Source organism: Umezawaea sp. (genome assembly GCF_036375055.1).
Taxonomy (GTDB): domain Bacteria; phylum Actinomycetota; class Actinomycetes; order Mycobacteriales; family Pseudonocardiaceae; genus Umezawaea.
The window spans coordinates 1-54,077 of the sequence record NZ_DASUSQ010000130.1 but is presented as its reverse complement, the minus strand read 5'-3'; the positions used below and the strand labels follow the sequence as shown (position 1 = coordinate 54,077).

The window sequence follows — 54,077 nt, the reverse complement described above, 5'->3', positions numbered from 1 at the left end:
AGAAGGCCAAGCAGCTCCTCGCCGAGGGCGGGTTCCCCAACGGGCTGGAGAACCTGGACTTCGTGGTCTCCAAGAGCAACGACGCCCCCGCCAAGGCGCAGGCCATCCAGGCGGCGCTGGCGAAGGCGAACATCAAGGTGAACATCCGCGTGCTGGACACCGACGCCTACGAGGCCGAGACGAACCAGGCCAAGGACGCCGTCTACGACCTCACGCTCAGCTCGTGGCAGCCGGACTTCCCCAGCGCCAACGCCAACATCCAGCCCCTGTTCGCGTCCTCGGAGATCGGTGGCGGCGGGTACAACATCTCCCGCTACAGCAACCCCGACGTGGACAGGCTGATCGAGGCCGCGCAGAGCGAGGTCGACCCGGCCGCGGCGAGCAAGAAGTGGGCCGAGCTGGACAAGAAGATCCTCGGCGACTCGCCGGTCGTGCCGCTGATCTACACGCGCAACTCGTTCCTGCACGGCTCCAAGGTCGCGAACTTCTTCATCGCCGACTTCCCGTCCTACCCGAACTACCTCCAGGCCGGTATCTCGAAGTGACGTCGCCACTCCTGCGCCTGGAGGACGTCTCCGTGGCGTTCGACGCCCCCGCCGCCAGCGAGGTCAGCTACTCGCTGGCGGCGGGGGAGGTGCTCGCCGTCGTGGGCGAGTCGGGCTCCGGCAAGACGGTGACCGCGATGTCGCTGCTGGGCCTGCTGCCCGGCAGCGCGACGGTCACCGGCCGGGCCCTGCTCGCCGGGCGTGACCTGTTCACGCTGTCCGCGGGCGAGTTGCGAGCGGTGCGCGGCGGCGAGATCGGCATGGTGTTCCAGGAGCCCATGACCGCGCTCAACCCGGTGTTCCGGGTCGGCGACCAGCTCGACGAGGTGGTCCGCGCCCACGGCGGGCGCACCGCGGCGCAGGCGAAGCAGCGCACCGGCGAGCTGCTGTCGCTGGTGGGGCTGCCGTCGACGGCTCGGCGGAAGTACCCGCACGAGCTGTCCGGCGGCCAGTCGCAGCGCGTGGTGATCGCGATGGCCGTGGCCAACGAGCCGTCGCTGCTGATCGCCGACGAGCCGACGACCGCACTGGACGTGACCGTGCAGGCGGAGATCCTGGAGCTGCTGCGGGACCTGCGCGGCAGGCTCGACGCGGCGATCCTGCTGATCACGCACGACATGGGTGTGGTCGCGGACCTGGCGGACCGGGTCGTCGTGATGCACGACGGCCGGGTGGTCGAACAGGGGCCGGTGGCGGACGTCTTCGGCGCCCCCGAGCACGAGTACACGCGGTCGCTGCTGGCCGCCGTGGTGTCGTTGAGCACCCCGCCGCCCTCGGACCCGCCCGCCGCCGTCGAGGTCTCGCCCGGTGTCGTGGCACGGGGCGCGCACGTGGCCGTGACGTCGGGGGAACTGTCCACTCCGGACGAACCGGGCGACGACCCCGTGCTCGCGCTGACCGGCCTCTCCGTCACCTACGGCCGGTTCCGCGCGGTCGACGGCGTCGGGCTGCACGTCGGCCGGGGTGAGGTCCTCGGCCTGGTCGGGGAGTCCGGCTCAGGCAAGAGCAGCATCGCGGGCGCGGTCACGGGGCTCGTCGGGGCCAGCGGCGGGGTGATCAGCCTCGCGGGCCAGGACCTCGCACGGCTGCGCGGCCGGGCGCTGAAGCAGGCGCGCGGCCGGATCGGGATGGTGTTCCAGGACCCCGCGTCGTCGCTGAACCCGCGCGCCACCATCGCCCGCAGCATCGCGTCCCCGTTGCTGCTGCACGGTTCCCTGCGCGGCGACGCCCTCGCGCGGCGGGTCGACGAGCTGCTGGACGCCGTGCGGCTCTCGCCGTCGCTGCGCGAGCGGTACCCGCACGAGCTGTCCGGTGGGCAGCGGCAGCGGGTCGGCATCGCACGGGCCATCGCGCTGGACCCGGAACTGCTGATCGCCGACGAGCCGACCAGCGCGCTCGACGTGTCCGTCCAGGCCCGAGTGCTCGACCTGTTCCGGTCGCTCCAGGCCGAGCTGCGGTTCGCGTGCCTGTTCATCAGCCACGACCTCGCCGTGGTCGAGCGGCTGGCCGACCGGGTCGCCGTGCTCTACCGGGGCCGGGTCGTGGAGACCGGGCCCGCGCACGACGTGCTGACCGAGCCGCTGCACCCGTACACGCGGAGGCTGCTCGCGGCGGCACCGGTCGCGGACCCCGTCCGCCAGCGCGAACGCCGGGAAGCCTGGCTGGCGCTCGGGCACTCGGAGTAATGGCCTGCGTCACCTGGTCGTGTAGTCGGTGGAACCCGAGTGGCCAATTGTCGCAGTGGGGCCCGGCGGGTCACCTTGTGTCTCATGGCGAGCGAGTTCCAGAGACGCAAGGTCGCGGTCGTGTTCGAGGCGATGGACACCGACGGCGACGGGTTCCTGACCGAGTCCGACTTCACCGAGCTGACGATGCGGTGGACCGAGCTGCGCCGCGCGGCGCCGGGCACCCGCGACCACCAGCGGCTGTCGTCGATCATGATGGGCTGGTGGGAGACGCTGCTCGCCGCGTCCGACACCGACCGCGACGAGAAGGTGACCCCCGACGAGGTCCTGCTCGTCGTCGACCGGTTGCCCTCCATGCTGGACGTGGTCACCACCACCGCGCGGGTCATGTTCGAGGCCATCGACGAGAACGCGGACAACGAGATCACCGCCGGGGAGTACCGCCAGCTCATCGAGGCGTGGACCGGCCGCCGGACCGACACCGACGCGGTGTTCGCCCGGCTCGACCTGGACGGCGACGGCCGCATCACCCAGGAGGAGTTCGCCCTGCTGTGGGCCGAGTTCTGGGCGGGCGACGACCCGGACGCGCCCGGCACCTGGGTGTTCGGCGACGTCGACCTGCCAGGGCTCAGCCGAACCGACCACTGACGCCCCGGACCGACCGGAGTACGAGCGGAGGCCGCGTCCACGGTGTGGACGCGGCCTCCGGCAGGTTGACGTGCTACCGACCTGCCCTGTCGGTCCACATCAATCGAAGCGCGACGCAGAGGCCGATGAGCATCAGCACCCCGGTCACGCCGAAGGCGATCACGATCATCGCGGCCAGGCCGCCGAACACGACGAGGACGCCGACGGCCTGAAGGGTGACGCGGCGCGGCCCCCGGACCCCCGCGGGCGGGGGCGGCACGGGCGCGGGCGTCGGAGCGGGCAGCAGTGCCACGGACCGGGGTGCGGGCGCCACGCCGCGGTCGTGCAGGGTGATGGTTCTCCGCACCGGCCGCTCGCGGTCCCCGCGCACGTCGCCGAGGTCGCTCGACGACTGTTCCCGATCGATCATGGGACCAATGGTGCCCCACTCCCCGCTCGGAAATCCATCGGGTGACAGTGGCTCGTCGCCGAACGGTTGCCAGATCCCGGCAAGCGGGCGAATGCTATTGAGACCGAATAGTGCGGAATATCATCGCCCCAGTTCAGGGGCTTGCGCACGTGCAGATTGCACGTGCATCGGTGTGTGCATCGGACCGTGTCGAACGCATGAGCAATTGTCGATGCAACAATTGCTGGAATGGCGTGCGCCACAATTCCAATTCCCTCAGGCGGGCCGCGTGCCGATGACCGCGGTCGCGCCCAGTTCCTCCGACGACACCACCCGCGGTCGCAGACCGGACCGGGCGAACACCTCGGCCGCGCGCGGTGCCTGCTCCTCGCTGGTCTCCACGAGCAGGTGCCCGCCGGGGGCGAGCCACCGGGGTGCCCGCGCGGCCACGCGCCGCTGGACGTCCAGGCCGTCACCACCGCCGTCCAGGGCCACCAGCGGCTCGTGGTCGCGCGCTTCCGGCGGCATCAGGGCGATGGCCCCGGTCGGCACGTAAGGGGTGTTGGCGACGAGCACGTCGACCCGGCCGAGCAGGGCGGTCGGCAGCGGGTCGAACAGGTCGCCCTCGACCACCCGGTGAGCGGCGATGTTGCGGCGGGCGCACCGGACGGCGGCGGGGTCGACGTCGGCCGCCCACAGGTCGATGCCGTCGACCAGCGAGGCGAGCACCGCCCCGACCGCGCCGGACCCGCAGCACAGGTCGACGACCACGGCTCCGGGCCTGGCCAGCGCCGCGGCGTGCCGGACCAGGAACCCGGTGCGCTGACGGGGGACGAAGACACCGGGGTCGACCAGGACGCGCAGGCCGCAGAACTCGGCCCAGCCGAGCACGTGCTCCAGCGGGAGGCCCGCGACGCGGCGGTCGACCATCGCGGTGAGTTCGGCGTCGGACCCGGCGGCGTCGAGGAGGAGACGGGCCTCGTCCTCGGCGAACACGCACCCGGCGGCGCGCAGGCGGGCGATGACGGGGGGAAGGGCGGTGACCACGGGGAGAGGTGCCTTTCGGGAGTGCCGAGCGGGCGATCTCCCGCGATCAGCGACTCGCGCGGTGGGAGAGCACCCGACCTGGTCGAGCGGTCATGGGGTCCCACCTCCCTGGTCGTGCGGCGTGCGGCGCGAACGCTACCAGCGACCGCCGGTCAGACGACGATCGCGTGGACCGCCGCCGGAGCGGGGCCTTCCGCGCGCTGGTAGGCGTCCCACGCGAGGGCGAGACGACCCACGGCCTCGGTGAGCTCACCGGGAGTCGCGGTGAACGGGATCCGCAGCCGGTCCGCGCTGCCGCCCGCGGCGTCCAGCGCGCCACCGGGCAGCACGGCCACGCCGTGCCGCAGCGCCACCTGGGCGAACGCCGACGCGTCACCGGAGGGCAGCCGCACCCACAGGCACTGGCCGCCGTCGACGCGGCGGAAGTCCCACGACGGCAGGGACTCCGCGAGCGCGGCGCACAGGTGGTCGTGCCGCCGCCCGAGTTCCGCACCCCGGCTGCGGGTCACGTCGTCCAGCAGCGGCAGCAGTTCGACGGCCGCGAGCTGGTCGAACGCGGGGCTGCCCAGGTCCTGGACCGCCTTGATCCTGGCGAGCTGGGCGATCTCGCCCTCGGACGCCCGGATCCAGCCGGTGCGCAGACCGCCCCACACCGACTTGCTGAACGAGCCGACGGTGATCGCCGGTCCGAACGCCGCCAGCCCCGGCGGGCACGACCCGTCGAACGCCAGCCCGGCGAGGACCTCGTCGTCGATCAGCGGAACCCCGTGCGCCACCGCGACCTCCACCAGCCTGCGGCGGACCAGCGGCGACGTCGTGGAGCCGGTCGGGTTGTGGTTGGTCGGGTTCAGGTAGGCGAGCCGGGGCCGGGCGGCCAGCGCGGTCGTCCACGCCGCGACGTCGTCGCCGGGCAGGGGTTCGAGCACCGCCGCGGCGTCCCGGAACAGCTCCAGCGCGCCGGGGTAGGTCGGCCCCTGCACCAGCACGGTGTCGCCGGGGGCGACGAACAGCCGGGCGAGCAGCGAGAGCGCCTGCTGGCCGCCCGTGGTCACCAGGACCTGCTCGGGGGTGGTCGGGACACCGCGCGCGGTGCAGCGCTCGGCCAGCGCGGACCGCAGCGCGGGGAGCCCCAGCGGGTGGTAGCCGATGTCGCCGCTGTCCGGACCGGGCAATCGGGCGACCGCCCGCCCGTAGGCCGCGACCAGCTCCGCAGGCGGACCGTGAGGAGCGGTGCACGCCAGCGGGATCACGCCCTCGGCCGGTTCGAGGTAGTTGACGAACAGCGGGTTCGCCCGCGGCAGCGCACCGGGCCACGGACCGGCCGACACGGCGGGCGAGACCCACGTGCCCCGGCCCTGGTGCCGTTCCAGCTTGCGCTCCTGGCGCAGCCGGTCGTACGCGGCGACCACCGTCGTGCGGCCGACGGCGAGCCGGTCGGCGAGCACGCGGTCCGGCGGCAGCGCGGCCCGCGGCGGCAACTGGCCCGAGTCGATGAGCTGCCGCAGGCGTTCGGCGAGCAGCAGGTACAGCGGACCCCGGCTGACCGACCAGCGGCCGAGCTGGGCGACCAGGCGCTCGACCGGCCACGGTATTGGCTCCGTCACCAAACCAATTTAGCCGGAATTGGCGCTGTCCGGCCCTCAGTGGGCTGGCGAGACTGGGGATCATGCGCCCCGCCACCCGTGCCGTCCACGTGCCAGTCCCGCCGCTGCCGAACTCCCGCCCGGTCAGCGTCCCGATCTACCAGACGTCGAACTTCGCCTTCGACGACCCGGACGCGCTCGCGGAGGCCCTCGAATCGCCGGACAGCGGGTTCGTCTACACCCGCTACGCCAACCCGACGGTCCGGGCGCTGGAGGACCAGCTTGCCCGTCTGGAGGGCGGGGTGGCCGCGGTGTGCACCGCGTCCGGGATGGGGGCGATCAGCGCCGTCCTGCTGTCCACGCTGCGCTCCGGCGACCACGTGATCGCCCAGAGCTGCCTGTACGGCGGCACGTACGCGATGCTCAACGACCTCGCGGCCCGCTTCGGCGTCGACGTCACCTACATCGCGGGCGACGACCCGGCCGAGGTCGCCGCGGCGGTCCGCCCCACCAGCAGGGTCCTGTACCTGGAGACCATCGCGAACCCGGTCACCAAGGTCGTCGACCTGCCCGCGTTCCTCGCCGCCGGTCGCGCGGCGGGGCTGGTGGCGGTGGTGGACAACACCTTCGCGACGCCGCTGCTGTGCAGGCCGATCGAGCACGGCGCGGACGTCGTGGTGCACTCGGCCACGAAGTACCTCGGCGGGCACTCCGACGTGACGGGCGGCGCGCTGGTGTTCGCCGACGACCGGCGCTACCGCGAGGTGTGGCACCACGCGATGGAACTGGGCGCCGCCGCGGACCCGTTCGCCGCCTGGCTGACGATCCGGGGCATCCAGACGCTGCCGCTGCGGGTGCGGCAGCACTGCGCGAACGCGGCCGTGCTCGCCGAACGCCTGGCGGAGCACCCCGCGGTGGTGTCGGTGCGCTGGCCGGGGCACCCGGACCACCCCGACCACGAGGTCGCGCGCGGCCACCTGTCGGGGTTCGGGGGAACGCTGGTGTTCGACCTGGCGGGAGGCCGCGAGGCCGGGTACGCCTTCACGAAGGCCGTGCGGTTGGCGAGGCTCGCCGTGTCGCTCGGTGGCGTGGAGACCACGCTGGTGCACCCGGCGAGTTCGTCGCACCGGCAGCTCGACGCCGACGCCCTGCTCGCGGCGGGCATCGGCGAAGGAACCGTGCGGGTCTCGGTCGGCATCGAGGACGTCGAGGACCTGTGGGAGGACTTCGCCCAGGCCCTTCCGCTGTGAGGCCTAGCGGCCGATCCGGGCCAGCGCGTCCGCCAGGGACGCGCTGCGCGGGAGGTGGTCGTCCAGATCGGACAGGCTCAGCACCTTCGCCACGGCGGGTGACGGGACGAGGTGCGGTCTCTGACCCTGGCCCTGCGAGATGAGCAGGCACGCGAGCCCCGCCGACGCGAAGAACGTGACTCCGCTGAGGTCGATGACCAGTGGGTCCGCTCCGTCGGTCGCGCCGGCGATGCGGAATTCGAGTTCAGGTGCGGTGTCGAGGTCGACCTCGCCGACGACGGTCACCACCGTGGCTCCGGTGACCTGCCGCACTCGGACGGAAAAATCCCTCTCTGTAGCACTCTGCACTCGGCCCAGGGTAACCACCCCGACCGCCGGGCGCATGTTCCAGTGGGGCTGCGGGCCACCGCCCGTCAGGACCAGCCGGGATCTCTGACGTGCGAGGACCCGCCACCCGCGACGTTCTCGGAAAAGAACTCCACCGGTAGCGTTTCCCGCACGATGACGTCCCAAACCGACCAGTGGCTCGCCGTGCGGGCACACCTCGTCCGGCACCGCCACGCGCTCGCCGTGCGAGCCGCGGACGAGTACCCGGACACCCCCACCGTGGCGGGTACGCCGCTGCTCACCGACCCGCGGTGGATGCCGCCGGGCCCGGTGCCGCTCGACGGCGTCGTCCTGCGGCACCACCCGGACCACGTGTTCGGCGGCGTCGACGGCACGGAGCACGCGGTGCTGCCGCCGGGGTCGCCGACGTACTCGGCCGCCGTCGCCGCGCACGCGTCACCCTCCGTGTTCACCAACCGGTCCACCTACCGCCTGCTCGCGGCCGACCTGGCGGAGCCGTCGCTCGACTTCGGCACCGGCCGCTACTTCGACGGCGTCGACGTCGGCGAGGCGAGCGCGCACGAGTACGCGGCCCGCGACCTCGGCCTGCTCGACGCGCTGCCGCTGCGCGCCGCCGTCGGCGACCCGTGCGACCCGGCGCGTCGGCCGGTGAACGTCGCCATCAGCACGCTCACGCTGCGGCTGGACCGCGCGACCGGCGAGGCGGTGTTCCACCTGCACTGGCGCGACCCGGCGAAGGTCGGGCACGCGGGCGGGCTCTACCAGGTGCTGCCGGTCGGGGTGTTCCAGGCGGCGGGCGACGAGCCGTGGAACACCGCGAACGACTTCTCCCTGTGGCGCTGCCTGGTCCGCGAGTTCGCCGAGGAGCTGCTGGGCGCCTCGGAGGACCACGGCGCCCACCTGGGGCCGATCGACTACGCGGCCTGGCCGTTCGCGGCCCGCCTGACCGCGGAGCTGGGCGACCGGGTGAGGGTGTCGTACCTCGGCATGGGCGTGGACCCGCTCACCTTCGCCACCGACCTGCTCACCGTCGCGGTGATCGACGCGCCGCTGTTCGACGAGCTGTTCGGAGACCTGGTGGCGCACAACGACGAGGGACGCGTGCTGGAGGCGCTGCCCTTCACGGCGGCGACCGTGCACCGCTTCGTCCACGACGAACCCACCCAGGCCGCCGGGGCCGCCCTGCTCGCACTGGCCTGGCGGCACCGGGACGCGCTGTTCGCCTAACGTCACCGGGATGTCGGACTCCACGATGACCGCGTGGCGGCAGTGGCGCGAGAGCCCCTGGGGGCGCCTGCGCTACACGCTCGCCGAGACCAACCTCGCCCGCCACCTCGGCCCGGAACCGCTGCGGGTGCTGGACCTCGCGGGCGGTGACGGCGGCGACGCCGTCCCGCTCGCCCTCCGCGGCCACGCCGTGACGATCGTCGACCGGTCCGCGGACATGCTCGTCGCCGCGAAGGAGCACGCCGACGCGGCGGGCGTGGCGCTGGACCTCGTCGAGGCCGACGTCGCCGAGCACGGCCTGGACGGCTTCGACGTGGTGCTGTGCCACAACCTGGTCCAGCACGCGGACGACGCGACCGCGTGCCTGGCCCTGGCGCTGGCGCCGCTGCGGGTCGGCGGGCTGCTGTCGGTGATGGCCCTCAACCAGCGGTCGGCGCCGCTGCTGGCCGCGATCCGGGACACCGATCCGGTGGCCGCGCTCGCGGCGCTGGAGACGGACCAGTCCCGTTCGGTCACGCTCGACGCGTCGCAGACCCTGCACACCGCCGAGGACCTCGGCGACCGGCTGGCCGCGCTCGGCTGTCCCGTGACCGGTCACTACGGCATCCGCGCGTTCTGCGACTACATGGCCGACGACCAGTCGAAGGCCGATCCGGCCTTCTTCGCCGACCTGGAGCGGCTGGAGCTGGCGGTCACCGCCCGGCCCCCGTACCCGCACCTCGCCCGGCTGTTCCAGCTCACCGGGACGAAACTGGGCTGAGCGACTCCTCGTCCCGCTCGACCAGCTCCCGCAGGTCCTCGTCCGAGAAGGACAGTGACGTGACCCTGGCGGCAGGGTCGGGGCGACGGCGCGGCTCGGGCTGGTCGAACAGGCGCAGGAGCGCGTGGTGGCGCACGGCCCACGTCCCCACGAGCAGGGCTGTGACGATCAGGACGGGCACGACGGACGACGCGTGCGGTACGCCGGGCGGCCAATGCCAGTGCGGGTGTATCACGGGTCCTCCAGGCGGCGTGGTGTTGATCCATCCTGGCGTGCGGGAGCGCGCACGGGCAGGCTGGCCGCGGGCCGTCGGGGAGCCCCTTCCTTGCCGGTGCCCGGCAAGGAGGGCCATCCCGTCAGCTTCGCCCCCAGCACGGCCACCTGGAGCGCGAACGCCTGCTCGGGGTCGTCGACCGAGTACCCGGTGAGGGCTTTCACCCGGTGCAGCCGGTAGGTCACGGTGCGCACCCCGACGGTCAGCTCGCGGGCGGTGGCGGTCGCGACCCGCCCGCTGGCGAAGTACGCGGACAGGGTGTCCAGCAGCGGCCGGGCCCCGGACCGGGCGGTGCGCAGCGGGTCCAGCACCGCGGACACCAGTTCCGCCAGCGCCGCCGAGTCGCGCAGCAACACCTGGTACACCAGCAGGTCGACGGCCTTGTGCACCTGTCCCGGCAGACCGAGCAGGCCCGCCGTCTCCACCGCGTTCCTCGCCTGCTCGAACGACCGCACCGCGCCGCCGGGGCCCGACTGCGCCCGGCCGACGCCCGCGCGCCACCCGGTTCCGGGTGCCACGGCCACCCCGACCTGCCGGACGAACTCGTCGGCCGCCCCCGCCAGCGTCTCGGGCACGACGCACACGAGCAGGCTGTCCTTCGTCGTCACCAGCACGTCCCGCGACCCGAGCCGGTGGTGCAGCGCGGCCTCCACCTGCCGGGCGACGCCACCGCCGTCGATGAACGGCTCGGGTGAGGAGACCACCGCCACCACGTGGCTCGCGGCCAGCCGCAACCCGTACCGCTCCGCCCGTTCCGCCAGGTGCCCGAGGTTGCGGCCGTCCAGCAGGTCGTCGACGAACTCGCGCCGGAACGACTCCTCCTGCCGCACCGACCACCGCTGCGCCTGCTCGTAGCCCTCCGCCAGTTCCACGACGGTCGCGTCCGCGGCCCGGAACACCGCCTCCCCGACGGCCTTGAACCCCTCGGGCCCGGTCGCCTCGCCGACACCCGGCAACGACGGCCACGCGAGCCAGGTGGCCGTCAGGTACAGGTCGATCAGGTCCCGCAGCGCCACGCCCATCCCGGCCGCCCGGCCCCCGATGTCGTGCCGCAGCCGCTTCTGGTCCTCGCCGATCCGGTGCCCGGACACGCTGATCGCCGCCAGCACGTCGAGGTAGCCGTCGAGCAGTTCCGCCGGGGCTCCGCGCGCGTCCCTGCTCGCCCGCGCGGCGACCGCCGCCACGTCGAACGCCGACGTCCTCCGCCTCTTGACCGCCATGCGCCAGAGTCTCCCGGCCCGGTCCGCTCCGCACCGGCGTTTCGGGCTAGTCGTGATCGGGCGCTCCGGTGAGGTGGTGGTCGACCGCCTGGATCGCCTCGCCGAGCAGGCGGCGCACGTGGCCGCCCCTGGCCCGGTAGACGGCGCGGCGGCCGTCGCGGCGGGTGGACACGAGACCTGCCAGGCGCAGCTTGGCGAGGTGCTGCGAGACGGCGGGACGGGCGGTGCCGACCTCGGCCGCCAGCGTCGTGACGTCGTACTCGGCGCCGCACAGCAGCCACAGCACGCGCAGGCGGGTGCCGTCGGCGAGCATCCGGAACACGTCCACGGCGGTGTCCACGTGGTCGTCCGCCGGGAGTTGCCGCCAGTCGGTGGTTGTTGCAACGTCGTCGCGTGCGTACATGAGCACGTATGGTGCCACCTCTGGACGCGTGAGGAGGCACTGCGGATGTTCGCGGCGTTGCGGAACCGGACCTACCGGAGGCTGTTCGCGGCCCAGGTGGTCGCGCTGACCGGCACGGGGTTGGCCACGGTCGCGCTCGGCCTGCTGGCCTACCGGCTGGCGGGGCCGGACGCGGGGATCGTGCTCGGCGCAGCGCTGGCGGTGAAGATGATCGCCTACGTGGTCGTCGCCCCGCTGGCGGGCGTGCTCGCGGACCTGCTGCCGCGCAAGGCCTTCCTGGTCTGCCTCGACCTGGTGCGGGCGGGCGTGGCGCTCGTCCTGCCGTGGGTGGGGGAGGTCTGGCAGGTGCACCTGCTGATCTTCGTGCTCCAGGCCGCGTCCGCCGCGTTCACGCCGACGTTCCAGGCCACCGTCCCGGACGTGCTGCCCGACGAGCGCGACTACACCTCGGCGCTGACGCTGAGCAGGCTCGCCTACGACCTGGAGAGCCTGCTGAGCCCGCTGCTGGCCGCCGCGGTGCTGCTCGTCGTCGGCTTCGAGCGGCTGTTCCTGGGCACCGCGCTCGGGTTCGCCGCGTCCGCGCTGCTGGTGGTGGCCGCGCTGCTGCCGTCCGAGCCGCCCGCGCGCCGCCGCGTCCGCAGGCCCGTCACCAGGGGCGTCCGCATCTACCTCGCCACACCGCGGCTGCGCGGTCTGCTGGCGGTGCACCTCGCCGCGGCCGCCGCCGGGTCGATCGTGCTCGTCGGGACGGTGGGCCACGTCCGCGACGTGCTCGGTCGAGGGGCGGTCGACGTCGCGGTCGCGCTGGGGTCCGGTGGGTGCGGCTCGCTGCTCGCCGCGCTGGCCCTGCCCGCTCTGCTCGACCGGTACGGCGACCGGCTGGTCGTGGTGCGGGCCGCGCAACTGCTGTCGGTGACGCTGCTCGTCGCGGTGCCCGCGCTCTCGTGGGGCTGGCCCGTGCTGCTGGGGCTGTGGGCCGCGATCGGCGCCGGGGGAGCGCTGGTGCTCACCCCCGGCGCGCGGCTGCTGCGCCGGTCAGCGGACTCCCCGGACCGTCCGGCCCTCTTCGCCGCGGACTTCGCGCTCTCGCACGCCTGCTGGCTGCTCTGCTACCCGTTGACGGGTGTGGTGTCCACGGTCGCGGGTCTGCCCGCCGCGCTGCTCGTGCTCGGCGCGATCACGGCCTGCTCGACCGCGGCCGCGGTGAGGCTCTGGCCGCGCCACGACCCCGAGGTCGTCGAGCACGAGCACGACGGACTCGCGCCGGACCACGAGCACCTGTGCGACGCGGCACGGGTCGGTGGCCGGTGGCGGCACGCGCACCCGTACCGGATCGACGAGTTCCACGACCGCTGGCCTACCGCGTCGGGGCGCTGAGCTGGAGCAGCAGCGACCCGGTCGGCTGCGCGACGAGGTCGCGCAGCGCCACCGCGTCCAGTTCCGCGAGGAAAGCCTGGTGCGCCCGCCGCAGCGCGCCCCGCAGCCTGCACGCGCCCCTCAGCGGGCACTGCTGGGCCTCGCAGTCGATGACCTCGTCGTCGCCCTCGAAGTCGCGCACGAGCTGACCGACCGACCAGCCGAGGGCCTCCGGGGCGATCCGCAGCCCGCCTGACCGGCCGCGGACGGTGAGCAGCAATCCGCTGTGCGCCAACCGCTGCACGACCTTCGCCACGTGGTTGCGGGGCACGTCCAGCGCGGTGGCCAGCTCGTCGACCGTGGTCTGCCCGTCCTGCACGGCCGTGAGCATGAGCACGCGCAGGGCGATGTCCGTTCCCCGTGTGAGCCGCATGGCCGGCAGCGTAGCAAAACAGTATCGCTGTAGTGGATTTTCCTGCCAAGAGGCCGTGATCACGTTGGTAGGGGCCGGCTTTAAAGAGGTACCGCTGATACGTTTTTTCTAGTCGATCTCCGGAGGTTCCCCCATGCTCTCGCCCGAGTCCGTGCTCGTCGTCCGCGCCACCGCCGACACCGTCGTGCGTCACGGGGCGCAGATCACCGGTCTGTTCTACGACCGGATGTTCGAGGCGCACCCGGAACTGCTCGACCTGTTCAACCGCGGCAACCAGGCCAACGGCGAGCAGCGGCAGGCGCTCGCGATGTCCGTCGCGGCGGTCGCCGCCCACTTCGCCGGGACGGCGCCGGTGCCGCTGAACGCCATCATCGGCCGGATCGCCCACAAGCACGCCTCGCTCGGCGTCCAGCCCGGCCAGTACGTCCTGGTGGGCCGCTACCTGATGGCCGCCATCGGCGAGGTGCTCGGCTCCGCCGCCACCCCGGACGTGATCGCCGCGTGGGACGAGGTCTTCTGGCTGTTCGCCTGCCTGCTCGTCGCCGAGGAGTCCCGCCAGTACGAGCGCGCGGGCACCGACTCGGCCCGGTCGCTGGCCCCGCACACCGTCACCGGGGTCCACCGGGACACCGAGGACGTCACCTCGTTCCTGCTGGAACCCGCCGGTCCAGTCCACCCGCACCGGCCGGGGCAGTACGTCAGCGTCGCGGTCGACCTGCCCGGCGCCGGGCGGCAGATCCGCCAGTACACGATCAGCTCCGCCCCCGGCGAGCCCGCGCTGCGGATCACGGTCAAGCGCCACCGCGCCGCCGACGGCCGTCCGGGGGGCGTGGTCTCGAACCACCTGCACGACACCGTCCGCGTGGGAGACCGGCTGGAGGTCAGCCCGGCGTTCGGCGACCTGGCCCTGCCCGCGGGCGACGGTCCGCTGCTGCTCGCGAGCGCGGGCGTCGGCACCACGCCGATCGTCTCCGCGCTCCGCCACCTCGCCGAGGGGGCGGCCGACCGCCCGATCACCGTCGTGCACGCCGACCGCGCCCCCGACACCCACCCGCTGCGCGCGGACATGCTCGACGCCGTCGGCGGGCTCCCCGGCGCGTCGCTCTCCCTCTGGTACGAGCGGAACTCCGTGCCCGAGACGGGCGCGCACGTCCGCTCCGGCTTCGTCGACCCCGACCTGATCCCCGTCGACCCGGCCGCCCACGCCCTGCTGTGCGGCCCGCTGCCGTTCATGCGCACGGTCCGCCGCTCCCTGCTGGACCGCGGTCTGCCCGCGGAGCGCATCCACTACGAGGTCTTCGGGCCCGACGCCTGGCTCGCCTCCGAGGCGCTCGGCACCCCGTGACGGATGCCCGTCCCGGCACGGGGCGGGTCGTGCGGTCACCTGCTCCGCCGGGGACGTCGGCCCGCGGGCCCCGTGCATGACGCCGGCGGTTGCGCCGCGGGGGAGACGGTGGTCCACGACCGCCGGATCGACGCGGGCGTCAACGTAGACGCGGCGACTTCGTCGACGCGCACCCGCCCGGCGCGGCCGTTCCCCGGCGGTGCGCGCGTCCGGTTCGTCTGGTCCACTGTGGATGGTCGTTGGTCCGAACGGCCCATTCTCAGCGGTGGTGGGAAAATCGTGGTTGACCAGGGCCTCCGCGGGGTACCAGGTGATCGAGCACGGTGATCCCCTGGAGGCCCCGATGACCCGGCGCACCGCCGCGGCGTTGACCGCTCTGGCGTTCCTGTTGGCGGGCTGCGACCCGACGGCCGTCGGAACCGGCCCGGTGGGGGGCTCCGGTGCGGCCGTCACGGTCGACCGCGTGCCGGACGGGACACCGGACGCCGCCACCGCCAAGGCGCAGCTGGCCCAGCTGCCCGAGGGCGGCCTCGGCAGGATGGACGGCTACGAGCGCGACTGCGACGACGGCGCCGCGTGCGTCTTCGGCAGGCCGTGGCTCGACGTGGACGGCGACGGCTGCGACCAGCGCAGCCAGGTCCTCGCCCGCGACATGACCGACGTCGTCCGCAAGGAGGGCCGCTGCGCCGTCACCGGCGGCACCCTGCTCGACCCCTACACCGGTGACACGCTGACCAGCACGTCGAAGATCCAGATCGACCACGTCGTCCCGCTCGCCGAGATGTGGCGCAGCGGCGCCGCCGCGTGGACCCCCGAACGCCGCGCGGCGGCCGCCAACGACCTCAACAACCTGATCGCCGTGACGGGCAAGGTCAACCAGTCCAAGAGCGACAAGACGCCGGACGAGTGGATGCCCCCGAACCCCGCGTACGCGTGCTCGTACGCCAGGGTCTACGTCGGGGTGAAGGCGGAGTACGGGCTGAGTGTGCGGGCGGAGGAGCGGGCGGCGCTGGACAGGTCGTTGGCCACCTGCGGCTGAGGATTCCACGCCCACCGGCCCGTGCATCGCGTTGATGCACGGGCTGAATGGACTTCGAGCACCGGCGGTTCCACGATCGTCGTACCCCTCTGCTCGCCGCGGCAGGCAGGCGAAGCCGTGGGGCCTCGGGAGGTCGCTGTGCTCAGGGGTTTCGTCGGGTGGTTGGAGGACCACGTCCTGGCGGTCGGACGGCGTGGTCATGTCCCCGCGGTTCGCGGAGGGCGACGAGAAGCACCGGCGTGACCTGGCGTGATCAGCACCGTCGATAGTTGCGTTCTCGCTCAAACGCTCGAACGAACATCGGGGCCACGACATGCGAGAACCGAGCGACGTGCGGCGTCAGCGGATCCTGGGGGTCGTCGGGTCGCGGGGCACCGTGCGGGTCGGTGAGCTCGCCGCCGAACTGGAGGTCTCGGTCGTCACGGTGCGGCGGGACGTCGAGGAACTGGCTCAGGCCGGGCTGGTGCGGCGCGGGCACGGGGTGGTGCGGTCGGTGGTGGCCGTGGGCGAGCCGGTGGTCGGTGGGGCGGTGGCGGTGGTCGTGCCGGAGCGGCACACGTACCTCGCCGAGGTCGTGCACGGGGCGCGGGCGGTGGTGGAGGCCGCTGGCCTGCGGGTGGCCCTGCACATCGCGCCGCAGGTCACGGGAGCTGAGCGGCCGATCGTGGAGCGGGCGCTGGCGGACGGTGCTCGGGGGCTGCTGATCGCGCCGCGCTGGCGGTCGGCCGCCGCGGAGGAGGCCGACCACGGCTGGCTGGCCGGGGCCGGTGTGCCGACGGTGCTGGTGGAACGGCGGCCACCGCGCGGCAGCGCGCTGCACGCGGTGGACTCGGTGTGCTCTGACCACTGGTTCGGCGTGCACCTGGCGGTGGAGCACCTGGTGTCGCTGGGGCACCGGCGGATCCTGCTCGCCGCGCGCGACGACAGCCCGACGGCACGGGCCCTTCGGGCGGCGTTCGAGGAGGTCGTGGCGGCACGGCCGGAGGTCGACGACTGGGCCGCGGTGCTCAGCGCGCCCGACGCCGGACCCGGTCCCGGCGCCGAGCCGGTCGCGGACTTCGCGGACCAGGTGCGCGAGCGCGGGATCACCGGCGTCGTGCTGCACGGCGACGTGGAGGCGCTGATGCTCGTGCAGCACCTCGTGGAACACGGTGTGCGGGTGCCGGCGGACTGCTCGGTGGTCGCCTACGACGACGTGGTGGCCGGACTGGGCGGCACGCCGCTGACCGCGGTGGCACCCCCGAAGGCCGAGGTGGGCCGGGTGGCCGCCGACCTGCTGCTGCGCAAGCTAGCGGGCGGGACCGGCACCCGGCGGGTCGAACTGCTGCCGGAACTCAAGGTCCGCGGGTCAACAGCGATCGTTTGACCGTTGTGGCTTCTTTTGAGCCACTATTGACCGTCTGGCGGTCAACTGATCAGGAATCCTTCAGGAAACCTGAGCCAGGAGGCCACCCGATGCCCGCGCGGCCCTCGCCGTGTGGACGGACTCCGCTCACCGTCGCGGGTTCCCGGACTCGGTCGGCCGGGGCGACGCGGAGACGGCCCGAGCCGGGACGCGGGCGCTGGAACTGCTGGAGACCTGGTACCGGGGCGAGGGCTGGTACACCGACGGCGACGACCGCGCGTTCGACCACTGCAACGGCTGGGCGCTGCACCTGCACCCGGTGCTGGACAACCACCTGGCGGGCACCCGGCACGACGACCGGCTGCGCGCACACCTGGCGGGCTTCTCCCCCTGCTCGACGGTGACGGCTCACCGGTCCACTTCGGCCGGTCGCCCACCCCGACCACCGCGCGGCCCGCCGCCCGCGCGAACAGGACGAGCGTCGAGGTCGACTGGGCCGTCGGCTCCCAGCCGGTCGTCCGCTGGTTCGGCGACGAGAGCGGCATCGGACCTGCGCCACCTGGTGTTCCAGCAGAAGGCGCACCCGAGGGGGTACCGCATGTGGCGGTTCGCCGTCAGCACGCTCGGAATGCCCGGTCTACCGCTCAAGGAGGCCGCCGCGTACGGCTGCGGCGGCCTGGAGGTCGGGGCGCACCCCGACGAGCAGGTCCACATCGGACTCCCGTCCCGCGAGGTGGGGCGGGCCCGCGCACGGGCTCGTCGTGGCGTGCCTCGCGGGGTGCGCGAAGTTCCGCGCGCCCGGACCGGACGGCCCCGTGCTCGACGACCTGCGGTCGTCCGGGGTGCGGCTGCCGGTGGAGACGCACGACTCCCACCCCCGCGGGCGAGGCCGCCGCGGCGCTCGTGCGGCCGTTCGGCGCACCGGAGCTGGTCGCCGTGCTGTGGGACGCGCCGCACCCGTGGCGGCGCGGCGAGCCGCCCGCGCGGACGCGGGAGGTGCTGGGGGAGCACCTGGGCCACTCCCGGGTGAAGGACGCGGACCTCGCACCGGGGGAGGGGCTGGTCCCGCCGGCGCGCTGCTGTCCGGGCGGTCGGGCCGGGTCTCGCCGGAGTGGGAGAGGGTCTGGCCCCAGGGGATCGCCGAGGTGGACGAGCCGCTGCGGCCGGCGGCCGGGTGGTTCGCGCGGTACTCCTCCCGCTAGTGGGACGACTGTTGTACGGTAACTTGGAAAGCGCTTTCCACGGGAGGTCGAATGTCCACGCGGACCCTGGGCGTCGTGATGAACGGCGTGACCGGACGGATGGGATACCGGCAGCACCTCGTGCGCTCGGTGCTCGCGATCAGGGAGCAGGGGGGTGTCGAGCTGTCCGACGGCTCACGGGTCCAGCTGGAACCGGTCCTGGTCGGCCGCTCCGCCGCCAAGCTCGCCGAGATGGCGCGGCGGCACGGCCTGACCCGCTGGACGACCGACCTCGACGTGGCGCTGGGCGACGACACCTGCCCGCTGTACTTCGACGCGCAGCTCACGGCCGTGCGCGAGAAGTCGATCCTGCGGGCCATCGACGCCGGGAGGCACGTCTACACCGAGAAGCCGGTCGCCGAGTCCGTCGAGGGCGCGCTGACGCTGGCCCGCCGCGCCGCCGAGGCCGGCGTGAAGAACGGCGTCGTGCACGACAAGCTGTACCTGCCCGGCCTGCTCAAGCTCAAGCGGCTGGTGGACAGCGGGTTCTTCGGCCGGGTGCTCAGCGTGCGCGGCGAGTTCGGCTACTGGGTGTTCGAGGGCGACTGGCAGCCCGCGCAGCGGCCGAGCTGGAACTACCGCGCCGAGGACGGCGGCGGCATCACCGTGGACATGTTCTGCCACTGGAACTACGTGCTGGAGAACCTGTTCGGCCCCGTGGCCTCGGTGATCGCCAAGACCGCCACCCACATCCCCACCAGGGTCGACGAGGCCGGACAGCCCTACGAGGCCACGGCCGACGACGCCGCGTACGCCATCTTCGAACTGGAGGGCGGCGTGGTCGCCCAGCTCAACTCGTCGTGGTGCGTCCGCGTCCACCGCGACGAGCTGGTCGAGTTCCAGGTCGACGGCACGCGCGGCAGCGCCGTGGCGGGCCTGCGCAGGTGCGTCGTGCAGCCCCGCGAGGCCACCCCGCGCCCGGTGTGGAACCCGGACCTGGAGGAGACCCGCTCCTACCGGGCCCAGTGGCAGGAGGTCCCGGACAACGCGGACTTCGACAACGGTTTCAAGGCGCAGTGGGAGCAGTACGTCCGGCACGTCGTCGAGGACGCCCCGCACCCGTACGACTTCCTGGCCGGGGTCCGCGGGATCCGCCTCGCCAGGGCGGGCCTGGAGTCGTCGCGCACGAACCGCAGGGTCGAGCTGTGATCACCCTCCCCACCCTCGACGGCGGCCTGCGCGAGTACGCGCCGCGCGAGCCCGTGCCGTGGCCGAAGCCCGCCGCGCCGCCGGTGTCCCGGATCGCGTTCGCCGCCGCGCACGTCGTCGCGGACCCGTTGGGGGACAACGGCCCCGGCGCGCCCGCGGTGATCGACTGGGAGCACACCCTCGGGTTCCGCAGGCACCTGTGGTCCTACGGCCTCGGGGTCGCCGAGGCGATGGACACCGCGCAGCGCGGCATGGGCCTGGACTGGGCGGCCACCCGTGAGCTGATCCGCCGCAGCTCGGCCGAGGCGAAGGCCGTCGGTGGCCGCATCGCCGCGGGCGCGGGCACCGACCACGCCGACGCGACGACGCTGGACGAGGTCGTGCGCGCGTACGCGGAGCAGTTCGACGTGGTCCAGGACGCGGGTGCGCAGGTCGTCGTCATGGCCAGCAGGCACCTCGCCCGCCTCGCCACCGGCCCCGCCGACTACCGGCACGTCTACGACCGGCTGCTGCCGAACGCCCACGCGCCGGTGGTCCTGCACTGGCTCGGACCGGTGTTCGACCGGGCGCTGGAGGGCTACTGGGGTTCGGCCGACGTCGGCGAGGCCACCGCCGCGCTCCTCGACCTGGTGCACGCGCACGCCGCCCACGTCGACGGCGTGAAGGTCTCCCTGCTCGACGCCGAGCACGAGAGGTCGCTGCGGGCCGCGCTCCCCGCGGGCGTCCGCCTCTACACCGGCGACGACTTCCACTACCCCGAGCTGATCAAGGGTGACGGCACGGCCGCGAGCGACGCCCTGCTCGGCATCTTCGCCGCCATCGCCCCGGCCGCCTCCGCGGCGCTGCGAGCGCTGGACGACGGCGACCCCGCGGCCTACGACGCGGCGTTCGCCCCGACGCTCCCGCTGGCCCGCCACGTCTTCGGCGCCCCCACGCACTACTACAAGACCGGGATCGCGTTCCTGGCGTGGCTCTCGGGCCTCCAGCCGGGGTTCACCATGGTCGGCGGTCTCCAGAGCGCCCGGAGCCTGCCCCACCTGGCCGAGACCTACGTCCTGGCCGACCAGGCCGGGCTCATCCCCGATCCCGAGCTGGCCCTGCACCGCCTGTCGTCCCTGCTCGACGTCCACGGAGTCGTCCGGTGAACCGCCTGTCGCTCAACCAGAAGACCGTCAACTCCTGCTCGCTGCCCGAGGCCGTCGCCGCGTGCGTCCGCGCGGGCATCACGTCGATCGGCGTCTGGCGGGAGCCGCTGCACGAGTTCGGCGTCCAGGCGGGGGCCGCCCTGCTCGCCGACGCGGGGCTGCGCGTCTCGTCGCTGTGCCGCGGCGGGTTCTTCACCGCGCCCGACCGCGACGAGGTGCTGGCCGACAACCGGCGCGCGATCGACGAGACGGCGGCGCTGGACGCCGACTGCCTGGTCCTGGTCGTCGGCGGTCTGCCACCCGGCAGCCGCGACCTCGCCGCCGCCAGGGCCGGGGTCGCCGACGTCCTGGCGCGACTCGTGCCCTACGCCGCCGACCGGGGCGTCCGCCTGGCCCTCGAACCGATGCACCCGATCTACGCGGCGGACCGCGGTGTCCTGTCCACCCTCGGCCAGGCGCTCGACCTGGCCGAGCGGCACGACCCCGCCGTCGTCGGCGTGGTCGTGGACACCTTCCACGTCTGGTGGGACCCCGACCTGGAGCGCCAGGTCGCCAGGGCGGCCGACCGCATCGCGTCGTTCCAGGTGTGCGACTGGATCACCCCGCTGCCCGCCGACGCGCTGCTGGCCCGCGGGATGATGGGCGACGGCCACATCGACTTCCGCCACATCGCGGGCCTCGTCGCCGCCGCGGGCTACACCGGGGACGTCGAGGTCGAGATCTTCAACGCCGACGTGTGGCGCGAAGACCCGGACACCGTGGTGGCCACGGTCGTGCGGGCCTTCGCCGAGCACGTCAGCGCTGCTGCCACATCGAGTAGATGAGGTTGTCGCCGTCCGAGCACACCACCTGGGGCATCGAGCCCTCGGGCACCTGGTTGCACGACATCGGCCCGATCGCGACGGGTGGCAGGCCCACCTGCGGCTCGGAGCGCTGGGCGTAGTAGTCGACCAGGACCGCTTCGGCCTGGTCGCAGTTGAGCCTGCCCGCCGGGGTCTCGACGACGACCGCGAGCATCTCCTGTCCCAGCGCACCGGTGAACGGCCGGTCGCAGTACCGCGCCGGGGCGCTCTCGTCCACGGTGGCGGGCGGCGGGGTCGGCTCGGCCGCGGTCGTGGTCGTCCCCCGCTCGGTGGTCGTCACCGGGCGAGCGGGGGACGACGTGCTCGTACCCGAGCCGGATCCGGTGACGACGCTGGAACAGCCCGTGGCCAGCACGGCGAGCAGCAGTGGCGCGATGGCGAACCTCATGACACCAGGTTCGACCGTCCGGCCCCGACCGTTACGCCGCGGAGGGCACACTGGTGGCGCGGCGGACCAGTGAGGGGAGCACCCGTGACGCGGTGGCGGGAAGGCGTCGTCCAGATCGTCGAGCCCGACGGGGTGGTGGACCTCGGTCCGGGCCACCTCGATCCGGCGCTGCTGCCGACGGACCTGCTGCGGACCGCGTACGCCGACGCGTTCGACGACTACGGGCCCGCGGGCCTGACCTACGGCGAGAACCAGGGGCCGCTGCCGCTGCGGGAGGCGCTGGCCCGGCGCGTCTCCTCGGCCGACGGCGTCCCGTGCCGCGCCGACCAGGTCGTCATCACGGCGGGCACCTCCACCACGCTCGACCTGCTGGCCCGCTGGGCCGTCCCCGACGCGGACACCGTCGTGGCGGACGCGTTCGCCTACGACCACGGGATGCGCGTCTTCACCGACCGCGGCCTCGACGCCGTCCGGGTGCCCATGGACACCCACGGGATGGTGCCGTCGGCGCTCGACGAGGCCCTCGACGCCGCGGGCTCCGGGGTCGCGCTGGTGTACCTGCTGCCGACGTTCCACAACCCGACCGGCCTGGTGGTGCCCGTCGAGCGCCGCCGGGAGCTGATCGCCGTGGCGCGGCGGCACGGCGTGCGGATCGTCGAGGACGACGCCTACGCCGACGTCGTCCTCGGCCCGCCGCCGCCCACGTCCGTCGCGGGCCTGGCCGGGTACCGCGACGTCGTCCGCCTCGGCACGTTCTCCAAGTCGCTGGCGCCCGGCCTGCGCCTCGGCTGGCTGGTCACCGACGCCGCCACCGCGAAGGGCTTCGCGGAGAGCGCCGCGTTCAGCAGCGGGGGAGGCCTCAACCACCTCGCGGCCGTCGCCGTGGCGGGCCTGCTGGAGAGCGGGGCCTACGACCGGCACGTGGTGTGGCTGCGGGAGCAGTTCCGCCTGCGCCGGGACGCGCTGGTCTCGACCCTGCGCGCGCACCTGCCGCCCGAGTTCCGCTTCACCACCCCGGGGGGCGGGTTCTTCCTCTGGGTCACGCTGCCCGACGGTGTCACCGAGGAGGCCGCGGTCGCCGCCGCCGCGCGGGCCGGGGCGCCGGTCCTGCCCGGCTCCCGCTTCGGTCGCGGCGCGAACGCCGCCATCCGGCTCTCGTGGAGCTTCCACGGGCCGGACCGGCTCACCGAGGGCGCTCGGCGCCTGGCCGGGGCGCTGGCGGGTCCAGGGCCGAGGTGAGGCGCGCGAGCAGCGTCGCGACCGCGGCGCGGAGTTCCGGCCCGCCCTCGACGCGGAACGCCAGCGGCACGGTCGCCAGCCACTCCTGCGCGTACATCGCCGGGTTGCTGGTGCTGCCGACGAGCACGCAGCCGTCCCCCAGCGGTTCCAGCCCGCCCATCGGCGGCCGGATCCACGGCCGGACCTCCGCGAGCGGCGCGTCGAACACCACGCGGGTGGCGAACTTCCAGCCCGTGCCCAGGTTCTCCTCGACGGCCGCGGCCGGGTCCAGCCCGTCGGGCGGGGTGAACCCGTGCGCGGTGCGCTCGACGGCGCGGACCCGGTCGACCCGGTAGGTGCGGACCGCGTCCGCGCGGTGCGAGTGGCACAGCAGGTACCAGCGCCCGTGCCGGACGACCACCGCCCACGGGTCCACCTCGGCCTCCCACTCGTCGCCGGACTCGCCGCGGTAGGCGACCACCACGCGGCACCGGGCGGCGATGGCGGCGACCAGCGCGCTGACCGTGGCCGGGTCGGGGTGGGCCGCCTGCCGGTCGGGCACCGCCGACGCGTGCTCCCGCAGCGCCGCCGCCCGCCTGCCGACGTCCTCGGGCAGCGCCCTGACCACCTTGCCCAGCGCCGAACGGACGAGGTCGTCCGCCGCCGGACCGCTGTCGAGCACCGCCATGACCAGCCCGAGCGCCTCGGGCTCGGTGAACACCACCGGCGGCAGCCGCGTCCCGCGCCCGAGCCGGTACCCGCCGTGCGGGCCCCTGGTCGACTCGACCGGGATGCCCGCCTCGCGGAGGATCCCGACGTACCGGCGCGCGGCGCGTTCCGTGACGCCCAGGCACGCGGCGAGGTCCTCGGCCGTGGCACCGGGGCGGTTCCGGAGCACCTCCAGGGCGCGCAGGGCCCGCGCCGTGGGGCTGATGTCGCTCGACACGGGAGGAGCGTAGGTGAACCGGAAGCAGAACGTCCGGAATACGTCCTACGGTGGCGCACCATGACCGAGTTCCACGACCAAGACCTCACCGGGGCGCACTTCGAGAACGTGAGCCTGCGGGACTCCACGTTCAGGAGGGTGCGCTTCACCGACTCCTCCCTGCACGCGGTCGACTTCAGCGGCGCGCTGATCCACGGCGCGGTGGTCCGCGGCACCCACCTGCGCGGCGTCGAGCTGGTCGACGTGCGGATCAGCGGCGAGCTGCGCGGCGTCGTCGTGAACGGCGTCGACATCGCCCCGCTCGTCGAGGCCGAGCTGGACCGCCGGACACCCGAACGGGCGAAGATGCGCCCCGAGGACCCGGACGGCTTCCGCGAGGCGTGGGACGTCCTGGAACGCCGCTGGGAGGAGACCGTCGCGCGGGCGCGGACGTTCCCCGAGGAGGCGCTGCACACCAGCGTGGACGGCGAGTGGTCGTTCATCCAGACCCTGCGGCACCTCAACTTCGCCAGTGCCGCGTGGGTGGGGCGGATGGTCCTCGGCGTCGTCTCGCCGTGGCACCCGCTCGACCTGCCGTGGGACGAGGCGCCGGGCTGGGACGACATCCCGTGGGACCGCGAGGCCCGTCCTTCGCTGGACGAGGTGCTGGCGGTCCGGCGTGACCGGGGGACGATGGTCCGCGACGTCATCGCGTCCCTGACCGACGATCGGCTGGCCTCGGAGGTGACCCGCACCGAACCCGGCTGGCCGAGGGAGGAGGCCTTCCCCCTCAAGACGTGCCTGCGCATCGTCCTCAACGAGGAGTGGGAGCACCGGCTGTACGCCGAACGAGACCTGACCGCACTGGCGAAGGAGAACTGACCGTGGACGTCCTGCTCATCGGTGGCCTCTGGCTCGACGGATCGGCCTGGGACGAGGTCGTGCCCGCCCTGGAGGCGCTGGGCCACCGCCCCGTACCCCTGACCCTGCCCGGCCAGGGTGACGGCGCCGCGTCCGCCACGCTCGACGACCAGGTCGCCGCCGTGCTCGCCGCCGTGGACGCGGCGGAGGGAAAACCGGTGGTGGTCGGGCACTCCGCCGCCTCCACGCTGGCGTGGCTGGCCGCCGACGCGCGACCGGACGGGGTCGCGAAGGTCGTCATGATCGGCGGTTTCCCGACGTCGGACGGCAAGCCCTACGCCGACTTCTTCGACCTGGTCGACGGCGCCATGCCCTTCCCCGGCTGGGACCCGTTCGAGGGCCCGGACGCCGCGGACCTGGACGAGCGGGCGCGGCACGCCCTCGCCTCCGCCGCGATCCCCGTGCCCGCCGGTGTCGCCAAGGGCCTGGTGCGCCTGACCGACGAACGCCGCTTCGACGTGCCGGTCGTCCTGGTCTGCCCCGAGTTCGGCCCGGACCAGGCGCGCGGGTGGATCGCCTCGGGCGACGTGCCGGAACTGGCCGCGGCCAAGCACGTCGAGCTCGTGGACATCGACTCGGGCCACTGGCCGATGATCACCAAACCGGTCGAACTTGCCCGGATCCTGGCCGAGGTCTGATGCGCGGAAGCGTTCGCGCATAGGCTGGACAGCGGTTTCCACTGGGCTGTTCGGTCTAGTGTGGAGGGTGCGTGCCGGTGGTCTACGCTCGCCCGCGCCCCGCGCCGCGGGGTGTCGCGCACGCGGCACGGCCGACCGGAAGACCTCCATGCGCATCCTCGTCCTGCACCGCATCCCGGACAGCGTGATCCGGTACGCGGAGGGCCTCGACCACGACGTCCACGACGTCACCTACCTCGGCGCCCCGGACCGGGTGGACACCATGCCCGCCGGTGTGCGCGCCCGTCGTCTCAGCCGTCCGGGGACCGGGCCGGAGGACGGGGAGGTCCTCGCGGCGCTCGCGGGAGAACCCGCTCCGGACGTGGTGGTCGCGCTGTCGGAGTACGACCTGCTGACCGCCGCCCGCGTGCGGGAGGCGCTCGGCGTCGCGGGCCCCACCGTGGACGACGTGCTGCCCTACCGCGACAAGGTGGCGATGAAGGCCGCCGTCGCCGCGCACGGGCTGCGCACGCCCCGCTTCCTGGGCGTGTCGTCCGCACTGGCGGCTCCGGGCGACGTGCCGTGGTCCGGGCCGACGGTCCTCAAGCCGCTGTCCGGCGTGTCCAGCGAGGGGGTGAGCAGCCACCGGACCGCGGCCGCCGCGCTGGAGGCGGTGCGGAGCGCCGGCCTGGCCCCGGACGCCTACGAGGTCGAGGAGTTCGTCGAGGGGCCGATCATCCACGTCGACGGCGTCGTGGCCGACGGTGCCGCGGTCGCCGTCGTGGTGAGCCGGTACGTGGGCACCTGCCTGGACTTCGCCAAGGGGGAACCGCTCGGATCGGTGCAGGTCGACGCCGACCCCGCCGTGGTCGACTGGGTGCTGCGCTGCCTGGCCGCGGTGGACATCAGGACCGGCCCGTTCCACCTGGAGGCCATCGAGTCCGCGCGGGGGCTCGTGTTCCTGGAGGTCGGTGCCAGGTTCGGCGGCGCGGGCGTGGTGGACACGTTCGAGCTGGCGACGGGCGTGCGGATGCCCACGGCCCAGCTCCGCCTCCTCGTGGACGGCCCGACCACCCCCATCCCGACCCGCGAACCGCGGCCGGACGGGAGGTTCGGCTGGTTCGTCTGGCCGGGCCACACCCTCGGCACGAGCCGCTGCCTGGTCGAGGGCACCGAGGAGTACGCCGACCACCCGCTGGTGCGGAGCCTGGTGCGGCGGACCGCCGACGAGCCCGTGCTCCAGACCATCAGCTACGCCGCCGCCCACGTCCCCGCGGCGGGCGTGACGGGTCCGGGGGGCAGCGACGACATGGCCGCGCTCATGGCGGACATGTTCGCGTCGGTCAAGGTCGTGCCCGCGTCGTAGGTGGGGAACCGTCGGTGCCGTCCGGCGCGCTGGGCCGCACGACCAGCGATGTGCGGCGCTTCTGGGACGACAGGGCCCTCCGACGAGCGGTACCCGCTCACCAGCCCGCGCCGACCCGGAGGAGCCGTGCTCCCGGGCCGTGCTCGTGACGCCGAGGGCGTGCGCCCGCGTCACGAGCACGGCGTGCGGTTCAGGTCCGGCACGGGTTGCCGGAGACGCTGACCCTCGCCTCGGCGAGGATGACGTCGAAGAGCGGGGTGTCCCACACCGCACCCCTGCGCACGAGACCGGTCGACGTGGTCTCGGTCTGGTTCAGCCGCAGGGTGCCGAAGGACAGCGGGACGTTCACCGGGCCGGTGAGGTTCACGACCGGGGTTCCGTTGACGCGCAACGTGGTGATCGTGGACCGCCCGGTGAACGCGGGCACGAGGCCGCCGTCGCCGGGCACGCAGGTGGCGGTCGCGTCGGCGTGGACGACGCCGAACTCGACGGTGCCGATCGCCGTCGCGGTGAGCCGGATGGAGGCCACGCGGGCGCTGGCGAACGCGAGGTCGTCGGCCGCGGGTGGGGACGCGGTGAGCACGTTGGGGGTCTGGTCGGTGCGCACGTCGATGAGGCTGGTCTGCAACCGGGCGATCGAGGCGACCGTGATGTCCTGCCGGTCGACGGCCCGGAAGTCGTCCGCGCACGGGTTCAGCGTCGGGTTGGCCTGCGTCCACGACTGGCTGGACACCTTCAGCAGGCTGCTCTGGCAGAGGAACAGCCCGGCGCGCGACACGTCCTGTGCGGAGCTGGTCGCGGGTGCGGCGATGACTGCCGCGGCGGCGAGCCCGACCGTCGCGGCCAGCAACCGTAATCGGGATGGGGTTCTCATGGGGTGCTCCTGACTGGTTGTCGGGGTAGAGCGTCCTGTGGGCCGCGCAGCAGCGCGAACGACAGCGCGGCCCCGAGCAGGGCCGTGCCCGCGCACACGGCGAACGCCGCTCGCAGCCCGTGGGCCTGGAAGACGGGGCCGAGCAGCGCGATGCCGACGGCGGTGCCGAACTGGCGGCACGCGGCGTTGGCGGCCGTGGCCATGCCCGCGCGGTCGCCGGGCACCGCGCCGATGGCGGTCTTGGCCAGCATCGGGCTCACCAGCCCGATGCCCGTGCCCGCGACCGCGGTGCCGACGACCACGCACTGCCAGGTCGACACCGCCGTCACCGGCGCTCCCGCGGCGACGAGCAGCAGCCCTCCCGCGATCGGCAGGCGCGGTGGGGTGCGGTGCAGCCTCCGCCCGAAGAGCGACGACACCACGAGCGCGGTGACGCCGAGCGGCGCGAGCGCGAGTCCGGTCTGGAGCGCGGACAGGCCGTCGTCCCGCAGCCGCAGCGACACGTACAGCAGACCGGAGTACGCCGAGAGGGACAGCGTCAACGCCGCCAGGCTGACACCGGTGAACGCGGGGCTCCGCACCAGGCGCAGGTCCAGCACCGGGTGCGGGTGCCGCCGTTCCACCAGGACGAAGGCGACCAGCGCGACCAGCGCGACGCCGAACGGGATCAGGTCGCCGCGGATCAGCGCGTAGACCACCGAGCCGGTGGCGACGGCGAAGCACACCGTGCCCGCCAGGTCGAGCCCGCGGTCGGCGGCGGTGGGGGACCTCGCGAGACCGGTCATCGCGAGCACCGCGGCCAGCACGCTCACCGGGACGTTCACCAGGAAGACCCACCGCCAGTCGAACTGGTGGGTGAGCACTCCGCCGAGCAGCGGGCCCGCCGCCGCGGCGGCACCGCTGACCGCGCCCCACGCACCGAACGCGACGCCCCGCGCCCGTCCCTCGTAGGCCTGGTGCAGCAGCACCGGACCGGTGGCGAACACGCACGCCGCGCCCGCGCCCTGCACCGCGCGGGCGGCGATCAGGAACCAGGGCGTCGGCGCGAGCGCGCAGGCCAGCGACGCGGCCCCGAACACGCAGAGCCCCAGCGTGAAGAGTCTGCGCCCGCCGAACCGGTCGGCCAGCGCGCCCGAGGTCAGCAGCAGCGCCGCGAGCACGAGCGCGTAGACGTCGACCACCCACTGGAGGTCGCTGAGCGAGGCGTCCAGGTCCGCGCCGGTGCTCGGCAGCGCCACGTGCACGATCGTCACGTCGAGCAGCAGCATGGCGGCTCCCGCGCAGACCGCCCACAACGGTGCCCACTGGCGCACGGTGCTCCAATCGTCAGTCTGACTGATCCTCAGTAGAGCTGATGGTTTGTGAGTATGCGCGATGATGGCCCGATGGAGAAGCGGGTTCGGGAAACGCCGTCGGACGCGGACCTGTACGCGAGCGGTCCCCGGCTCCCGGAGGAGTTGACGCGCTGGCCGATGTACGTGATGTCGAGGGCCGTGCAGCGCGGCTGGGTGCTGCTCGCCCGCAGGCTCCGGACCGAGGGGCTGAACCCCCGGCTGCACGCGGTGCTCGCCGTCGTCCACGCGCGCACGCCGATCTCCCAGCAGGCCGTCGCCGACCTGCTCCGCATCGACCGCACCACGATGATCGCCGTCGTCGACGAGGCCGAGGCGGCGGACCTGATCTCCCGCACGCGCGACCGCGGTGACCGCCGCCGGTACGCGCTGCGGCTGACCGCGGCGGGGGAGCGGGCGCTGGTGCTGGCCGACCGGCTCGTGGCGGAGGCGCACGCCGAACTGCTGGGGGAGCTGGACGAGGGCGAGCGGGCGGTGCTGCACGAACTGCTGCTGCGAACCGTGCCCGCGGCGGACACCGGCTACTCCGACTGACGTCACCACCGAGCGGGCCTGACGTTTGCTCTCGCTAACAATAGTTGACCTCAACCAGTATCTGCCGGATCGTGTGTGCCGAGACCGACGGAGGGGGAGGCATGACTGCACGGGTGATGGTGTCCGCGCGGGTCGCCGTGGAGCACGCGGAGGCGTTCGAGAGGGCGTACGCCGAGGTGACCAGCAAGGTCGCCGACGTGCCGGGGCACCTGGGCGACCAGCTGCTGCGCGACCACGAGGAACCGGAGCGCTACGTCCTGCTCAGCGAGTGGGAGAGCACCGAGCACTTCCTGGCCTGGGAGGACGCCCCGGTGCACCGGGACACGACCACGCCGATGCGGCCGTACTGGCGGGTCCTCGAACGACGGGTCTACGAGGTGGCGAAGGAGGGTGACCAGGCGCGTGCGGAGGTTGCCGGAGGTTAGCCTCGCCGCTATGACCCCTGGATCTCAGCAGCGACCGGCGCCGGTGGTCGAGGTCGTCGACCTGCTCTTCGAGCTGACCGACCGCGTCAAGGCGCAGTTCGCGATGGTCACCGGATCGCTCCAGCTCCAGGTGCCCCAGGCCCGAGCGCTGCTGAGGATCAACGGCCCCGTGTCGATGCGCGATCTCGCGGCCCGGCTGAGGTGCGACGCCTCGAACATGACCGGCATCATCGACGGGCTGCACGCGGGGGGTCTCGTCGAGCGGCAGGCGCTCCCGAACGACCGGCGGGTCAAGCAGGTCGTGCTCACCGAGGAGGGGAAGCGGCTGCAAACGCGGTTGCGGCAGCGGCTCGCCGTTGGCGTACCCGTTCTCGGCACTCTCGACGACACCGAGCGGCAAGAGCTGCACGCAATTCTGCTGCGCGTCGTAGAACGCTCATAGGGAATATTTCGTGACTGTGGACCGGGCGATGTCCGGTCTATTCGTGGTGTCGATTTACGTCCTATTTCACCCTTAAGGGACGAATTCTCCGACGGTCAGGGAATGTCCTGATGGTCGCCGTTCCCGAGTTTCGGCAGGGTTGTCGCATGAAGAAATTCACGGCAAAGCACGCCAAGCACCTGATGGTCTGGTTACACGTGATCTCGTCGGTCGGCTGGTGCGCGATGGCGGTCGTGCAGCTGGTCCTGCTCGGGCGGGTGCTCGGCATGGACCCGCACGACCAGCTGGTCACGCTGGAGACCTCGCTGTTCCTGGAGAACGAGATCCTGGACCCCCTGGGGATCAGCACCGCGTACACGGGGCTGATGCTGTCCGCGCTCACCCCGTGGGGCTACTTCCGGCACTGGTGGGTGACCGTGAAGTTCTGGCTGACGCTGATCGCGATCCTGCTCGGCAGCATCTACCTGGGCAAGACGCTGGAGCGCGTCGTGGAGGCGTCGAAGGCGGGGGAGAGCTGGTCGGTCACCCCGATGTTCATCGGCACCGGCTGGACGCTCGCGACGCTGGCGCTGATGGTGTGGATCTCGATCGAGAAGCCGTGGGGCAGGCGCCACGCCGGCGAGGAGCGGGCGAAGCGCGCCGCGGTGCGGCGAGCCGAGTGGAGCCCGGACGCGTGGGTGTTCCTCGTCGCGCTCGCCGTCCCGATCGTCGAGTACCTCGCACGGGTGGACTACCCGCTGCTCACGCTGGGTGCCGCGATCGGGTTCGCCATCTACCGAGGACGCAGGCTGCGCGCCGCGCGCCGGGGTCCCGCCCCGGTTCGCGGTGACCGAGTGGTAGCCAAGTCGGAGTGACGGGAGAGCCGCCATGACCTACACGATCACGAGCCGCTGCGTCGGCACGAAGGACGAGTCCTGCGTGACCGTCTGCCCGGTCGACTGCATCCACGACGCGGGCGAGCAGATGATGATCGACCCGGTCGAGTGCATCGACTGCGGCGCCTGCGTGCCGATCTGCCCGGTGGACGCGATCTTCACCGAGGACGAGGTGCCCGCCGAGGAGCAGGACTCGATCGAGGCCGCCCGGTCGTTCTACGGGTCGGGTGGCCCGTCGTGAGTCGCCGCGTCCTCGTCGTGGGCGCCGGGCCCGCCGGGCTCTACGCCGCGGCCACGCTGGCGGCGGCCGACGTCGGCGTGGACGTGGCCGACCGCCTGCCGACGCCGTACGGCCTGGTCAGGTACGGCGTCGCACCCGACCACCCGAAGATCAAATCGGTGACCAGGGTGCTGGCCAGGCCGTTCTCGGCGGAGTCGGTGCGCTTCCTCGGCAACGTCGCGGTCGGCGTCGACCTGACCGCGGCCGACCTGCGCGAGCACTACGACGCGGTGGTCTACGCGACCGGTGCGGCGCGGGGCCTGCGGCCGGGCGTTCCCGGTGACGACCTGCCCGGCAGCGCGCCCGCCGCGGACTTCGTCGCCTGGTACGGGGGCCACCCGGACGCCGTCAGCGCGGAGCGGCTGCTCGACGCGAGGCGGATCGCGGTGATCGGCGCGGGCAACGTCGCGCTCGACACCGCCCGGATGCTGCTCAAGGACGTCCGCGCCCTGGCCGACACCGAACTGCCGGACGCCGTGCTCGCGGCGCTGGACCGCAGCCGGGTCACCGACGTGCACCTGATCGCCCGGCGCGGTCCCGCCCAGGCGAGGTTCACCCCCGTCGAACTGCGCGAACTCGGAGAACTGGGCGTCGACGTGCTGGTGCGGCCCGACGACCTGGTGCTCTCCCCGGACGAGGTGCGGACCGTCGCCGGCGACCGCACCGCCCGGACCAACGTCGAGATCCTCCGCGAGTGGGCGAGGCGTCCCGAACGGGGTGCGTCCCGACGCCTGCACGTGCGCTTCCGCACGCGGCTGGTCGAGGTGTGCGGACGGGACCGGGTCGACGCCCTGCTGCTGGAACCGGGCGGGGAGACGCTGCCGGTGGACGCCGTCCTGTACGCCATCGGGCACCGCGGCACGCCGCTCCCCGGACTGCCGTTCGACGAGGTCACCGGCACCGTTCCGCACGAGTGCGGCCGGGTCGTCGGCGTGCCGGGGGCGTACGTCGCCGGGTGGCTCAAGCGCGGTGCGACCGGCGTGATCGGCACCAACAAGGCCGACGCCGGGGAGACCGTCGCCTCCCTGCTGGCCGACCTGCCCGGACTGCCGCGCGCCGCGGAGCCGGACCCTGCCGCGGTGACCGCGCTGCTGCGACGGCGCGGTGTGCGTCCCGTGACGTGGGAGGGGTGGACGCGCCTCGACGCGCACGAGACCGAGCTGGGCAGGCGCCAGGGCCGGACGCGGGCGAAACTCACCGACCTGTCCACCATGCTGGCCATCTGCGGCTGATTCCCACCGGCTCATGCGCCGAGGGGTGGAATCGCTCCGTTGTGCTTGAAGAGCGTGAGAAAACAAACCACACTTATTCCACGGAGCGGTGTGCATGCCGGGGTGGGGCATCGCCGAAGGTGATTCGAGCCGATTCTAGGGGGCTTTCATGAAGGTAGGCCTGCTCGGTCCATTCGAAATAATCGTGTCCGGTGTGGAGCTGACTCCTTCGGCGCCGAAGCTGCGGCAACTGCTCGCATTGTTGTCCCTCCAGGCGAACCGCACGGTGCGCATGGAGCAGATCATCGACGAACTGTGGGAGGACCGTCCCCCGTCCACCGCCACCACGACGGTGCAGACCTACGCCTACCAGCTCCGCAAGACGCTGCGCCTGGTCGGGAAGCCGGACTCGGGACCGGTCGGGCTCCACACGTCCCGCGGCGGCTACCTGCTCGAACTGCCGCCCGACGCGCTCGACGTCGACCGCTTCAGCGCCGAGGTGCAGCGGGGCCGCGCCCACCTCGCGGCGGGGGACGCCGTCGCCGCCGTGACGACCCTGCGCGAGGCGCTGCGGCTGTGGCGCGGCTCGGTGCTCTCGGACATCAGGCGCGGTCCCGTCCTCCAGGCGGAAGCGGTGCTGCTGGAAGAACTCGGCCGCGGGATCATGGAGCAGCGGATCGACCTGGAGCTGGAACTCGGCCGCCACCACGAGCTGATCGGTGAGCTCACCGGTCTGGCCGCGGCGAACCCGACGCACGAGGGCTTCCAGACCAAGCTGATGCTCGCGCTGTACCGGGCGGGCAGGCGGTGCGAGGCGCTGGAGGTCTACCAGCGGGCGAGCACGGTGCTGCGGGACGAACTCGGGCTCGAACCCTGCCTCGACCTGCGCCAGGCGCACCGGGTGGTGCTCGCCGCGGACGACTCGTTCGACCCGGTCGCGCCGGACGCCGCGCCCGCGAGCACGGGAAGGTTCGCCGAGCCGCCCTACCACCTCCCGCCCGACGTGACGCTGCTGATCGGCCGCGACGCCCAGATCGCGCGCACGACGGAGGTGCTCACCTCGCCGGGGCGGTCCGCGCCCGCGGTGGTGGTCGTGTTCGGACCTCCGGGTGTCGGGAAGTCGGCCTTCGGGGTGCGCACCGCGCACCGGGTGCGCGCCGAGTTCCCCGACGGGCAGCTCCACGCGCGGCTCGTCACGCCCTCCGGCGACCCCGTCGACCCGGCCGACGTGCTCGCGGGCTTCCTGCGGGCGTGGGGGAGCCGCGCGTCCGCCGAGGAGGTGGGGACGGCGTCGCTCGACGAGCGCGTCCGGATGTTCCGCAGCTGGACCGCGGGCCAGCGCACGCTGATCGTCCTCGACGACGTGGTGTCCGACGACCAGCTGCGGGCGCTGCTGCCGAGCGGTCCCGGCTGCGCGGTCCTGGTGACCAGCAGGCGCAGGCTCGCCGACCCGGCGGTCATGCGGTCGATCAGCCTCGGCCCGCTCGACGCGGTCGACGCGCTGGAGCTCATGGTCAACGTCCTGGGCAGGCGGCGGCTCGCGGAGGAGCCGAAGGCCGCGGTGCGGCTCGCGGAGCTCTCCGACGGCTTCCCCCAGGTGATCCGGGCCGCGCTGTGGCGGCTGGAGCTGCGGCCGTACTGGCCGATCCGGAAGGTGGTCGACCGCGCGGCGCGGGAACCGGCGTTCGTGATGCAGACCGGTGTGCCCGAACTCGATCTGCTGGCCGGTGTGGAGCGCACCTGCCGGATGATGTCGCCCGAGGCGTTCCACGCCGTGCGCCGGGCTGCGGAGATCGACGGGGACATCACGGCCGCCCGCGTGGCCGAGGCCCTGCTGATCGGGGAGTTCGACGCCGAGGGACTGCTCGACGAGCTCGTCGAGTTCGGGTTGCTGGAGGTCGACGGGCCGGAACTCGGCCACCACCCGGACAACTTCCGCTACTGGTTCCGGCCGGTGCTGAGGAAGGCCGCGACCATGGTCGCCGCGCCTCCCGGCTCCACCCGGTCGCCTGCCATCGGACTGAGACCCGTGCGAGAACTGCGGGCGACAGGTGCGCCCGTGTGAGTCGCTCTTCCGCCGCCGCGAACCCGAAGTGAGAAGGGAACTGACGTGATCACAGGCTGGCGCGAACGGGTGGGGCAGGCGCGGGCGAACGGGGACTACCTGCACTTCGGGCTGGACGACCCGCGATGTCGGGACACCCGGCTGGTCGGCGCCGAACTGGCGGCGCTCGCCGGGATGGCGGACCGCGCGCCGGTGCCGGGGACGGACGTGATCACCGCGCCGCTCGCCGTGTGGCGGCGGAACCCGTGGACGCGGTCGACGAGCCCGCCCCTCCCGTTCACCGGGCAGGCGGGCGTGCCGCTGTCGATCCGGTGCAGGCTGCTGGTGAGCGACGTGGACCGCTCGGGTGAGTCGGTGTGGCAGAACCCGGCGTGGAACAACATCGACCCGGAGGCGGTGTGGGAGGGCGTCGTCGAGCTGGCCGGGATCGCCGCGCGGCAGGTGGTCGGCGACGTCTCCGGCCACCGGCTCGCGTTCTCCCTCCAGCGCTTCGTCCCCGCGGTGGCCTCGCTGCTCGTGTGGGTGGCGGACAGCGGGCACCGGGTCCACGTGCGCGCCTGCCGGGGACTGGCCGAGACCCACGCCGACCGGCTCTACTTCGACCGCTTCGAGTTCCGCGGCCCGTCGCTCGTCGTCGAGCACTGCCTGGTCGAGCGCAAGCACACCGCCACGGTGCCCGCCGACGGTGGTACGCACACCGTCGACGTGCCACCGGAACAGGTGTCGTGCCCGGTGCTCTCGGTCGCCGCCGCCCGCTCGCTCGCCGCGTCCAGCCGCACGTGGACCGCCGGGTACGACGGGTGCGCGGAACTGGAGGTGGTGCTGGTGGGCCAGGAGTTCACGCTCCTGGACTACCGCAGGCTCTGACACCGCTCGACATCCTCTTCAGCGGCGCTGGACGCCTCCTGGACACCCCGGTGGCACCGTGGACCGGAGGAGCACCCTGAGGAACGGAGCCACTGACGATGACGGCAACGCCGGGCACCCGCCACGCTTTCACCTTGGACGACCTGCGCCGGATCATGCGGACGAGCGTCGGTGTCGACGCGGGCGTCGACCTGGACAGCGACATCTCCGACGTCGAGTTCGACGGTCTCGGCTACGACTCGCTGGCCCTGCTGGAACTGGCCGCGCAGGTGCGGCGCGAGTACGGCGTGCCGATCCCGGACGACGCCATCCTGGAGGTGCCGACGCCCGGCCGGGCCGTCGAGCTGATCAACAACCGACTCGCGGAGGCGTGAGGTGGCCGGGCACACGGAGAACGCGATCACCATCCAGGCGCCCATGGACCTGGTGTGGGACATGACGAACGACGTCGAGGACTGGCCGGGGCTGTTCAGCGAGTACGCCGCGGCCGAGGTCCTCGCCACCCGCGGCGCGACGGTGGTGTTCCGGTTGGTCATGCACCCCGACGAGCAGGGGCGCGTGTGGAGCTGGGTGTCCGAGCGGACACCGGACCCCGTGACCAGGACGGTGCGCGCCGCACGCGTGGAGACCGGGCCGTTCAAGTACATGTCCCTCTTCTGGGAGTACCTGCCGGACCCGGACGGCGTTCGCCTGCGCTGGGTGCAGGACTTCGAGATGAAGCCGGAGGCGCCGGTGGACGACGAGGGCATGACCGGGCGGATCAACGCCAACAGCCCGGTGCAGCTGGAGCTGATCAAGCAGAAGGTGGAGGCGGCCGCGCGCGCCGCGCGGGCGCGATGACCGCCGGCACGCGCGCGACCGCGCGCCGCGAGCCGGGGGCGGAGGACTGGTTCGTCTGCCCGGAGTGCCGAGCGGTGGTCTACCGCAAGCGGTACGACCGCCTGCTGCGCGTGTGCTCCGACTGCGGCGCGCACGGCAGGCTCGACCCGCGGGAACGCGTGGCGCAGCTGCTGGACGAGGGCTACCGCACGGTCCCCCTGGCGCGCACGCAGCACGACCCGCTGGGGTTCGTCGACCAGCACGCGTACCCGGACCGGCTCACGCGGGCGGTGGCGAGCACGGGAGAACCCACCGCGGTGCGGGTCGTGCGGGGCCGCGTCGAGGGCGCCGAACTCGTCGCCGCGGTCATGGACTTCCGCTTCCTCGGCGGAAGTCTGGGCGTCGCCGAGGGCGAGGCGATCACGACGGCCGCCGAGACCGCCCTCGCCGCACGGGTTCCGCTGCTGCTGGTGACCGCCTCCGGTGGCGCGCGCATGCAGGAGGGCGTGCTGTCGCTGATGCAGATGGCCAAGACCAGCGGCGCGATGGCCGAGCTGGACCGGGCCGGACTGCTCACGGTCAGCCTGATCACCGACCCGACCTACGGCGGTGTGGCGGCGTCGTTCGCGACGCTGTCGGACGTCGTCGTCGCGGAACCCCGTGCCCGCATGGGGTTCGCCGGCCCGAGGGTGATCGAGCAGACGATCGGGCAGGAGCTGCCCAAGGGCTTCCAGACCGCGGACTTCCTGCTCGACCACGGCGCCGTGGACGCGATCTGGGCGCGGTCGGAGCTGCGCGTCATGCTGGCCAGGCTGCTCGCCACCCGGCGCGGCCCCGGAGCGGGCTGGGGCGTGGACGTGGTGGACCCGGTGATCCGCGACCCCGAGGCGCTGGAGACGCGTCCGGCCTGGGAAACCGTGCTGCTCGCCCGTGATCCGCGCCGACCGACGGCGCTCGACCACATCGGGCACTGGCTGGACGGGTTCGTCGAGCTGCGCGGTGACCGGCTCGGCGCGGACTGCCCCTCGGTGGTCGGCGGCATCGGTGGGCTCGACGGGCAGCCCGTGGTGGTGATCGGCCACCAGAAGGGCCACACGACGCGCGAACTCGTGGCACGCCGGTTCGGCATGCCGTCGCCCGCGGGCTACCGCAAGGCGGCCAGGCTGATGCGGCTCGCGGCCAAGCTGGGACTGCCGGTGGTGACGCTGGTGGACACACCCGGCGCGCACCCGGGGGTGGAGGCCGAGGAGCAGGGGCAGGCGATGGCCATCGCCGAGAACCTCCGTCTCATGTGCACGCTGCCGGTCCCGATCGTGACCGTCGTGACCGGCGAGGGCGGCAGCGGCGGCGCGCTCGCGCTCGGCGTCGCGGACCGAGTCCTCATGTGCGCCAACACGACCTACTCCGTGATCAGCCCGGAGGGGTGTGCCGCGATCCTGTGGAAGTCCGCGTCCGCGGCGTCGGTGGCCGCCGAGGCGCTGCGGATCGACGGCCGCTGGCTGCTGGCGTCCGGCGTGGTGGACGGCGTCGTGCCCGAACCGGACGGCGGCGCGCAGGAGAACCCCTCCGCGGCCAGCGAACTGGTGCGCCGCGCGGTGGTGTGCGCGCTGCGCGAGCTGCGCGGCGTGCCCTCGGCAGACCTGATCTCCCGGCGCGGCAAGCGGTTCCGCCGGTACGGACTGTCCTTCGTGGACAAGGGGAGTGGTGATGAGTGACGACCCGGCGGTGCTCGCGGAACTGTCCCGCGTGGTGGGTGAGATGACGCGCGGCGTCGCCCACCCGCCGCGCCGCATCGACATCGCGTTCGGCGCGGCGCGGATCGAGGTCGACTGGGGCGAGCGACCGGCGGACGACCGCCCCGCGGTGCGGCCCGCCGCCGTCGAGGAGGAGGACCGGGAGCCGGGGACGCACGAGGTCTGCGCACCCGTGGTCGGCACGTTCTACGCGGCACCGGAACCGGGCGCGGCGCCGTTCGTGGCGGTCGGCGACGTGGTCGAGGCCGGGCAGCAGGTGGCCATCGTCGAGGCGATGAAGCTGATGAACGCGGTCGAGGCGACGGCGCCGGGACGGGTGGTGCGGGTGCTCGTCCCGGACTGCCGGCCGGTGGAGTACGGGCAGCCGCTGCTCCTGCTGGAACCGGTCTAGCGGCGTGTCGCGGGTGGCGCCGCTCAGGTGGCGAACCGCGCGGGCCCGACCGCGGCCGCGGTCAGCGCCTCGACCGCGTGCACGCGGGTCTCGACGGCGTCGACGAGCGGGGTCAGCACCGGGCCGTGCGGCACGTCGCACAGCGTCGCGCCCGACCGCAGCCGCACGGCCCGCCGCAGGGTCGCGGAACCGTCGCGGACCCTGCCCTCCCGCAGCGCCCGGCGGCCCCCGTCCGCGAGCCACTCGAATTCCGCGAGGTCGAGTTCGCGGCGTTCCGCGTGCGCCGCGTAGCCGTTCTGCTCGACACCGACGACCGTGCGCGATCGGTTGAACAGCTTTCCCAGTTGGTAGACGTAGGTCCGAACGGCGGTCCCGCTGTTGACGGGCCGGTCGTGCGGCCAGAGTTCCTCGCCGATCAGTTCCGGGGAAACGACGTGGCCGTTGTGCAGCAATAGCAGTGCGAGCACGATGCGTAATCGCGGTGCCGAGGGGGTGATGGTGCTGCCGCCGTCGGTCACCCGTAACCGTCCGAGTACGTGAAATTTCACCAGAGGCCCCCAGTTGAACGTGGCTTGAACAACGGGGGAATGATATATGAACATTTGCCCGTGGTGCGTGACATCCGTGTGTAGACCGAATTACCCCCGGACACGCGGCCGTCCGGGGGTAATCCAGGTGGGGATTTCGTGATCAGATCGGCTTGACGCCCGTCACGAGGGTGTCCGAGGCGGTCAGGGGCCGCGCCCGCACGTCGGTGAACCCGGCCGTGCGGAACCACGCCTCGTAGGCGGCCACGGGGTACTCGGCACCGCCCTCGGTGAGCAGCTGCATGTTGAGGCTGAGCAGCCGGTTGCGCCGCGTCGACGGGCGGGAGTCGTCGATCATCGCGTCGTAGACGAACAGCGCCCCGCCGGGCGGCAGCGCCTCGTACGCGCGTGCGACCAGCCGCTGGTTGTGCTCGCCGTCCCAGTCGTGCAGCACGTGCCCGCAGACGAAGGCGTCCGGGCTCGGCAGCTCGTCGGCGAAGAAGTCCGCCGGGTGGAAGCGCACCTTCCCGGTCAGCTTCAACCGGTCCATGTGCTCGTCGAACAGCGGCTCGATGGGCGGCAGGTCGAGGCAGCCCGCCTCCAGGTGCGGGTGGGCCTTGGCGATCTCGGCGACGAGGTTGCCGCGCGCGCCACCGAGGTCGACGACCGACGTGAACCGCGTCCAGTCGACCGCGTCGGCCAGCGCGGGGCCGATGGCCGCGCTGGCGCCGTCCATCGCCGCCATGAACCGCCGGAGCACGTCCTCGTTCTGGTAGAACGCCTCGAAGTTCGCCGCGCGGTCGTTCTGCATCCGGCCGGTGCGCAACAGGTCGCCGAGCTTGCTCCACCCGACGTACTGCCAGTTCACCATCGTGAGGAAGCCGCCGAGGTACGTCGGTTTCGCGCGGTCGAGATAAATGTCGGCCTCGGCGCTGTTGTGGAAGCGGTCCTCTTTCTTGATCAGCAATCCGTGCGCGCACAGCGCACCGAGGAAGTCGTCGAGCGCCCTGGGGTGCAGACCCAGTCGTTCGCGGATCTCGACCGCGGTGAGCGGTTCACCCGCCAAAGTGGAGAACAGGTCGATTTCCACCGCGCTCAGGAGCACTTTCGCGCCCCAGAAGGCGGTACCGAGTTCCACGATGGCGGCGGGATTGGGACGCGATTCCGCACGCGGACCGTTCATTGTTCACTGCTCCTTCTCGGCGGTTGGTGAATCGATGATGTCGACGACTCCCCGCGAGCCGTCGACGGTGACGAGCTGACCGCTGCGCAGGCGTCGGGTGGCGTCCCCGGTGGCGAGCACGGCCGGGACGCGGTACTCGCGGGCGATGATCGCCGGGTGGGACAGCAGGCCGCCGTGGTCGGTGACGAGCGCGCCGACGTTGGGGAACAGCACCGACCACTCGGCCGTCGTCTGCGGGCAGACCAGGACGTCGCCCGGCCGCAGCTCGTGCCAGTCCGTCTCGTCGAGGACGACCCGCGCCGGGCCGGTGTAGGTGCCGTTGGACGCGGCGATCCCGCTGACCACCGCGTCGTCGTCGGCACCGCGACCGGAGGTGGTCAGGTTGCCCCCGGCCTCCCGCCACACCCACATGCCCGCCGCGACGACCTCCCGCACGTCCGGCGGCAGCATCCCCAGCCACTCGCCGGGTGGCCGCGAGGGCGGAACCGGCCGCCCGTAGCCGCGCGGACCGGGATTCGCCTGAGCCAGCGCGAACTCGGCGGCGCGGCGGCTGACCAGCCCGTCGACGACGGTGCCGTCGCGCAGCGCGGACAGCGCCTCGTCGAGTTCGAGCATGAACACGTCCTGCGCGTCGCGCAGCTGCCCGCGTTCGGCCAGCCTGCGGCCGAGGTCGAGCACACCGCGGCGGATCAGCGCGAAGGCCGTCTGGGACAGCAGGACGCTGTCGTCCCGCAACGGGTAGGCGGCCTGCGCGCGCTCCAGCGCCCGTTCGAACCGCGCGAGGTCGTCCGGTCGGTCCGCCAGCGCCGTGCTCGCCTCGGCCACGGCCGACTCGCGGCTCGCGGACAGGTCGTCCGCGGCGCGGGAGGGGTCGAAGCCCCTGCCGAGCTGTCCGCGCACGAGGGACAGCACGAGCGCGGGGTTCTCGGCCGTGGTGGGGGCGGTGATGTCCATGCCGACGGTCCGGAAGCCGTACTCGTCCAGGTAGTCGCGCAGCGCGGCGCCGAACTCCGGGTCGGCCTCGGCGCACGCGGCGGCGTCGCCGCCGGTCCGGACCAGTCGCCGCACCTCGGGATGGCGTTCCGCGAGCCGGACGAGTTCGCCGAGCGCGTGGGACGGCGCCGTCGTGCTGCCGGGCAGCCCGGTGAGCAGCGCCATGGTCCGCGGCGCGTCCCAGCCGAGCAGCTCCTGGCAGGCGAGGCCGAGCTGCCCGAGCAGCAGCATCCCCGCGCCGCCGAGCCGGAAGTGGACCTCCGAGGCCCTGGCGGACAGGCGGACCACGTGGTCGAGCCGCGCCCGGAGTTCGCCGTCGGTCAACGCGGCCGGATCGGTCGCGCGTTCCGCGGCCAGCTCGCCGGACAGCGCAGGCCGCCACTCCTCGTGCCACCGCAGGCAGGACGCCGCGGGCTCGTCGGCGCGCACGCCCGCCATGATCGTGGCCAGCTTCGCCCTGATCCGGTCCACGCCCTCGGTCATGACGAACGACGAGTAGAGCCAGCCGCCGATCTCGCGGAACTCCAGCTTCTCGCCGAGGCTGTAGGCGAGCAGGTGCCCGATGCCGTCGGCCTGGCAGCGGAACACCGTGGACCGTCCCATGGGGGACAGCGGTTTGGTCGAGTAGTTCGACCGCTGCCAGGAACCGGGTGGTACGTCGGGCGGTGGATCGGGCAGCGCGGTGATCGGCCGCGCCTGCAACAGCCACAGCGTCCCGTCGGCGATGGCCCACTCGACGTCCTGCGGCGCACCGAAGCGGAGCTCGATGCGCTGGGCCAGGTCGGCGACCAGCGCCGCCTGCTCCGCGGTGATCGCCCGCTCCGCGCCGGACGCGAGCACGGCGACGCCGTCGCGCACCGACCACTCGTCCGGAGTGGACTGCCCGGACACCAGCCGGTCGCCGAGCCCGCGCACGGCGCTGACCAGCACCTCGTTCCGGTCGCCGGTCACCGGGTTCGCGCTGAACGCGACGCCCGCGGCCTCGGCGGGCACCATGTGCTGGATCAGCACGCCGATCCGGCGGCCCGCGCCGAGGGCGCGCGTGCCCTGGTAGGTCGCGACGCGGTCGGAGAACGCCGACGCCCAGCAGGTGCGCACCGCCGCGATGAGGTCACCCGCCCCCGCCACGTCCAGCACCGTCTCGTACTGGCCCGCGTAGGAGACGCCGGGCAGGTCCTCCTCGACGGCCGAGGAGCGGACGGCGACCGCCGTGCCGCCGAGCCGGAGCGCGAGCGCGTCCAGCTCCTCGACGACGTCGCCGGGCAGTTCGAGCGCGTCGGTCCGACCGGACGCGAGCAGGCGGTCCAGCACCTCGGCGGGCAGGACGTACCCCTCCGGCACCGGCAGCCCCGCCGCCCGCAGTTCGCCGAGCACCGCGGACTTCCGGCCGACGTCGCCGACGTCGGCGAGGCCGACGGTGTCGAGCGAACGCAGCAGCGTCGAGGTCATTGTTGGCTCCAATCAGAGAGGTCGGCCCGATCAGGCCGCGGTGACGACGACCGCGGCGTTGAACCCGCCGTAGCCCCTGGCGATCACGAGCGCCGTCCGGACGGGCAGCGCCCTCGGCGCGCCGACGACGAGGTCGAGGCGGTAGCGGCCGTCGGGTCGGACGTTCACCGACGGCGGCACGAGCCCGGTCCTGATGGTCAGCAGCGCCGCCGCGACGTCGAGCGAGGACCCGCCCGCGTACAACCGGCCGGTGGCCGTCTTCGGCGCGCTGACCGGAACCCCGTGCGGACCGAACAGCGCAACCAGGGCGTCGGCCTCGGCGCGGTCGAGGTCGGGGAGGCCCGCGGCGTCGGCGAAGACGACGTCCACGTCGGCGGCGGCGACCCCGGCGTCGGCCATGGCGAGTTCCGCCGCCCCGCGCAGCTCCGGCCCGCCTCCGGCGTCGAAGGTCGCGGCGTACCCCGCGATCCGGCCGTACACGTGCGGCGCGCCGCGGTCCCTCGCGCTGTCCTCGTCCTCCACGACGAGGATCGCGCCACCCTCTCCCGGCAGGTACCCGGCCGAGTCCGGGTCGAACGGCAGGTACGCGCGGGCCGCGTCGCGCGACCGGCTGAGCAGACCGGTCACCTGCTGGCACACCAGCGCGTACGGCGACAGCGGCGCCTCGGTGCCCCCGCTGACGACCAGCCGCGCACCGGCGCCCAGCACGCGCCTCGCCTGCCCGAGCGCGTCGAGCCCGCCCGCCTGCTCGCTCGCGATCACCCCGCACGGGCCGCGCATCCCGAACCGGATGGACGTCTGGCCGGTCGTGGCCGCGTAGAACCACGCGATCGACTGGAACGCCGTCACGTGCTGGGGTCCCTCCGACCACAGCCTGCCGAGCTCACGCTGGCCGAACTCGTTGCCCGCGCTGGAACTCGCGGTCACCACCGCCATCTCGTACTCGCCGAGACCGCAGTCCGCGGGCGGGTGCGCACCCGCGTCGCGCAGCGCCTCCTCGGTCGCGCACAGCGCGAACTGCGTCCACCTGTCGGTCTGGAACGTCAACCTGGTCGGCAGGTGCTCGGTGGCGTCGAAGTCCCGCACCTCGCCCGCGAGCCGCACCGGGTGGTCCGACGCGTCGAACCTCGTGATCTCCGCGATCCCGCTGCGGCCCGCCAGGGTGTTCGCCCAGTACCGCTCCACCCCGATCCCGGTCGGCGCCACCACGCCCAGACCGGTGACGACGGCGCTCACGCCGTCCATCCCGGTCGGGACAGCAGCATCGCGGTCTGGAACCCGCCGAACCCGCTGCCGACGCTGAGCACGACGTCGAGGTCGGCGTCGCGCGCGGTGCGGGGCACGTAGTCGAGGTCGCACTCGGGGTCGGGCGTCGTGTAGTTCGCCGTCGGCGGCACGGCCTGGTGCGCCAGCGCGAGCGCGCACGCCGCGACCTCCAGCGACCCGATCGCGCCGAGCGAGTGGCCGATCATCGACTTGATCGAGCTGACCGGCACCCCGTACGCGCGGTGCCCGAGGCTCAGCTTGAACGCGGCCGTCTCGTGCCGGTCGTTCTGCCGGGTGCCGGAGCCGTGCGCGTTGATGTAGCCGATGTCCTCGGGCCGGACGCGGGCGGTGCGCATGCTCTCGCCGATCGCCTCCGCCATCTCGCGCCCGTCGGGTTTCAGCCCGGTCATGTGGAACGCGTTGCTGCGGTTGGCGAACCCGGCGATCTCCGCGTAGATCCGCGCGTCCCGCCCGCGGGCGTGCTCGCGCTCCTCCAGGACCAGCACGGCCGCGCCCTCACCGAGCACGAAGCCGTCCCGGTCCCGGTCGAACGGGCGGGACGCGTGCTCGGGGTCGGCGTTGTTCGGCGACGTCGCCTTGATCGCGTCGAAGCTCGCCGCCGAGATCGGGGAGATGGGCGCGTCCGTCGCGCCGGTGATCATGATGTCGGCCGAGCCCTCCTCGACCAGCGCCGCGGCGTGGCCGATCGCGTCCAGGCCCGACGTGCAGCCGGTGGAGATGGTCGCGACCGGCCCCCGTGCGTCGCACAGCCGCGCGACCTCGGCGGAGAACACGCTCGGCACGAGGTAGTCGTAGAGCTGGGGCACGCCGTAGCGGTGGTCGACGACCCACTCCCGGCCACCGTCGCTGACCACGACGTACTCGGTCTCCAACCCGATGGTGCAGCCGACCGCGCTGCCGATCGCCACACCCCGCCGGTGCGGTTGCAGCACGTCGAACTCCAGGCCGCTGTCCTCCACCGCCTGCCGCGCGCTGACCACGGCGAACTGGGTCGCCCGGTCCATCCGCCGGACCTCCCGCGGGGTCAGCCCCTCCTTGTCCGGCTCGAAGTCGCACTCGGCGGCGATCCGGGACCGGAACGGGGTCGCGTCGAACGTCGAGATCGCCCTGGTCGCCGTGCGGCCCGCCATCAGCATGTCCCAGAACGCCTTCGTGCCGATGCCACCCGGAGCGACGACACCGATGCCGGTGATCACCGCGCGCCGGTCGGTCATCTGGTCGCCCCCACACCGGGCTGCGCCTCGTCCGGGCGGGGCAGCGCCTCGGTGTCGACGTGGCCGAGTTCGGGTCTCGGTGCCAGCGGGCACAGGTGGAACACCGCCTCGGCCTGCTCGCCGGTGGTGTTCCGGACGCTGTGCCGCGCGTTGATCGGCACCAGCAGGCCCTCACCCGCGGACAGTTCGACGGGCTGCGAGTCGACCCGCACCAGGAGCGTCCCGCGCACGACGTACAGGAACTCCTCGGAGTACGGGTGGTAGTGCTCGCTCACGTAGTCGCCCGGCGCCATCGTGAGGACGCCGAGGAATCCGGTGGTCGCGCCAGCGGTCTTCGGACCGAGCACGACCCGCAGCTCCCCGCCGCGACGGCGGTTCGGCTCGACGTCGGCTGCGGCGACCTTCGCGATCTCCTGCGTGGACAAGGGTGCTCCTGTGTGTCGGCGGTCGTTGCCCGCGACTGTCACCGACCGGAGTGGGGAAATCCTGAAGAAGGCGTCAGGACCCGCTGAACGCGGACCTGCTCGATCGCTGAGCCGTTCGTCAGCCGCCCGCGATCGCCTGCGGCGAGCATCTGGCGGCAGGACCGAACCGGACGAGGAGTGCCTAGGACGATGCTGCAGATTCTGTTGCCGTTGGCTCTGCTGTGCAACGGATTGACCGCCGGAGCACTGCTGATCGCGATGATCGGCGTCGCGCCGCTGCGGCTGGCCCTGCCGGACGAGCGCTCCGTCCAGGTGCACCAGCTGCTGCTGCCCAAGGTCGAGCCGCTGATGCCCGCCCTGCTGGTCGGCGGGACCATCTTCACCGGCGCGGCCGGGTTCTTCGCGGGCAGCACGCTCGCGCACGTGCTGACGATCATCTCGTCGTCGTTGCAGCTCAAGGCGATCCTCATCGCGCTGACGAAGAACGTGCCGATCAACAGGTGGCTGGCCACCCTGGACCCCGAGGCCCTGCCCGGCGACTTCGCCGAGTCGCGGGCGATGGAGCGCTGGCGCAACTGGAACGCGGCGCGCGCGGTCATGGTGATCCTGGCACTGGTGATCAACGTCTACGTGGTCGGACTCCTGGTGTGAGCGGGAGGGCCACGAGGTGATCGAGACGGTGCTCATCGCCAACCGGGGCGAGATCGCGCTGCGCGTCGCCCGCACCTGCCGCGAGCTGAACCTGCGCACGGTCGCGGTGCACTCGACGGCGGACCGCGACTCCGCGGTCGTGCGGCTCGCGGACCGAGCTGTCCAAATAGGACCCCCGGCGGCGCGGCGGAGCTACCTGCACGTGCCCGCGATCATGGAGGCGGCGGCGCAGACCGGGGCCGACGCGATCCACCCCGGCTACGGGTTCCTGTCCGAGGACGCGGACTTCGCCGAGGTCTGCGAGGCGCACGGGCTCACGTTCATCGGACCGCCCGCCTCCGTGCTGCGCACGCTGGGGGACAAGGCGACCGCGCGCAAGCTGATGGCCGACGCGGGCCTGCCGCTGCTGCCCGGCAGCACCGAGACCCTGGACAGCGCCGCGGAGGCACGGGCCCTGGCCGACGAGATCGGCTACCCGGTGATCATCAAGGCCGCGGCAGGCGGCGGCGGCCGGGGCATGGCGGTCGTGCGCGAGCCGGGGGCGTTCCTGGAGCACTACCAGCGCACCCGCGCCGCCGCCCAGGCGGTGTTCGAGGACGGCCGGGTCTACCTGGAGAGGTACCAGGAGGCCGCGCGGCACGTCGAGGTGCAGATCCTCTGCGACCAGCACGGCAACGCGATCTGGCTGGGGGAGCGGGACTGCTCGGTGCAGCGCAGGCACCAGAAGCTCATCGAGGAGACACCCGCGCCGGGCCTGAGCCCCGAGCTGACCGCGCGGATGGGCGAGGCCGCGGTGCGCGGCGCGCTCGCGGCGGGGTTCGTCGGCGCGGGCACGTTCGAGTTCCTGGTCGACCCCGACGGCCAGTTCACCTTCATGGAGGTCAACTGCCGCATCCAGGTGGAGCACCCGGTCACCGAGATGGTCACCGGCATCGACCTCGTGCGCGAGCAGCTGCTGGTCGCGGCGGGCAGACCGCTCACCACCACGCAGGAGCGGGTGGAGCGCAGGGGAGTCGCGATCGAGTGCCGGGTCAACGCCGAGGACCCGTCCCGCGGCTTCGCCCCGGCACCGGGCGTGCTGGAGGAGTTCGTCCCTCCCGGCGGCCCGTTCACCCGCGTCGACACCCACGGGTTCACCGGCGCGCGCGTGACCCCCGACTACGACTCGCTGCTGGCGAAGGTGATCGCGTGGGCACCGGACCGCGACCAGGCCGTGGCCAGGGTGGAACGCGCGCTCGCCGAGTTCCGCGTCCGCGGCGCGGGCGTCCGCACGACGATCCCGTTCCTCGCGGAGATCCTCGGTCATCCGCTGTTCCGCGACGGGAAGCACACCACATCACTGGTCGAGCAGGTGCTGGACATCGAGAGGAAGTGACGGCAGTGACCGACGCAGTGCTCACCCGTGAGCGGGTGTTCGACCTGATGCAGGGCTATCGCAACACGAGCCTGCTGCGGACGGGCATCCGGCTGGGCGTGTTCTCCTCCCTCGCGGAGGGACCCGCCGACGCCGGGGAACTGGCCGAACGCCTCCGGGTCGACCCGCGCGGCGCGACCATCCTGCTGAACGCGCTCGTCGCGATCGGCCTGCTGGAGCGCAAGGACACCGAGTTCCGCCTCGTCGACGGCGCCGACGAGCTGCTGGCGGGCCCCAGGTCGGTCGCGCACCTGGCGACCATCCTCGCCAGCGACTGGGAGTGGGACGCGCTGAAGGTCCTCGACGAGGCCGTCCGACGCGGCGGCGCGGTGGTCGACGACAACGCCGAGTCGTCCGACTTCGCGTACTGGAAGGACTTCGCGACCTTCGCCACCGCCGCGACCGGCCCGACCGCGGGCCTCGTCGCCGACGAGCTGGCCGACTGGCTGGGCTCACGCCCGAACCCGACGGCGCTGGACGTCGCGTGCGGACACGGCATGTACGGCTTCACCCTCGCCGCCCGGCAGCCCGCGCTGCGCGTGTGGGGCCTCGACTGGCCCCACGTCGTGCCGATCGCCGCCGAGAACGCCGCGCGGCTCGGCGTGCGGGACCGCGTGGACTTCATCGAGGGCGACATGTTCGAGGTGCCGCTCGGCGGGCCGTACGACGTCGTCTTCGTGACGAACGTGCTGCACCACTTCGCCGAGGACCGGGCGACCGAACTGCTGGCGCGCGCCGCCCGCGCGATCAAACCCGGCGGCAGGATCGTGGTCGTCGGCTTCACCACGACCGACGAGCCACCGGACACCGACCCCGCGCCGTACCTGTTCTCGGTGCTGATGCTCGCGTGGACCAAGGGCGGCGAGGTCCACTCCGAACGCGCCTACGACCGGATGCTGACCGAGGCCGGGTTCACCGCGGCCGAGGTGCACCGCCTGCCCGGAGTGCCGATGCGGGTGCTCATCGCCGATCGCGCGTAAGCGCTGGAAGGGCTTGCCATGTACCGAAGTCTGCTCGTCGCCCGGTTCGACCCGAAGGACGCCGACGTCGTCGCGAAGGTCTTCGCCGAGTCCGACCGGACCGAGATGCCGCACCTGCTCGGCGCCTCGTCGCGGACCCTGTTCCGCTTCCACGACCTGTACCTGCACCTCATCGAGTCCTCCGTGGACATCGGGGAGAACATCGCGGCGGTGCGCGACCACCCGCTGTTCCAGGACGTGAACACCAAGCTGAGCCCCTACGTCCGGCCCTACTCGCCGGACTGGCGCGGACCCCGTGACGCGATGGCCACCCCGTTCTACACCTGGGAGGCGCGGTGAGGCTCGACCTGACCGGCAAGCGGGTCGTCGTCACCGGCGGCACCAAGGGCATCGGCAGGCGCGTCGTGACCGCCTTCGCCGAGGCGGGCGCGTCCGTGCTCACGTGCTACCGCGGCGACGAGACCACCGCGGCGGGCCTGCTGCTGGAGCTGAAGGAGATCGGCGGCGACCACCACGTGGTGCGGGCCGACATGAGCGTGCGAGCGGACGTGGAGGAACTGGTCGCCGAGGCGCACCGGCACCTCGGCGGCATCGACACCCTGGTCAGCAACGCCGCCACCGTCAGCCACCACCCGGTGGTCGAACTGACCGACGAGGTGTGGCAGCACACGCTCACGACGAACCTCACCGGCCCGTTCACGCTGGTGCGCAGCGCCCTCCCCCTGCTGTCCGAGGGCTCGTCGATCATCGTCGTCGGCTCGCGGGTCGCACAGGCCGGCATGCCCGCCGCCGCGCACTACGTCGCGTCCAAGGCGGGCCTCACCGGCCTGGTGCGCGCCCTGTGCAAGGAGTTGGGACCCGCCGGGATCAGGACGAACCTGGTCGCGCCCGGCATCATCGAGACCGAGGCGACCGCCGCGCTCCCCGCCGACCGCCGCTGCGCCTACGAGGCCAAGTCGTCGCTGGGCAGGCTCGGCAGCGTGGACGAGGTCGCGGGCGCCGTCCTCTTCCTCGCCAGCGACCTGGCCGGGTACGTCACCGGCGAGACCCTCAACGTGGACGGGGGAGTCTGATGTTCCGGGTGGTCCTGACGATGCGCGTCGCACCCGGCCGCGAAGACCGGTTCCTCGACGTCGTGCGCGCCATCGGCGCCGCGGTCGCGGCGAACCCGGCGAACCTGGACCAGCGGCTCTTCCGCGACGACGCGGGCACGTTCCACGTGTGCAGCGACTGGGCGGACGCCGAGTCGTTCCGGGCGCACGAGCGCGACCCGGAACACCGACGCCTGATCGCGGGGATGCGCGACGTGCGCGAGGACAGCACCATGACGACCATGGTCGAGGTGGACGCCTTCGAGCACTCGCGGGGCGGGCGCCCCCCTCACCGGGCGGCGTCGACGTCCGACACCTGCCACGAGGAGACGTCGTCGAGCGGGGTGGCCGACTCGTAGTCCGGCGCGGTGACCGTGCCCTGCTCGTCGGAGTCGTAGTCGACCACGATGCGCCAACGCCCTTCGACCCGGCGGGTGAACACGTGGAAGCGACCGTGGAACGTCCTGCGGTCCCCACCCGCGCGCGTCGCGACCAGGCGGTAGACGCCGCGCTCACTGGCGACCCCACCACCGGCGATGCGCTCGGTGAACCGGAAGTCGATGGCGACGGAGCCACCGCGCTCGGCCAGGTCCGCGAACCACCGGGTGGTGTCGAGCGCCAGCTCGGCGAACCCGGACACCCGTTTCGCGGGCCCACCCGCGCGGATCACGCCGGGGTCGTGCAACGCGAGGAACGCCGCGGCGTCACCCGCCCGGTAGGCGGCTCGGTAGGCCAACCAGACGTGCTCGTTCAGCTCCCGCAACGTCGTGCTGTCGGACATGCTCGTCTCCGAGGGGCGGGCGGGTGGTCTCGTGCTCCCGCCGTCCCGGAGGTCCGCGCCGAGGCGGTCTACGCAGGAACGGTCTCCTGGCGAACGATCATGCCCCGATGGTCCCGAACGACGTTCGACGCGTCAACCGCCGAACACCCGACTTCCCACCACCTCGGGCACCGGTGCCTCGAATTCGACAGCGCCGAACAGCGCGCACAAAGCAGAGAGGCCCTGACCTACCCGGTCAGGGCCTCTCTGCTTGCTGTGGGCGATACTGGGATCGAACCAGTGACCTTTCCGGTGTGAACGGAACGCTCTCCCGCTGAGCTAAACGCCCATCTTCAGTTGTTCCCACTCCCCGCTCTCGCGGTGTGTGGATAGCTTACAACATCAACCCCTGGACCCAAAAATCGGGCTGTCCAACCACGGTTCGTGCACGCCGAACCAGCCGCCGACCAGCGCCAACGCGCCGAGCAACCAGAGCGTGGCCAGCACGACGAGGCCGGTTGCCGCGAGCACGAGGAACTTCACGAAGAGCGACTGGCGCTTGAGCCACTCGACCCACCGGTCGTAGTAGTGCTTGGCGAACTTGAGGACCTTGCCCGCCCACTCGAACTCCGTGGCGAGGATGGCCAGGCCCGCGAACACCACGAGCCAGCCGGGGCCGGGGTACGGGATCATCACGATGCCCGCGACCAGCACGAGTCCACCGACCACGCCCACGCCGATGCGGTAGGCGAGGTTGAGGGCCGGGTTGCGGTGGAACCAGTGTCGCGGCCCTCGGCCGTGCTCGTGCCCACCGCGCTCGGTCCCTGGCGTGGTGTCGTCGTGCTGGTCGGTCGTCATCGTCCGATCTTCCCGTGTCCGGTCAGGTCTGGGTCGCCTGACCCGCCGCTAGCACCGCGGACGGCGACGCGGGCGCGACCTTGCCCTCTTCCAGCGAGATGGCGAAGCCGCTGTGCGCGTACGCGTCCTTGTTCCAGGCCAGCATGATGTCCTGGGCGCCCGGACGTACGTCGAACGTCGCCAGCGCGACCGGACTGTTACCGCTGGTGCCCCACACCACGTAGGTCTGCGAGCCCGCGTCGTTCGAGGGCATCCCCTCCGGGATCACCGCGGCGTCGTCGTCACCCGAGAAGAGGACCGCCATCGGTGTTCCGTCCGGCGAGCGGAGCACCACCTTCCTGGTCACGGGGTCCGTGGCCAGCCGGAACGTGTGCTCCAGTTGGTCCGTTCGGGACTTCTGAGCCTCGACCTGCTCGGACAGGCTGCCGAGCTGCGTCCCCACCACTCCCGTGACGACTGCGACGAGGATCACAGCCGCTGCCGCGAGCAGCACGCGCGCCCGGTTCGACCCGCGGTTCCGCCGGGAGTCGAGCCGGACCGGCTCCGCCACCTCCTGGCGGTCCGGCACCGTGACGACGGCGGGCGCGGGCCGCTCCTGCGGCGTGTGCTCGATCGCCTCCATGAGGCGGGACCTCAGCCGCGCGGGCGGGTCGTGCTGGTCGACCGAACTGCCGATCGCGGCCGTCACCGCTTCGGTGTTCCGCACCGTTCGCCTGCACGTCGCGCACTCCGGGAGGTGGGCGCGCAGCAGCGCCTCCTCGTCCGGCTCCAGGGCGTGCATGGCCCATCCGACGGCCAGTTCCTCCTGGTCGCACCACTCGGTATTCCGGTCCCCGCTCACCGGTGCGCTCCCTTGGTGTTGTTCGGCGTGGCGAGGTCCCCTGCTCCACCTGTCTCCGCTGTCCAGACGGCCGAGAGCGATCCCCGGAGCCTGCGGATGGCCGCGAACGTGCGCGACTTCACCGTGCCCAGCGGCACGCCCGTCAACTTCGCCACCTCTATCTGCGTGTACCCGCCCAGGTACGCCAGGGCGATGACCTGCCGCTGGTCCTCCGGGAGCTTCTTCAGCGCTTCCCGCACCTCGGCGCCGACGACGCTGTTCAGCGCGTCGAGGTCCGACCCGGGCGCGGGCGGGACGTTGCGCTCGGACAGCTCGTCGGTCAGCGGAACATTCCGCCTCCGCTGGGTGTTCTCCTTGCGTACGGCGTCGACGGCCCGGTGGTGCACCACGGTCATCAGCCACGTGCCGAACCCGCCGCGGGACGCGTCGAAGCGGCTGGGGTTGCGCCACAGCGCGAGGAAGGCCTCCTGGACGATGTCCTCGGCCAGGTCGGGGTCGACGCAGATGCGCCTGGCCAGCGAGTACGCCGGCTTCCCGTACCTGTCGTAGAGCTCGCCGAACGCGGTCCTGTCGCCCTGGGCCAGTCGAGTGACCAGTTCGGGGTCGGTTGGTCGGCCAGCGCGGCCTCCGACGTCCGCCGACCTGGGGTCGGCGGGCATCGGTTGCGGCGGTGGAGCGGGCGAGTCAGCCACCAGAAAGGTCCTCACGTCCAACATTCGCACAACAGCCGGTACCAGGTTCAGGTTAAACCCAGCAAGATGGGTGGCGCCGACCCCGGAGCGGCCACGGAACGCAGCGATCAAGTCGCAGAACGGAGCGCGGATGCCACGATCGGGTGATCCGAACTGGCTCGCCATACGTTTTCCACCACATAGACGTCACAAGATGGGTGCTCGGTCGTTTCCTGGACCGGGAAGGGAGAAAAGGTAACGACGATGCGCAACGATCACGTCACGCTCCGTTCGACAGCGGTCTTCGACCTGCTGGCGCCACGCACCCCGGCCGTTCCGGTGCAGGTCGAGCTCCGATACGACACCAAGGACCCCTACGCGGTGGTAGCCGCGTTCCGCACCGGCCGAGCGGGCTGGGTGGAGTGGGTCTACGCCCGCGACCTCCTCGCCGACGGCCTGATCGCCGACGCGGGGGACGGCGACGTCCGCATCCGGCCCGCGGCCGACGACCCCGAAGTGGTGGTGATCGAACTCAGCTCCCCGTCGGGCCACGCCATGTTCGAGGCCTCCGCCCAGGAGTTGGCCGACTTCCTCGACCGCACCTACGACGTCGTGGTCCCCGGCAACGAGCACCTGTGGGTCAACGTCGACGAGGCCCTGACCCACCTCATCTCCAACGACCTGACCTGAAAACCCGAGGTCGGGGGCCCGTAACGGCTTTACGGGTACCCCGATTTGATCCTGACGCGGTGTGTGTAATAAAGTTCCCTCAGCACCACGGAAGACCGGAACAACAAGCCCCAAAAGGGCAAAAGGTTCCAGAATTTCGCGGAGCGGTGCGGACGTGGCGCAGCTGGTAGCGCATCACCTTGCCAAGGTGAGGGTCGCGAGTTCGAATCTCGTCGTCCGCTCGGCAGAGGGCCCCTTGGGCTCAGGCCAAAGTCTTGATGCTAGTGTTCAAGGCAATGGCGGAGTGGCCGAGTGGCTTAGGCAAGGGCCTGCAAAGCCCTGTACACGGGTTCGATTCCCGTCTCCGCCTCGGACGATTAGCTCAGCGGGAGAGCACTACCTTGACACGGTAGGGGTCACAGGTTCAATCCCTGTATCGTCCACAA

Annotated in this window: 59 protein-coding genes and 4 tRNA genes (1 of these 63 running past the window's edge); 40 read left to right on the top strand and 23 right to left on the bottom strand. The window is 72.8% G+C overall.

Annotated features, from left to right (window positions below; genetic code table 11):
• The 3 genes from VFZ92_RS32665 to VFZ92_RS32655 all read left to right on the top strand — a co-directional run.
• Positions 1 to 545 carry the 3' end of an ABC transporter substrate-binding protein gene (locus VFZ92_RS32665; RefSeq protein ID WP_330880066.1) on the top strand. The gene continues 1,126 nt to the left of window position 1, outside the view, so the window shows 545 of its 1,671 coding nt (coding positions 1,127-1,671); the start codon falls outside the window, past its left edge; it ends in the stop codon at positions 543 to 545.
• The gene (locus VFZ92_RS32660) at positions 542 to 2,230 is read left to right on the top strand and encodes an ABC transporter ATP-binding protein (RefSeq protein ID WP_330880064.1); all 1,689 of its coding nucleotides are present in this window, start codon (positions 542 to 544) and stop codon (positions 2,228 to 2,230) included. Before VFZ92_RS32665 ends, VFZ92_RS32660 begins: the two co-directional genes overlap by 4 nt.
• Positions 2,231 to 2,314: 84 nt before the next feature.
• The gene (locus VFZ92_RS32655; protein WP_330880062.1) at positions 2,315 to 2,878 is read left to right on the top strand and encodes an EF-hand domain-containing protein; all 564 of its coding nucleotides are present in this window, start codon (positions 2,315 to 2,317) and stop codon (positions 2,876 to 2,878) included.
• 73 nt (positions 2,879 to 2,951) lie between these two features.
• On the opposite strand, the gene VFZ92_RS32650 is transcribed toward VFZ92_RS32655, so the two are convergent.
• The 3 genes from VFZ92_RS32650 to VFZ92_RS32640 all read right to left on the bottom strand — a co-directional run bounded on the left by VFZ92_RS32650 (position 2,952) and on the right by VFZ92_RS32640 (position 5,917).
• Positions 2,952 to 3,287 carry a hypothetical protein gene (locus VFZ92_RS32650; RefSeq protein ID WP_330880060.1) on the bottom strand — a complete coding sequence of 112 codons (336 nt, stop codon included), beginning with the start codon at positions 3,285 to 3,287 and terminating at the stop codon, positions 2,952 to 2,954.
• Between the two features lie 255 nt (positions 3,288 to 3,542).
• The gene (locus VFZ92_RS32645) at positions 3,543 to 4,313 is read right to left on the bottom strand and encodes a putative protein N(5)-glutamine methyltransferase (protein ID WP_330880058.1); all 771 of its coding nucleotides are present in this window, start codon (positions 4,311 to 4,313) and stop codon (positions 3,543 to 3,545) included.
• 152 nt (positions 4,314 to 4,465) lie between these two features.
• Positions 4,466 to 5,917, bottom strand: a complete 1,452-nt coding sequence (locus VFZ92_RS32640; RefSeq protein ID WP_330880056.1) for a PLP-dependent aminotransferase family protein — start codon at positions 5,915 to 5,917, stop codon at positions 4,466 to 4,468.
• 62 nt (positions 5,918 to 5,979) lie between these two features.
• On the opposite strand from VFZ92_RS32640, the gene VFZ92_RS32635 reads away from it, so the two are divergent.
• Positions 5,980 to 7,146, top strand: coding sequence for an aminotransferase class I/II-fold pyridoxal phosphate-dependent enzyme (locus VFZ92_RS32635; RefSeq protein WP_330880054.1), 1,167 nt, complete (start codon positions 5,980 to 5,982; stop codon positions 7,144 to 7,146).
• 3 nt (positions 7,147 to 7,149) lie between these two features.
• Here VFZ92_RS32635 and VFZ92_RS32630 read toward each other — a convergent pair whose 3' ends face one another.
• On the bottom strand, positions 7,150 to 7,530 hold the full coding sequence (locus tag VFZ92_RS32630) for an STAS domain-containing protein (protein ID WP_330880052.1): 381 nt from the start codon (positions 7,528 to 7,530) through the stop codon (positions 7,150 to 7,152).
• 117 nt (positions 7,531 to 7,647) lie between these two features.
• Between VFZ92_RS32630 and VFZ92_RS32625 the strand changes: the two genes are divergently transcribed.
• Complete coding sequence (locus tag VFZ92_RS32625) at positions 7,648 to 8,721, top strand: XRE family transcriptional regulator (protein WP_330880051.1); 1,074 nt, start codon at positions 7,648 to 7,650, stop codon at positions 8,719 to 8,721.
• 10 nt (positions 8,722 to 8,731) lie between these two features.
• A complete protein-coding gene (locus tag VFZ92_RS32620) occupies positions 8,732 to 9,481 on the top strand; it encodes a methyltransferase domain-containing protein (RefSeq protein ID WP_330880049.1) in 750 nt (249 codons plus the stop codon).
• On the opposite strand, the gene VFZ92_RS32615 is transcribed toward VFZ92_RS32620, so the two are convergent.
• The 3 genes from VFZ92_RS32615 to VFZ92_RS32605 are packed head-to-tail and all read right to left on the bottom strand — an operon-like array spanning position 9,459 to position 11,378.
• Complete coding sequence (locus VFZ92_RS32615; protein ID WP_330880047.1) at positions 9,459 to 9,662, bottom strand: hypothetical protein; 204 nt, start codon at positions 9,660 to 9,662, stop codon at positions 9,459 to 9,461. The two genes, VFZ92_RS32620 and VFZ92_RS32615, sit on opposite strands and share 23 nt — an antisense overlap.
• A gap of 50 nt (positions 9,663 to 9,712) precedes the next feature.
• Complete coding sequence (locus VFZ92_RS32610; RefSeq protein WP_330880045.1) at positions 9,713 to 10,975, bottom strand: PucR family transcriptional regulator; 1,263 nt, start codon at positions 10,973 to 10,975, stop codon at positions 9,713 to 9,715.
• A gap of 46 nt (positions 10,976 to 11,021) precedes the next feature.
• Positions 11,022 to 11,378: a metalloregulator ArsR/SmtB family transcription factor gene (locus tag VFZ92_RS32605; protein WP_330880043.1), complete on the bottom strand. Its 357-nt coding sequence runs from the start codon at positions 11,376 to 11,378 to the stop codon at positions 11,022 to 11,024.
• Between the two features lie 45 nt (positions 11,379 to 11,423).
• Here VFZ92_RS32605 and VFZ92_RS32600 point away from each other — a divergent pair, with 45 nt between their 5' ends.
• Positions 11,424 to 12,755: an MFS transporter gene (locus tag VFZ92_RS32600; protein WP_330880041.1), complete on the top strand. Its 1,332-nt coding sequence runs from the start codon at positions 11,424 to 11,426 to the stop codon at positions 12,753 to 12,755.
• Here the strand turns inward: VFZ92_RS32600 and VFZ92_RS32595 are convergent.
• A complete protein-coding gene (locus VFZ92_RS32595) occupies positions 12,736 to 13,167 on the bottom strand; it encodes an Rrf2 family transcriptional regulator (protein WP_330880039.1) in 432 nt (143 codons plus the stop codon). The two genes, VFZ92_RS32600 and VFZ92_RS32595, sit on opposite strands and share 20 nt — an antisense overlap.
• Positions 13,168 to 13,300: 133 nt before the next feature.
• Between VFZ92_RS32595 and VFZ92_RS32590 the strand changes: the two genes are divergently transcribed.
• The 7 genes from VFZ92_RS32590 (at position 13,301) to VFZ92_RS32560 (ending at position 21,255) form a co-directional block, all read left to right on the top strand.
• Complete coding sequence (locus VFZ92_RS32590) at positions 13,301 to 14,512, top strand: globin domain-containing protein (protein WP_330880037.1); 1,212 nt, start codon at positions 13,301 to 13,303, stop codon at positions 14,510 to 14,512.
• 283 nt (positions 14,513 to 14,795) lie between these two features.
• A complete protein-coding gene (locus VFZ92_RS32585; protein ID WP_330880035.1) occupies positions 14,796 to 15,551 on the top strand; it encodes an HNH endonuclease family protein in 756 nt (251 codons plus the stop codon).
• Positions 15,552 to 15,864: 313 nt separating this feature from the next.
• Complete coding sequence (locus VFZ92_RS32580; RefSeq protein WP_330880033.1) at positions 15,865 to 16,917, top strand: substrate-binding domain-containing protein; 1,053 nt, start codon at positions 15,865 to 15,867, stop codon at positions 16,915 to 16,917.
• 109 nt (positions 16,918 to 17,026) lie between these two features.
• Positions 17,027 to 17,926: a DUF2264 domain-containing protein gene (locus VFZ92_RS32575; RefSeq protein ID WP_330880031.1), complete on the top strand. Its 900-nt coding sequence runs from the start codon at positions 17,027 to 17,029 to the stop codon at positions 17,924 to 17,926.
• A gap of 223 nt (positions 17,927 to 18,149) precedes the next feature.
• Entirely contained in the window at positions 18,150 to 19,286 is a 1,137-nt protein-coding gene (locus VFZ92_RS32570; RefSeq protein ID WP_330880029.1) for a Gfo/Idh/MocA family oxidoreductase, read from the top strand.
• Positions 19,283 to 20,431, top strand: coding sequence for a dihydrodipicolinate synthase family protein (locus tag VFZ92_RS32565; protein WP_330880027.1), 1,149 nt, complete (start codon positions 19,283 to 19,285; stop codon positions 20,429 to 20,431). Before VFZ92_RS32570 ends, VFZ92_RS32565 begins: the two co-directional genes overlap by 4 nt.
• Positions 20,428 to 21,255, top strand: coding sequence for a sugar phosphate isomerase/epimerase family protein (locus VFZ92_RS32560; protein WP_330880025.1), 828 nt, complete (start codon positions 20,428 to 20,430; stop codon positions 21,253 to 21,255). The genes VFZ92_RS32565 and VFZ92_RS32560 overlap by 4 nt, the downstream gene beginning before the upstream one ends.
• On the opposite strand, the gene VFZ92_RS32555 is transcribed toward VFZ92_RS32560, so the two are convergent.
• Complete coding sequence (locus tag VFZ92_RS32555) at positions 21,227 to 21,682, bottom strand: hypothetical protein (protein WP_330880023.1); 456 nt, start codon at positions 21,680 to 21,682, stop codon at positions 21,227 to 21,229. The genes VFZ92_RS32560 and VFZ92_RS32555 overlap by 29 nt on opposite strands.
• Before the next feature lie 84 nt (positions 21,683 to 21,766).
• Here VFZ92_RS32555 and VFZ92_RS32550 point away from each other — a divergent pair, with 84 nt between their 5' ends.
• Positions 21,767 to 22,921: an aminotransferase class I/II-fold pyridoxal phosphate-dependent enzyme gene (locus tag VFZ92_RS32550; RefSeq protein WP_330880020.1), complete on the top strand. Its 1,155-nt coding sequence runs from the start codon at positions 21,767 to 21,769 to the stop codon at positions 22,919 to 22,921.
• Here VFZ92_RS32550 and VFZ92_RS32545 read toward each other — a convergent pair.
• Positions 22,866 to 23,846 carry a helix-turn-helix transcriptional regulator gene (locus VFZ92_RS32545; protein ID WP_330880018.1) on the bottom strand — a complete coding sequence of 327 codons (981 nt, stop codon included), beginning with the start codon at positions 23,844 to 23,846 and terminating at the stop codon, positions 22,866 to 22,868. The two genes, VFZ92_RS32550 and VFZ92_RS32545, sit on opposite strands and share 56 nt — an antisense overlap.
• 60 nt (positions 23,847 to 23,906) lie before the next feature.
• On the opposite strand from VFZ92_RS32545, the gene VFZ92_RS32540 reads away from it, so the two are divergent.
• The 3 genes from VFZ92_RS32540 (at position 23,907) to VFZ92_RS32530 (ending at position 26,729) form a co-directional block, all read left to right on the top strand.
• Positions 23,907 to 24,707: a DinB family protein gene (locus VFZ92_RS32540; protein WP_330880016.1), complete on the top strand. Its 801-nt coding sequence runs from the start codon at positions 23,907 to 23,909 to the stop codon at positions 24,705 to 24,707.
• Positions 24,708 to 24,709: 2 nt separating this feature from the next.
• Positions 24,710 to 25,384 (top strand): alpha/beta hydrolase, encoded by a 675-nt coding sequence (locus tag VFZ92_RS32535; protein WP_330880014.1) that lies wholly within the window; start codon positions 24,710 to 24,712, stop codon positions 25,382 to 25,384.
• Between the two features lie 148 nt (positions 25,385 to 25,532).
• Entirely contained in the window at positions 25,533 to 26,729 is a 1,197-nt protein-coding gene (locus tag VFZ92_RS32530) for a hypothetical protein (RefSeq protein WP_330880012.1), read from the top strand.
• A 190-nt stretch (positions 26,730 to 26,919) separates the two neighbouring features.
• On the opposite strand, the gene VFZ92_RS32525 is transcribed toward VFZ92_RS32530, so the two are convergent.
• Positions 26,920 to 27,579, bottom strand: a complete 660-nt coding sequence (locus VFZ92_RS32525) for a hypothetical protein (RefSeq protein WP_330880010.1) — start codon at positions 27,577 to 27,579, stop codon at positions 26,920 to 26,922.
• A gap of 20 nt (positions 27,580 to 27,599) precedes the next feature.
• Positions 27,600 to 28,916 carry an MFS transporter gene (locus VFZ92_RS32520; RefSeq protein WP_330880008.1) on the bottom strand — a complete coding sequence of 439 codons (1,317 nt, stop codon included), beginning with the start codon at positions 28,914 to 28,916 and terminating at the stop codon, positions 27,600 to 27,602.
• Between the two features lie 72 nt (positions 28,917 to 28,988).
• On the opposite strand from VFZ92_RS32520, the gene VFZ92_RS32515 reads away from it, so the two are divergent.
• The 12 genes from VFZ92_RS32515 to VFZ92_RS32460 all read left to right on the top strand — a co-directional run bounded on the left by VFZ92_RS32515 (position 28,989) and on the right by VFZ92_RS32460 (position 38,618).
• Positions 28,989 to 29,489, top strand: coding sequence for a MarR family winged helix-turn-helix transcriptional regulator (locus VFZ92_RS32515; RefSeq protein WP_330880005.1), 501 nt, complete (start codon positions 28,989 to 28,991; stop codon positions 29,487 to 29,489).
• Positions 29,490 to 29,590: 101 nt separating this feature from the next.
• On the top strand, positions 29,591 to 29,914 hold the full coding sequence (locus tag VFZ92_RS32510) for an antibiotic biosynthesis monooxygenase family protein (RefSeq protein WP_330880003.1): 324 nt from the start codon (positions 29,591 to 29,593) through the stop codon (positions 29,912 to 29,914).
• Between the two features lie 10 nt (positions 29,915 to 29,924).
• A complete protein-coding gene (locus tag VFZ92_RS32505) occupies positions 29,925 to 30,356 on the top strand; it encodes a MarR family winged helix-turn-helix transcriptional regulator (RefSeq protein ID WP_330880001.1) in 432 nt (143 codons plus the stop codon).
• Positions 30,357 to 30,502: 146 nt separating this feature from the next.
• On the top strand, positions 30,503 to 31,210 hold the full coding sequence (locus VFZ92_RS32500; protein WP_330879999.1) for a hypothetical protein: 708 nt from the start codon (positions 30,503 to 30,505) through the stop codon (positions 31,208 to 31,210).
• Positions 31,211 to 31,223: 13 nt separating this feature from the next.
• Complete coding sequence (locus VFZ92_RS32495) at positions 31,224 to 31,472, top strand: indolepyruvate ferredoxin oxidoreductase subunit alpha (RefSeq protein WP_330879997.1); 249 nt, start codon at positions 31,224 to 31,226, stop codon at positions 31,470 to 31,472.
• A complete protein-coding gene (locus VFZ92_RS32490) occupies positions 31,469 to 32,743 on the top strand; it encodes an FAD-dependent oxidoreductase (RefSeq protein WP_330879996.1) in 1,275 nt (424 codons plus the stop codon). The genes VFZ92_RS32495 and VFZ92_RS32490 overlap by 4 nt, the downstream gene beginning before the upstream one ends.
• A gap of 193 nt (positions 32,744 to 32,936) precedes the next feature.
• Positions 32,937 to 34,787, top strand: a complete 1,851-nt coding sequence (locus tag VFZ92_RS32485; RefSeq protein WP_330879993.1) for an AfsR/SARP family transcriptional regulator — start codon at positions 32,937 to 32,939, stop codon at positions 34,785 to 34,787.
• A gap of 45 nt (positions 34,788 to 34,832) precedes the next feature.
• The gene (locus VFZ92_RS32480) at positions 34,833 to 35,654 is read left to right on the top strand and encodes a hypothetical protein (protein ID WP_330879991.1); all 822 of its coding nucleotides are present in this window, start codon (positions 34,833 to 34,835) and stop codon (positions 35,652 to 35,654) included.
• 98 nt (positions 35,655 to 35,752) lie between these two features.
• On the top strand, positions 35,753 to 36,028 hold the full coding sequence (locus tag VFZ92_RS32475; protein WP_330879989.1) for an acyl carrier protein: 276 nt from the start codon (positions 35,753 to 35,755) through the stop codon (positions 36,026 to 36,028).
• 1 nt (position 36,029) lies between these two features.
• Entirely contained in the window at positions 36,030 to 36,494 is a 465-nt protein-coding gene (locus tag VFZ92_RS32470; protein WP_330879987.1) for an SRPBCC family protein, read from the top strand.
• Positions 36,491 to 38,188: an acetyl-CoA carboxylase carboxyl transferase subunit alpha gene (accA, locus tag VFZ92_RS32465; RefSeq protein ID WP_330879985.1), complete on the top strand. Its 1,698-nt coding sequence runs from the start codon at positions 36,491 to 36,493 to the stop codon at positions 38,186 to 38,188. The genes VFZ92_RS32470 and accA overlap by 4 nt, the downstream gene beginning before the upstream one ends.
• Positions 38,181 to 38,618, top strand: coding sequence for an acetyl-CoA carboxylase biotin carboxyl carrier protein (locus VFZ92_RS32460; protein WP_330879983.1), 438 nt, complete (start codon positions 38,181 to 38,183; stop codon positions 38,616 to 38,618). The genes accA and VFZ92_RS32460 overlap by 8 nt, the downstream gene beginning before the upstream one ends.
• 23 nt (positions 38,619 to 38,641) lie before the next feature.
• Here VFZ92_RS32460 and VFZ92_RS32455 read toward each other — a convergent pair whose 3' ends face one another.
• The 6 genes from VFZ92_RS32455 to VFZ92_RS32430 all read right to left on the bottom strand — a co-directional run bounded on the left by VFZ92_RS32455 (position 38,642) and on the right by VFZ92_RS32430 (position 45,696).
• Complete coding sequence (locus VFZ92_RS32455; RefSeq protein WP_330879981.1) at positions 38,642 to 39,136, bottom strand: AfsR/SARP family transcriptional regulator; 495 nt, start codon at positions 39,134 to 39,136, stop codon at positions 38,642 to 38,644.
• Positions 39,137 to 39,308: 172 nt separating this feature from the next.
• Positions 39,309 to 40,328 carry a methyltransferase gene (locus VFZ92_RS32450; RefSeq protein WP_330879979.1) on the bottom strand — a complete coding sequence of 340 codons (1,020 nt, stop codon included), beginning with the start codon at positions 40,326 to 40,328 and terminating at the stop codon, positions 39,309 to 39,311.
• 3 nt (positions 40,329 to 40,331) lie between these two features.
• Entirely contained in the window at positions 40,332 to 42,770 is a 2,439-nt protein-coding gene (locus VFZ92_RS32445) for a PEP/pyruvate-binding domain-containing protein (protein WP_330879977.1), read from the bottom strand.
• Positions 42,771 to 42,800: 30 nt separating this feature from the next.
• Positions 42,801 to 44,015 (bottom strand): beta-ketoacyl synthase N-terminal-like domain-containing protein, encoded by a 1,215-nt coding sequence (locus VFZ92_RS32440; RefSeq protein WP_330879975.1) that lies wholly within the window; start codon positions 44,013 to 44,015, stop codon positions 42,801 to 42,803.
• Positions 44,003 to 45,271 (bottom strand): beta-ketoacyl-[acyl-carrier-protein] synthase family protein, encoded by a 1,269-nt coding sequence (locus VFZ92_RS32435; RefSeq protein WP_330879973.1) that lies wholly within the window; start codon positions 45,269 to 45,271, stop codon positions 44,003 to 44,005. Before VFZ92_RS32435 ends, VFZ92_RS32440 begins: the two co-directional genes overlap by 13 nt.
• Complete coding sequence (locus VFZ92_RS32430; RefSeq protein ID WP_330879971.1) at positions 45,268 to 45,696, bottom strand: cupin domain-containing protein; 429 nt, start codon at positions 45,694 to 45,696, stop codon at positions 45,268 to 45,270. The genes VFZ92_RS32435 and VFZ92_RS32430 overlap by 4 nt, the downstream gene beginning before the upstream one ends.
• A 189-nt stretch (positions 45,697 to 45,885) precedes the next feature.
• Between VFZ92_RS32430 and VFZ92_RS32425 the strand changes: the two genes are divergently transcribed.
• The 6 genes from VFZ92_RS32425 to VFZ92_RS32400 are packed head-to-tail and all read left to right on the top strand — an operon-like array spanning position 45,886 to position 50,191.
• Positions 45,886 to 46,347 (top strand): DUF1772 domain-containing protein, encoded by a 462-nt coding sequence (locus VFZ92_RS32425; protein ID WP_330879969.1) that lies wholly within the window; start codon positions 45,886 to 45,888, stop codon positions 46,345 to 46,347.
• A gap of 16 nt (positions 46,348 to 46,363) precedes the next feature.
• Positions 46,364 to 47,722 (top strand): acetyl-CoA carboxylase biotin carboxylase subunit, encoded by a 1,359-nt coding sequence (locus VFZ92_RS32420; RefSeq protein WP_330879967.1) that lies wholly within the window; start codon positions 46,364 to 46,366, stop codon positions 47,720 to 47,722.
• A gap of 5 nt (positions 47,723 to 47,727) precedes the next feature.
• Complete coding sequence (locus VFZ92_RS32415) at positions 47,728 to 48,741, top strand: methyltransferase (RefSeq protein ID WP_330879964.1); 1,014 nt, start codon at positions 47,728 to 47,730, stop codon at positions 48,739 to 48,741.
• A gap of 18 nt (positions 48,742 to 48,759) precedes the next feature.
• Entirely contained in the window at positions 48,760 to 49,080 is a 321-nt protein-coding gene (locus VFZ92_RS32410; protein ID WP_330879962.1) for a TcmI family type II polyketide cyclase, read from the top strand.
• Positions 49,077 to 49,814, top strand: a complete 738-nt coding sequence (locus VFZ92_RS32405) for an SDR family NAD(P)-dependent oxidoreductase (protein ID WP_330879960.1) — start codon at positions 49,077 to 49,079, stop codon at positions 49,812 to 49,814. The genes VFZ92_RS32410 and VFZ92_RS32405 overlap by 4 nt, the downstream gene beginning before the upstream one ends.
• Entirely contained in the window at positions 49,814 to 50,191 is a 378-nt protein-coding gene (locus tag VFZ92_RS32400) for an antibiotic biosynthesis monooxygenase family protein (protein WP_330879959.1), read from the top strand. The genes VFZ92_RS32405 and VFZ92_RS32400 overlap by 1 nt, the downstream gene beginning before the upstream one ends.
• Here VFZ92_RS32400 and VFZ92_RS32395 read toward each other — a convergent pair.
• From VFZ92_RS32395 to VFZ92_RS32375, 5 genes are all read right to left on the bottom strand, one after another.
• Positions 50,122 to 50,613 (bottom strand): YybH family protein, encoded by a 492-nt coding sequence (locus VFZ92_RS32395; protein WP_330879957.1) that lies wholly within the window; start codon positions 50,611 to 50,613, stop codon positions 50,122 to 50,124. The genes VFZ92_RS32400 and VFZ92_RS32395 overlap by 70 nt on opposite strands.
• A gap of 256 nt (positions 50,614 to 50,869) precedes the next feature.
• A tRNA-Val gene (locus VFZ92_RS32390) sits at positions 50,870 to 50,941 on the bottom strand.
• A gap of 53 nt (positions 50,942 to 50,994) precedes the next feature.
• Complete coding sequence (locus VFZ92_RS32385; RefSeq protein WP_330879955.1) at positions 50,995 to 51,450, bottom strand: TIGR02611 family protein; 456 nt, start codon at positions 51,448 to 51,450, stop codon at positions 50,995 to 50,997.
• A 22-nt stretch (positions 51,451 to 51,472) separates the two neighbouring features.
• Positions 51,473 to 52,291, bottom strand: a complete 819-nt coding sequence (locus VFZ92_RS32380; protein WP_330879952.1) for an anti-sigma factor — start codon at positions 52,289 to 52,291, stop codon at positions 51,473 to 51,475.
• Positions 52,288 to 52,983, bottom strand: coding sequence for an RNA polymerase sigma factor (locus VFZ92_RS32375; RefSeq protein WP_330879950.1), 696 nt, complete (start codon positions 52,981 to 52,983; stop codon positions 52,288 to 52,290). The genes VFZ92_RS32380 and VFZ92_RS32375 overlap by 4 nt, the downstream gene beginning before the upstream one ends.
• Before the next feature lie 243 nt (positions 52,984 to 53,226).
• Here VFZ92_RS32375 and VFZ92_RS32370 point away from each other — a divergent pair, with 243 nt between their 5' ends.
• The 4 genes from VFZ92_RS32370 to VFZ92_RS32355 all read left to right on the top strand — a co-directional run bounded on the left by VFZ92_RS32370 (position 53,227) and on the right by VFZ92_RS32355 (position 54,074).
• Positions 53,227 to 53,652 carry an SsgA family sporulation/cell division regulator gene (locus VFZ92_RS32370; protein ID WP_106189084.1) on the top strand — a complete coding sequence of 142 codons (426 nt, stop codon included), beginning with the start codon at positions 53,227 to 53,229 and terminating at the stop codon, positions 53,650 to 53,652.
• Positions 53,653 to 53,800: 148 nt separating this feature from the next.
• Positions 53,801 to 53,873 (top strand) — tRNA-Gly (locus tag VFZ92_RS32365).
• Positions 53,874 to 53,929: 56 nt separating this feature from the next.
• A tRNA-Cys gene (locus VFZ92_RS32360) sits at positions 53,930 to 54,001 on the top strand.
• Between the two features lies 1 nt (position 54,002).
• Positions 54,003 to 54,074: transfer RNA gene (locus tag VFZ92_RS32355), tRNA-Val, on the top strand.
• Positions 54,075 to 54,077: the final 3 nt, after the last annotated feature.

What these genes read in the sequence shown, in the direction of transcription:
- VFZ92_RS32610 (WP_330880045.1), bottom strand. Translation starts at nt 10,975, where the DNA reads ATGGCGGTCAAGAGGCGGAGGACGTCGGCGTTCGACGTGGCGGCGGTC.
- VFZ92_RS32495 (WP_330879997.1), top strand. Translation starts at nt 31,224, where the DNA reads ATGACCTACACGATCACGAGCCGCTGCGTCGGCACGAAGGACGAGTCC.
- VFZ92_RS32370 (WP_106189084.1), top strand. Translation starts at nt 53,227, where the DNA reads ATGCGCAACGATCACGTCACGCTCCGTTCGACAGCGGTCTTCGACCTG.
- VFZ92_RS32595 (WP_330880039.1), bottom strand. Translation starts at nt 13,167, where the DNA reads ATGCGGCTCACACGGGGAACGGACATCGCCCTGCGCGTGCTCATGCTC.
- VFZ92_RS32385 (WP_330879955.1), bottom strand. Translation starts at nt 51,450, where the DNA reads ATGACGACCGACCAGCACGACGACACCACGCCAGGGACCGAGCGCGGT.
- VFZ92_RS32500 (WP_330879999.1), top strand. Translation starts at nt 30,503, where the DNA reads ATGAAGAAATTCACGGCAAAGCACGCCAAGCACCTGATGGTCTGGTTA.
- VFZ92_RS32600 (WP_330880041.1), top strand. Translation starts at nt 11,424, where the DNA reads ATGTTCGCGGCGTTGCGGAACCGGACCTACCGGAGGCTGTTCGCGGCC.
- VFZ92_RS32555 (WP_330880023.1), bottom strand. Translation starts at nt 21,682, where the DNA reads ATGAGGTTCGCCATCGCGCCACTGCTGCTCGCCGTGCTGGCCACGGGC.
- VFZ92_RS32605 (WP_330880043.1), bottom strand. Translation starts at nt 11,378, where the DNA reads ATGTACGCACGCGACGACGTTGCAACAACCACCGACTGGCGGCAACTC.
- VFZ92_RS32395 (WP_330879957.1), bottom strand. Translation starts at nt 50,613, where the DNA reads ATGTCCGACAGCACGACGTTGCGGGAGCTGAACGAGCACGTCTGGTTG.
- VFZ92_RS32440 (WP_330879975.1), bottom strand. Translation starts at nt 44,015, where the DNA reads ATGGACGGCGTGAGCGCCGTCGTCACCGGTCTGGGCGTGGTGGCGCCG.
- accA (WP_330879985.1), top strand. Translation starts at nt 36,491, where the DNA reads ATGACCGCCGGCACGCGCGCGACCGCGCGCCGCGAGCCGGGGGCGGAG.
- VFZ92_RS32435 (WP_330879973.1), bottom strand. Translation starts at nt 45,271, where the DNA reads ATGACCGACCGGCGCGCGGTGATCACCGGCATCGGTGTCGTCGCTCCG.
- VFZ92_RS32630 (WP_330880052.1), bottom strand. Translation starts at nt 7,530, where the DNA reads ATGCGCCCGGCGGTCGGGGTGGTTACCCTGGGCCGAGTGCAGAGTGCT.
- VFZ92_RS32530 (WP_330880012.1), top strand. Translation starts at nt 25,533, where the DNA reads ATGCGCATCCTCGTCCTGCACCGCATCCCGGACAGCGTGATCCGGTAC.
- VFZ92_RS32445 (WP_330879977.1), bottom strand. Translation starts at nt 42,770, where the DNA reads ATGACCTCGACGCTGCTGCGTTCGCTCGACACCGTCGGCCTCGCCGAC.
- VFZ92_RS32460 (WP_330879983.1), top strand. Translation starts at nt 38,181, where the DNA reads ATGAGTGACGACCCGGCGGTGCTCGCGGAACTGTCCCGCGTGGTGGGT.
- VFZ92_RS32590 (WP_330880037.1), top strand. Translation starts at nt 13,301, where the DNA reads ATGCTCTCGCCCGAGTCCGTGCTCGTCGTCCGCGCCACCGCCGACACC.
- VFZ92_RS32620 (WP_330880049.1), top strand. Translation starts at nt 8,732, where the DNA reads ATGTCGGACTCCACGATGACCGCGTGGCGGCAGTGGCGCGAGAGCCCC.
- VFZ92_RS32425 (WP_330879969.1), top strand. Translation starts at nt 45,886, where the DNA reads ATGCTGCAGATTCTGTTGCCGTTGGCTCTGCTGTGCAACGGATTGACC.
- VFZ92_RS32505 (WP_330880001.1), top strand. Translation starts at nt 29,925, where the DNA reads ATGACCCCTGGATCTCAGCAGCGACCGGCGCCGGTGGTCGAGGTCGTC.
- VFZ92_RS32475 (WP_330879989.1), top strand. Translation starts at nt 35,753, where the DNA reads ATGACGGCAACGCCGGGCACCCGCCACGCTTTCACCTTGGACGACCTG.
- VFZ92_RS32400 (WP_330879959.1), top strand. Translation starts at nt 49,814, where the DNA reads ATGTTCCGGGTGGTCCTGACGATGCGCGTCGCACCCGGCCGCGAAGAC.
- VFZ92_RS32650 (WP_330880060.1), bottom strand. Translation starts at nt 3,287, where the DNA reads ATGATCGATCGGGAACAGTCGTCGAGCGACCTCGGCGACGTGCGCGGG.
- VFZ92_RS32510 (WP_330880003.1), top strand. Translation starts at nt 29,591, where the DNA reads ATGACTGCACGGGTGATGGTGTCCGCGCGGGTCGCCGTGGAGCACGCG.
- VFZ92_RS32410 (WP_330879962.1), top strand. Translation starts at nt 48,760, where the DNA reads ATGTACCGAAGTCTGCTCGTCGCCCGGTTCGACCCGAAGGACGCCGAC.
- VFZ92_RS32570 (WP_330880029.1), top strand. Translation starts at nt 18,150, where the DNA reads ATGTCCACGCGGACCCTGGGCGTCGTGATGAACGGCGTGACCGGACGG.
- VFZ92_RS32540 (WP_330880016.1), top strand. Translation starts at nt 23,907, where the DNA reads ATGACCGAGTTCCACGACCAAGACCTCACCGGGGCGCACTTCGAGAAC.
- VFZ92_RS32515 (WP_330880005.1), top strand. Translation starts at nt 28,989, where the DNA reads ATGGAGAAGCGGGTTCGGGAAACGCCGTCGGACGCGGACCTGTACGCG.
- VFZ92_RS32655 (WP_330880062.1), top strand. Translation starts at nt 2,315, where the DNA reads ATGGCGAGCGAGTTCCAGAGACGCAAGGTCGCGGTCGTGTTCGAGGCG.
- VFZ92_RS32450 (WP_330879979.1), bottom strand. Translation starts at nt 40,328, where the DNA reads ATGAACGGTCCGCGTGCGGAATCGCGTCCCAATCCCGCCGCCATCGTG.
- VFZ92_RS32635 (WP_330880054.1), top strand. Translation starts at nt 5,980, where the DNA reads ATGCGCCCCGCCACCCGTGCCGTCCACGTGCCAGTCCCGCCGCTGCCG.
- VFZ92_RS32625 (WP_330880051.1), top strand. Translation starts at nt 7,648, where the DNA reads ATGACGTCCCAAACCGACCAGTGGCTCGCCGTGCGGGCACACCTCGTC.
- VFZ92_RS32580 (WP_330880033.1), top strand. Translation starts at nt 15,865, where the DNA reads ATGCGAGAACCGAGCGACGTGCGGCGTCAGCGGATCCTGGGGGTCGTC.